Genomic DNA, 53,486 nt, shown 5'->3' on the forward strand with positions numbered 1-53,486 from the left:
GGGAGGGGCGAGTTTTTCGCCCGTGCGCAGGTAGTGGTCGATTTCGCGGAAGATCCAGGGACGGCCCTGGGCCGCCCGTCCGATCATCACCGCGTCGGCGCCAGTGTAATCCAGGACGTGTTTCGCTTTCTCGGGCGAGTCGATGTCGCCGTTGGCGATGAGCGGGATCTTCAGCTCCGCGCGGACCGCGCGGATGGTGTCGTATTCGGCATGGCCGGTGTACAGGTCGGCGCGGGTGCGGCCGTGCAGCGTCAGGGCGGCGATGCCGGCGTTCTCGGCCAGCCGGGCCACGCGCAGCGCGTTGCGGCTCTCGCGGTCCCAGCCGGTGCGGGTCTTGAGCGTGACCGGCACGCCCAGCGGCGCGCAGGCCGCCACCACGGCGTCCAGGATGCGGACGATCAGGTCTTCATGGCGCAGCAGCGCCGAGCCGGAGGCCACGTTGCAGACCTTCTTGACCGGGCAGCCCATGTTGATGTCGATGATCTTGGCGCCCCGGGCCGCGTTGAAGGCCGCGGCCTCGGCCATCATGGCCGGGTCGGCGCCGGCGATCTGGACCGAAATGGGGGCGATCTCGCCGTCGTGGTTCAGGCGGCGCGAGGTCTTGACGCTGTCCCACAGTTTGGGGTTGCTGGCCGCCATTTCGGACACGGCATAGCCGGCCCCCAGCTTCTTGCAAAGCTGCCGGAAAGGCCGATCGGTCACGCCCGCCATGGGCGCGACCAGTACGTTGTTGGGGAGAGTCCAGGGACCGATGCGCATGGTCACATTTTAACCGGCCTGATCGAACCCCCTTTTTCATCCGGCAACGGCTTGGTAACAAGCCTGGGCGGACGAGGCAGGGCGTGGCCCTTTCCAGGGCCGGATCGTGGCGGCCGGCGCCGGGCTAGGCCCGGAATCCCTGCAGCAGATGCCGGGCCAGCGGCGCGCGCAGCGGCGCCGCCAGGTCCAGGCCCAGCAGCGCCAGGCCACAGGCATGCTCCACCGGCGCCAGGCCGGTGGCGAACACGCGCGGCATCAGGTCGGTCAGGCCGGCGGTGATCAGGCGGTCGAACTGGCGCGCGCCGGCGAACTCGGCCAGCGCCGGGGCCGGGCTGGCGTCCGGGCCCGGCAGCCAGGCGCCCAGCGCCTGCGCCAGCCGGGCGGCGTCGCGCAGCCCCAGGTTCAGGCCCTGGCCCGCCACCGGGTGCAGGGTCTGGGCCGCATTGCCGATGGCCGCCACGCGCCCCTGCACCTGGGCGCGGCGGGCGCTCAGCGCCAGCGGGAAGACATGGCGCGGCGCCTGGCTGGACAGGCGGCCGAGGCGGTCGCCGAAGGCGGCGGTCAGCGCGCGCGAGAAGGCCGCGTTGTCCAGCGCGGCCAGTTCGGCGGCGCGTTCCGGCGTGCTGCACCAGACCACGGAATGGGCTTCGGGCGTGTGCGGATGGGGCAGCAGGGCCAGCGGCCCTTCGGGCGTGAAGCGCTCCCAGGCCCAGCCTGGGCGCGGCAGGGTGGCGTGCGCCGTGGTCAGCACGGCATGCTGGCCGTAGTCGCGGCGCAGGTCTTCGCCGCCCGCGCCGTCGGACTGCACCGCCACCCGGCAGCGCAATTCGGTGTCGCCCTGGGCGATGCGCACGCCGTCGGCGTCCTGCTCCAGGATCCGGGCCGGCGGTCCCGACAGCAGGGTCACGCCGCATTGGGCGACGCGGGCTTCGAGCCGGGCGTACAGGCCCGCATAGCCGACGACGCTGCCCAGCTGCGGCACGTCGAAGTCGGTATGGCGGATCAGGCTGCGGCCCAGGCGGCCGCGCTGCGAGACATGGATGCTGCGGATGTCGGCCGAGCGTTCCGGCCAGGCGTCCAGCGACTCGAGCAGCACGCGGCTGCCGTGGTTCATGGCCAGCACGCGCGGATCGGCCGCGGGCGCGGCGTCGGCCGTGGCGGCGGGGGCCGTGCCTTGCAGCAGCACGATGCGGGCCGGATCCGGCGCCACCCGAGCCAGCATCAGGGCCAGGACGCGGCCGACGGGGCCGGCGCCGAGAATCGCAATGTCGAAGGCGGAAGCAGTCATGTGCGGAAGTTTAACCGTCCACTACAATCGCCGGCAGGCGGCAGGCGCGCCCACGCCACAGGAGCAATGACATGACGCAGGCCCAGGCCACTTCTTCGATTTCCGCCGCAACGCCGCGCCGGCCGCGAGGCAAGGTCGCCGTTGGCCTGCTGGCGTGTTTCCTGGGCTGGGCCGGCGCGCACTGGTGGTATCTGGGCCGCCGCCACGCCTGGGCGGTGAGCCTGTACGCCGCGCTGGCGCTGGCCGGCGCGTTCAGCCTTTATCCGGTCTGGTACGACAACCCGGCTTTCTTCCTGCTGTTCATCCCCATGATCGACGGATTCGTCGAGAGCGTGGTCTTCTCGCTCATGTCCGACGAGAAATTCGACCGGCGCTACAACCCCGATCTGGGCCGCCCGTCGGCGACGGGCTGGGGGCCGGTCCTGGTGGCGCTGAGCGCCTGCCTGATCGGCTCGATCGTGGCCATGTTCGCCATCGCCATGGTGGTGGTGTACATCTGGGTGGCGATGGGCTGGCTGGACGGCTACGTGCTGTAGCCGTCGCCCCTATTCACGCATCAGCGCCTCGATCTCGCCGGCCTGCACCGGCACGCCGCGGGTGATCAGCTCGCAGCCCTCGTCGGTGACCAGCGCATCGTCCTCGATGCGGATGCCGATGTTCCAGTAGGCCTCGGGCACGTCGTCGGCGGGGCGCACGTAGATGCCGGGTTCGATGGTCAGCATCATGCCGGCCTGCAGCGCGCGCCAGGGACGCTCGCCGCCGTGCGCGGGGCCGGGCTGTCGGTAGTCGCCCACGTCATGGACGTCCAGGCCCAGCCAATGGCCGGTGCGGTGCATGTAGTAGCGGCTGTAGGCGCCGGATTCGATCACGCCGTCCAGCGATCCCTTCAGCAGCTTCAGATCCAGCATGCCCTGGGCCAAGACCCGGACGGCGGCATCGTGAGAATCGTTGCAGGAGCGGCCTGGCGCCGTGGCCTGCACGGCCGCGTCCTGCGCGGCGGCCGTCAGGTCGTACAGCGCCCGCTGTGGACCGCTGTAGCGGCCGTTCACGGGAAAGGTGCGCGTGATGTCGCTGGCATAGCTGTCGACCTCGCAGCCGGCGTCGATCAGCACCAGGTCGCCGTCGCGCAGCACGGCGTCTCCCGCCGGGTAGTGCAGCACGCAGGCGTTGGCGCCGGCCGCCACGATACTGTTGTAGGCCACCGACTGCGCGCCCTGGCGCCGGAATTCATACAGCAGCTCGGCTTCCAGCTCGTACTCGCGCATGCCGGCGCGGGCGGCCCGCATGGCGCGGGCATGGGCGCCAGCGGAGATCTTGGCGGCGCGGCGCATGGCGGCGATCTCCGTGGCGTCCTTGATCAGCCGCATGTCCGCCAGGATGGGGCGCAGGTCCTGCTGCCGCTCGGGCGGCTGGTGCCCGCCGCGGCCGGATTCGCGGGCGGCGGTCAGCCAGCGCCGCAGGCGGCCGTCGGCGCGTCGGTCGCCCGCCAGCGGCGCGTACAGCGTGGGCTGGTCCATCAGCAGCGTGGGCATCAGTTCGTCGAGCGCGTCGATCGGATGCGCGTCGTCGAAGCCGAAGTATTCGGCGGCGGCTTCCGGGCCGAAGCGCTTGCCTTCCCAGATCTCATGCTCGACATGGCGCGGACGGCAGAACAGCAGCGCGCGGTCGGTGGCGCCGGCGATCAGCACCAGCCAGGCCTCCGGTTCGGTGAAGCCGCTCAGGTAGAAGAAGTCGCTGTCGTGCCGGTAGGGATAGTCGGCGTCGCGGTTGCGGATGGCCTCGGGCGCGGTGGCAAGCACGGCGATGCCGCCGCCGGCCGCGCGCATGCGTTCCATCAGGCGGTGGCGGCGGGCGGCATAGGGGGCGATATCGTCGGGCGGCAGGCTCATGGGCGGCCGGGGCGCGCGGCCCCGCGGGTGGCGTTGTCGGGAGCGGCATGCGGCGGCAGGCGGCTCGGATGCCTGGACGCAGGCTGCGTTGGCTTCCACTTTAACGCGGCTCGGCGGCCCTCGCGCGGCGGCGCGGATAGTCCGCGCGGCCGACGCGGAAATTCCCGCCAACGCGGCCGGCAGGCTGCTACAATCGCGGCTCAGTCATTGGGGAGTAGCCATCCTTTGTTCCCCAAAGGAGTCAGCGTCAACAAACTTGGTGGTTCAGGGTTGCGGAGCAACCGCTAGAACTCCATGGCGCTGACGGTTTCCATGCTCGCGGCACGCCCGCCACATGGAACTGCCAGGCGAGACCTTTGGCCGCGTTGCGTTCACCCTTGGCCGGGCGAGCGGCAGCGTCGTGCCATTGGTATCCGCTCGTCCGGCCGCATTCGCTCCCATGTTGCTCACTCTCTTCCTGTTTTTCCTGTCCGCGGCGGTCATCTATTTCGCCTGCGAGTACTTCGTCAATGGCGTCGAGTGGGTCGGCCACCGATTCGAACTGGGCGCCACCGCGACGGGCACCGTGCTCGCCGCCTTCGGCACCGCGCTGCCTGAAAGCGCCGTGACCTTCATGGCCGTCGTGTTCGGCGACACCCCCGAGCAGAAGGACATTGGCGTGGGCGCCGCGATGGGCGGTCCGCTGGTGCTGGCGACGCTGGCCTACGCGGTCGTCGGTCTGGCCCTGTGGCGCGCCCACCGCGGCCGCGCGACGCAATTGGACTGTATCAACGCGGACCAGCGCAGGCTGGCCCGCGACCAGGCCTGGTTCATGGGCATCTTCGTCTTCAAGGTCGGGCTGGGGCTGCTGGCCTTCGCCTGGAAGCCTTGGCTGGGCATCCTGTTCCTGGTCACCTACGGCCTCTATGTGAAGCGCGAGCTGAGCAATGACGAGGAAAGCCTGGCCAGCGAAGACCTGGAGCCGCTCAAGCTGCGCCCCCGCGACACGGATCCCGCGCTGTCCTGGGCCATCACGCAGACGGTGCTGGCGCTGGTGGTGATCGCCGGCGCGTCGCATGTGTTCGTCAACCAGATCGAGACGCTGGGCGTGGCCATGGGCGCCTCGCCGCACCTAGCGGCACTGCTGCTGGCGCCGGTCGCCACCGAACTGCCGGAAATCATGAATGCGCTGATCTGGGTGCGCCAGGGCAAGGAGCGGCTGGCCTTGGCCAACATCTCGGGCGCCATGATGATCCAGGCCACCATTCCCAGCGCGCTGGGCATCTTCATGACGCCTTGGCTGCTGGACGCCCCCTTGCTCGCCGCCGGCCTGTTCACCATGCTGTCCATCGGCCTGCTCTGGCTGCGCTTCCGGTCTTCCGGCATCACCGTGCCGGTGCTGTCGGCGGCGGGCGGGTTCTACGCCTTGTTCGCCATCTACCTGGGCTGGCACTTCTACGCCTGAGGACGGCGCCGCGCGCTTCTGTCGGAGGACGGTGGCTGCCGCGCCATCATGGCGCGGCAGCCATGCCCGTGATCGAGGCCGTGGCGCGCGGCGGTGGAATGCGCGCGGATTCCACTTTTTTGTGCCCTTTACGCGACCAAAGTGTTGTCCATCAGTGGAAACCCGCGTAAAATTCTGCCCGTTATCCATCCCAGGAGCAGTCTTCGTGAATACCGATTCCGGCGAAAGTCGATCTTGCATCGACACCGCTGTTTAACAGGATCACGCAGCACTCCGTCTGCCGCGCCTGTTGAACAGGTTGCGGCGTATCCCAAGGTCCAGGCGTCAGCCCGGGCCATCGCGCAAGCCCACGGCTTGCCGGGCATCTCCCCAACGTAAACCGCCAGAACCGTCGCTCGTCCGCAGCGCCCGCGTTCGTGCACGTCCATCGTGCCCGGCCGTCGAGCGCGGCGCGTGCGCGCATGTTCGCGAAACCGCTCCTCCGTTCTTGCAATGGAGGTCGCCATGCGTTTCTTCGACTTGTTCCTGCGCCGCGCCGGCGTGGACCGCGCCACCGCCCAGGGCCGCCGCCGCGGCACGTCGCGGCTGACGGTCATTTGTCCGCGCGATGAACTGGGTTCCCTGCGCAAGCAGATCTGCCTGGACTTCAGCGCCGCCGGCCTGGATGTTTCGCAGGTGCAGATCGACCAGGGCTCGGATCCCGGCCTGGCGTCGGCCTGCATCACCGTCAATTGCCCCCCCGAATTGCGCGGCGAACTGATGTCCCAGGCCCGTCGCCTTAGCGCCAACCCCGCCGTGCGCCACGTGCATTTCGGCGTCCAGCCGCTGGCGGCCTGAACGCCCGCGGCTGCCCGTCCACACACAGGAGAAATCATGCCTAGTGCCTTAGACCCCGAGCCTCGATTGCGCCCCGCGCGCGGCGCCGGCATGCCTGTCTGACCCGTCCACTCCCTGCGAGCCGACCGGCCAGGCGCATCCTGGTCCGTACGGAACCCGCAGCATTGAATCCCCGGCCTGGCTGACCCCGCGTCCGCCCGATCCGCCGGTATTGATTCTCCCGCTCGCTTCCCTTTCCGTTTTCCGCGCCCGGCGCGCTTCTTGACGCGATCCGGACACCGGCAACATTGCTCCGGTGCTTGAACACGCCCGTACGCGGCGGATCGACGGCCTGCGCCCGCTGGCCGCGGCCGCGCACGCCCGTGCCAGGCACGCAGCCTGTCGTCCGTGTCTCCCAGAAAAAGCTCCCGCGCCGCGTCCATCTTCGCGGTTGCGCCGTTCCCCGGGGATCTTTCCCCGGAAGCCGCGTGGGACAAGAAAACAAACAACCGGAGCACTCCGATGTTGACGTTCCTGAAGTCATTCTTCTCATCCGCCGCCCGAGCGCGGCGCACCGGGCGCCATTTCCGCCGCTCGCCCATGCTGGAGCGCGGCGGCGAGGTGGCTGCCGTGCCGCCCGACGCGGCCCGTCATGCCAATCGCCGCATGCTGGAACTGTCCGGCCAGGATACAGAGACGCTGTTCCAGCGCTTCGGCAGCCGCGCCGGCGGCCTGAGCGAAGCGCAGGCCAGCGCCGCGCGCGAGCGGCATGGCCGCAACGAGGTCGACCACGAAGCGCCGCTGCGTTGGTATGTCCACCTGTGGTACTCGTACCGCAACCCCTTCAACCTGCTGCTGACCGCGCTGGCCACGCTGTCGTGGGTCACCGATGTCTGGATGGCCGAGCCTGACGACCAGTCATGGCGCGGCGTCATCATCATCGGCTCGATGGTGGTCATTTCCACGCTGCTGCGCTTCGCGCAGGAGCGCCGCTCCAACCGCGCCGCCGAGGCGCTCAAGGCGATGGTGCAGAACACGGCCACCGTGCTGCGCAGCGACGCGGGCGATCCCTCCGAGGGCGAGGTCCGGCGCGCGCTGGGCGTGGCGCCGCACGCCAGCGGCTCGCGCCGCATGGAGCTGCCGCTGGCGGACCTGGTGCCCGGTGACGTGGTGCTGCTGTCCGCGGGCGACATGATCCCGGCCGATTGCCGCATCCTGACCGCCAAGGACCTGTTCGTGGCGCAAGCGGCCTTGACGGGTGAATCGCTGCCGGTCGAGAAGAGCGCCACGCAGCGCGTCGAGACGGCCAATTCGCTGGAACTGGAGAACATGGCCTATATGGGCACCAACGTGGTCAGCGGCTCGGGCACCGCCCTGATCGTGACCACTGGCGCCGATACCTACTTCGGCCAGCTTGCCGGACGCGTCACGCAGACCACGCGCGTGCCGACCCAGTTCCAGCAGGGCATCAACCGCGTCAGCTGGGTGCTGATCCGCTTCATGCTGGTGATGGCGCCCATCGTCATGCTGATCAACGGCTTCACCAAGGGCGACTGGCTCGAGGCGCTGCTGTTCGCGCTGGCGATCGCCGTGGGCCTGACGCCCGAGATGCTGCCCATGATCGTCACCGCCACGCTGGCCAAGGGGGCGGTACGGATGTCGCGACGCAAGGTCGTGGTCAAGCGCCTGGACGCCATCCAGAACCTGGGCGCGATGAACGTGCTGTGCACTGACAAGACCGGCACGCTGACGCAGGACCGCATCGTGCTCGAGCGTCATACCGACGTCTACGGCGCCGCCAGCGACGATGTGCTGGCCTATGCCTACCTGAACAGCTACTACCAGACCGGGCTGAAGAACCTGCTGGATGTGGCGGTGCTGCAGCACGCCGAGGTGGAGCGCAAGCTCAACCTGGCAGCGCGCTACCGCAAGGTCGACGAGATTCCCTTCGACTTCGCGCGCCGCCGCATGTCGGTGGTGGTGAATGAGGTCGAGAACGGCCGCGAACATCATGAGCTGATCTGCAAAGGCGCGCTGGAGGAGGTGCTGTCGGCCTGCACCCGCCTGCGCGTGGGCGAAGAGGTGCAGCTGCTGACCGACGCGCGCCGCGCCGACATCCGCAAGGTCACGGCCGACCTGAACCGCGACGGCCTGCGCGTGATCGCCGTGGGCGTGAAGGAACTGCCGCCCACCCAGCAGGCTTACGGGGTGGCCGACGAGTCCGACCTGATCCTGGTCGGCTACATCGCCTTCCTGGACCCCCCCAAGGAATCCACCGCGCCTGCCCTGGCCGCGCTGAAGGAATCGGGCATCGAGGTGAAGGTGCTGACCGGCGACGTGGAGCTGGTGACGCAGAAGGTCTGCCGCGAAGTCGGTTTCGAGGTCCGCAAGGTGGTGCTGGGCGCGGAGATCGAAGCCATGAGCGACGCGCAGCTGGCGGTGGCGGTGCGCGAGGCCAACGTGTTTGCCCGCCTGACGCCGGCGCACAAGGAACGCATCGTGCGCGGCCTGCGGGCGCAGGGCAATACCGTGGGCTTCATGGGCGACGGCATCAACGATGCGCCCGCCCTGCGCGCGGCTGACGTGGGCATTTCGGTCGATTCGGCCGTGGATATCTCGAAGGAGGCCGCCGACATCATCCTGCTCGAAAAGAGCCTGATGGTGCTGGAAGATGGGGTCATCGAAGGCCGCAAGACCTTCTGCAACATGCTCAAGTACTTGAAGATGACCGCCAGCTCGAACTTCGGCAACGTCTTCTCGGTGCTGGTGGCGAGCGCCTTCCTGCCGTTCCTGCCCATGCTGCCCATCCATCTGCTGCTGCAGAACTTGATGTACGACATCTCCCAGACCGCGATCCCGTTCGACAATGTCGATGAGGAATTGCTGAAAAAGCCCCAGCAATGGGATCCGGACGGCCTGGGCCGCTTCATGGTGTTCTTCGGCCCGATCAGCTCGATCTTCGACATCGCCACGTATGCCCTGATGTGGTATGTATTTCAGGCCAATGCGCCCGAGCATCAAACGCTGTTCCAGTCGGGCTGGTTCGTGGAGGGCCTGTTGTCGCAGACGCTGATCGTGCATATGATCCGCACGCGCCGGATTCCGTTCCTGCAGAGCCGCGCCGCCTGGCCCTTGATGTTCATGACGCTGGCGGTGGTTTGCCTGGGCCTGTTCCTGCCGTTCTCGCCGCTGGCCGGATACTTCCAGCTGCAGGCGCTGCCATGGAGCTATTTCCCCTGGCTGGCCGGGATCCTCCTGAGCTACTGCGTGCTGACACAGCTGCTCAAGGGTATCTGGGTCCGCAAGTACGGGTGGCAATGAGTCGGTTCGATGCCGCGGGCAAGGCCCGCGGCGCAGTCGGGAGAAATGCATGAAGAAGCACTACATTTGTGCGGCGTTGACGGCGGCCGGCCTGGCCAGCCCCCTGGCCGCCCGTGCCGACGGAGCCGCCTTGTCCGGTACCGAGGTCCGGATCTACGGCGTGGTCGACGCCGGGATGGCCGTCACGAACGTGTCCGGCGTGGGCAGCCGCAGCGGCATGCTCAATGGCGGCCTGACGGACTCGCTGTGGGGCCTGCGGGGCAGGGAAGACCTGGGAGACGGCTGGAGCGCGCGCTTCCAGCTGGAAAACGGCTTCGACCCGTCCACGGGACGGCAGGCCGATGACCGCAGCCTGTTCAACTATGGCGCCTGGGTCGGGCTGGGCCATGACGATCTGGGCGAGTTGCGCCTGGGCCGCCAGTACACCGTGGGCAAGACCTATGGCAACGCGCTGGAGATCGCGTCCTGGAAGGAAATGGGCATGGGCGCCACCTTCAAGGCCTCGGACAACTACCAGTTCAGCAACCTGGTGAACTACTACACGCCGGAGTGGCAGGGCTGGCAGGCCGGGATCGGCTATTCCTTCGATGCCGACGCGCAGGGGAAATTCCGCACCAACGCCAACAACCGCGCGCTGAGCCTGGGCCTGAAGTACGAGGATGGCCCGCTGCTGGCCGTGGCGACCTGGGACCAGATGAGGCTGGCCCAGCCGCCGCAGGGCGTCCAGGGCAGGCCGCAGGCGCTGCAGCTGGGCGCCTCCTACGACTTCGAGGTGCTCAAGGTGTCGGCGGCCTGGTCGCGCCAGCGCAACGGCTACGTCGGCCTGGACGGCGGCGATCCGGATAATCTGGGACAGAACCTCGGCCCCGCCGCCTTCGCGGCCGGCGGCACGGTCAACGCCTGGCTGCTCGGCGTGAGCGTGCCGCTTGGGCGCGGCACGGTGCTGGCCCAATGGTCGCTGGCCAAGCCGGACTGGCAATGGGCCGATGGCATGACCGCGCGCAAGGCGCAGCTGATGACGCTGGGGTATACCTACGAGCTGTCGAAGCGCACCACGGTCTACGCATTCGCCGGCTACGCGTCGAACTACACGCTGGACAACCAGTTCGACCCCGGCAATTCCCATACCACCCGCTTCGCCACGGGCGTGACGCACCGTTTCTGACGCCGGGAGGGACGCTCTTCCGGGCGTCCACTACAATCGGCGGTGAGCAGCGGCCCGGCGCCTGGCGCCGGGCCGGCCTTTCCCCGCGGTCTTCCGGATGGCATGCATGGACAGTCTTGAGTGGCTCGTACCCTGGGAGTTCTCTCCCACGCTGGTGGCTTCGTTCATCGTGGCCATCGTGCTGTTCGTGCGCGGCCAACGGGTGCATCACGTGACGCTGGCCCGCCAGGTGTACTTCTGGTCGGGCATGGTGTTGCTGTACCTGTCCATGCATACCCGGCTCGACTACTACGCCGAGCGCATGTTCTTCATCCACCGCGCCCAGCACCTGGTGCTGCATCACCTGGGGCCCTTGCTGGTGATGGCGGCCTTCCCCGGACAGGTCATGCGCGCCGGGCTGCCGATGGCCTGGCGCCTGCGGCTGCGCGACTTCCTGCGCACCGGCTCGGGCCGCGCCACGGTGGCGGTGCTGACCAACAAGATATTCGTGCCCGCGCTGTTCGTGTTCCTGGTGCTGGTATGGCTGCTGCCGTCGGTGCAGTTCTATTCCATGCTGGACTGGCGCCTGTACCGGTTGATGAACTGGTCGGTGGTGATCAGCGGCTTCATGTACTGGAACCTGATCCTGGACCGGCGTCCCAGCCCGCCGGCGGCCATGTCGCCGGGCGGCCGCGTGATTTCGCCCATCATCACCATGGCGCCGCAGATGGTGGCGGGCGCCGTCATCGCCTTTTCCGAAAGCGACCTCTATCCCTTGTTCGAGCTGTGCGGCCGCGCCGTCGCCATGTCGGCGCAGACCGACCAGACCATCGGCGGCCTGACCATGTGGATTCCGGCCGCGCTGGTGGAGGTGGTGGGGCTGATGGTGGCGCTGGGGACCCTGATGCGCCTGTCAGCCAAGGGCCGGCTGCGCAAGGCGGATCGCGATGCGCGCGCGCGGGCCAAGGCCCGCGCCGTCTCGGCCTGAGCCGGCGGTTCAGGCCGAATCAGGTCATGTCGCCCTGAACTGGCGGCTTATTCCGGAATCAATCCGTGGTACTTGCGTCCCAGGGCCACGGTGGCCTGGAACATGCCGGCCTTGCTGCCGCAGTCGTAGCGCGTGCCGTCGTAGCGGTGCGCATAGACCGCGCGTTCGCGCATCAGCGACGCGATGCCGTCGGTCAGCTGGATTTCGTTGCCGGCGCCCATCTTGGTCGAGCGCAGGTGATCGAAAATGGCGGCTTCCAGCACGTAGCGGCCCACCACCGCCAGCGTGGACGGAGCGGCCGCCGGATCGGGTTTTTCAACGATATGCGTGACGCGCTCGGTGCGGCCATTGGCGCGGGCGTCGCCGTCCTGGGTCGCGACAATCCCGTACTTGCGCGTGTCTTCGCGCGGCACGTCCTGCACCCCCAGCACGCTGGCGTTCTGCGCGACGGCGATGTCGACCAGCTGCTTCATGGCGGGCGTGTCGGCGTCGATCAGGTCGTCGGCCAGCAGCACGGCGAAGGGTTCGTCGCCCACGGCCGGGGCGGCCGACAGCACGGCGTGTCCCAGGCCCAGCGGGGCGGACTGGCGGATGTAAAGGCAGTTCACATGGGCGGGTAGAATGCCACGCACCATGGCCAGCAGCTCGTGCTTGCCCTTGCTTTCCAGGTCGGATTCGAGTTCAGGGGCGGAATCGAAGTGATCTTCGATGGCCCGCTTGTTGCGGCCGGTGACGAAAATCAGGTCCGTGATGCCGGCAGCCACGGCTTCTTCCACCGCGTACTGGATCAGGGGCTTGTCGACGACGGGCAGCATTTCCTTGGGCATCGCCTTGGTCGCGGGCAGAAAACGGGTGCCCATGCCGGCAACGGGAAAAACGGCTTTACGGACGGGACGCATTGAAACCTCGCTTGTGGGGACGATGAAACATTTTAAGCTGATCGCTATCATAGGCATATGAAACGCAGGAACATGCCCTCCATTTGCTCGATTGCGAAACAAGGCGTCAGCGCGGCGCTCAGCGCGGCGCTGGTCCTACAGGCCGTGCCGCTGGCGGCCCATGCCCAGCCCGTCGGGCTGCCTTCCATGGGCGCGGCCTCGTCGGCCGAGCTTTCCCCGATGCTGGAACGCAGCCTGGGCGAGGCCATCATGTCGCAGGGACGGCGCGACCCCACCTATGTCGACGATACCGAGCTGAGCCAGTATCTGACCACCATGGGGCGCAAGCTGGCCACGTATTCGCCCGGCGCCGTGCCCGAGGTGGAAATGTTCGGCGTGCGGGATCCAGAGATCAACGCCTTCGCCATGCCTGGCGGCTTCATTGGCGTGAATACCGGACTGATCGTCGCCTCGGCCAGCGAGTCCGAGCTGGCCGCCGTGCTGGCGCACGAAATCGGCCACGTGGTGCAGCGCCACATCGCCCGTGGCATGACCCAGCAGAACCAGAACAGCATGGTGATGCTGGCCAGCCTGGCCGGCGCGCTGCTGGCGGCGCTGGCTGGCGGTGGCGGCAACCTGGCGATGGGCGTGGCCGCGTTCGGCCAGGCCGCCGCCATCAACCGCCAACTGGGTTTTTCGCGCGACGCCGAACGCGAGGCCGACCGCGCCGGTTTCCAGATGCTGACCAAGGCAGGCTACGACCCGCAGGGCATGTCCGACATGTTCGGACGGCTGATGAACGCCTCGCGCCTGAACGAGGGCATGGGCGGCGGTTCCTGGGCCAGCACGCACCCGCTGTCCATCGAGCGCATGTCCGACGTGCAGAACCGGGCGCGCTCGCAGCCGCCGACGCGGCACGTGGACAGCGATGATTTCTGGTACATCCGCGCCAAGATGCGGGTGGTGCAGGGGCGCGACGCGGTCAGCCTGCGCTCGGCCGCGCAGCAACTGCAGGACGAGGCCCGGGCGCTGTCCGGCGTGCGCAAGTCGGCGGCCTACTATGGCCTGGCCTTGCAGGCCCTGCAGCGCAACAGCCTGGCCGATGCGGAGCGCAACTGGACCCTGGCCTCGGAAGACGGACGGTCGTCGCCGCAGCTGGCCAAGCTGAGCGTGGATATCGCGCTGGCCCGCAAGGACAATGCTCGCGCGCTGGAGCTGGCGCAGGCCGCGTCCAAGCGCTGGCCGGACCGGCGCGCGCTGGGCATCGCCTATGCCCAGGCGCTGCAGAATGGCGGCCGCCACGCCGAGGCCCAGGACTATCTGCGCGGCAAGATCCGGCAATGGGGCGCGGACGAACCCAGCCTCTACCAGATGCTGGCGCAGAGTCAGGAACGCACCGGCAAGCCGGTGCAGGCGCGTCGCGACATGGCCCGCTACTACACGCAGATTGGCGCCTTCGCCGCGGCGGAGTCGCAGCTGCAGCAGGCGCGCGGGATGTCTTCCGACTTCTACGAGCAGTCGCAGATCGACGTGCAGATCAAGGAAGTCAAGGACAAACTGGCGGAAGAGCGGCAGCTGCTTGAGCGTTTCAAATCTGGCTAGAGGCCCGTTTCGAAGAAGCGGCCCAGGCGCTGGGGCAGCCAGTTCAGGTGCGCCGGAAAGGCGCCGGTCGGGAAACCGGCGTGGCCGCCGTCGGCGGGCTGGTGCAGCAGCACGCTGGCCGAGCATTCCTCGGGCTTGGGCAGGGCGCTGGCCGGGATGAACGGATCGTTCAGCGCGTTCAGCACCAGCGTGGGCGCGGTGATCTGCGGCAGCCAGGGCTTGCTGGAGGCGCGCGTCCAGTAGTCCAGCGCATTGCGGAACCCGTGCATGGGCGCGGTATAGGCGTCGTCGAAGTCGCGCAGGTCGCGCGCGTGCGCGATGCGCATCACGTCGATGGCGCCCGGGTAACGATGCGCCTTTTCAAGCACCTTGTTCTTGAGCGTCTTGAGGAAATGCCCCGTGTAGATCTTCCGGTTGAAGAGGCCGGTGGACAGGGTCTTGCCGCAGGCCACGAGGTCCAGCGGCACCGAGACGCCGGCGCAGGCGGTCAGCCAGGACGTGTCCTCATGGTGCTCGCCCAGGTACTTGAGCAGCGCGTTGCCGCCCAGCGACACGCCCACGGCATGCCAGCGGGCGTGCGGGATGCGGCTGCGCACGGTCTCCAGCAGGAAACCGACTTCGGCCGAGTCGCCGGAATAATAGGCGCGGGCCAGGCGGTTGGGCGTGCCGGAGCAGCCGCGAAAATGGGCAATGGCCACGATCCAGCCGCGCGCCCGGAAATGATGCGCGATCGATTGCGCGTAACGGCTGTTGCTGCCGCCTTCCAGGCCGTGGAACAGCACCAGGGCCGGCGTGTCCGGCGTGTGCGGCAGGGATTTCCAGTCCGCGTCGGTCATCCAGCGCGCGGCGGCGGTCCTGCCATTGGCGACCGGACGCTGGCCGCTCACGGGCGCGCCGTCGGCGGCCTTGTGCGGAAAGAGGCCCGGCCCGGTCCAGTCGAAGTCCACGAAGTCCGTGTCCGGCGTTTCCACGCGGTCGCGCACGAAGGCGATGCGATGGTATTGCGCGAACAGGGCGGCGTAGACGGTTTGGCTGTCGCCTCCGGGCAGCCACGAGGGAACAGGGCAGGGCGTTGTGTCAAAACGAGCAGCGGCCAACAAAAATCCACCCGGTCTCTAGTGCAGCATGTCGGGTACGTCGTGCAAGTCGAGCACACCCGCTTCGGTGGGGGCGGGCGAGGCGTGGTGCATGACCATGCGCCAGCCGGTGGGCCCCTTGTGATAGATGTTCGTCGCGTAGCAGTTGGCAAACTGCGTGCCTTCGCGCGTGCGCACCGCTACCTGTTCCACCAGCACGTGCACCGCGCACATCATGCTCTGCATGACCAGCGGGCGCAGCGGGCGGATGTGCAGCGGGCCGTTGGCCAGCACCTGTTGCCACGATTCGTGCACCGCCGAGTGGCCTACGATGCGCAGGCCGCCCGGATGGATGCAGACGATTTCCTCGTCGTCCGCCCAGACTTGCATCAAGCGGACGCAGTCCGCCTGTTCCAGGGCTTCGTAGAACGCGTGCTCGGCTTCGTCTGGCGTGGCGAACATAGGTCGTGGCGGTTGGCGTGAGGAAGAAGGGCGCGGCCGGGGCTCAGTGATGGCCGTGCAGCACCGTGCCCGGCTTCAGACGGTATTCGGCGCCACAGTAGGCGCAGCGGGCCGAACCGGTGCGGGCCACGTCGAGGAAGACGCGGGGGTGCATGCTCCACAGCGGAGCCTTGGGGCCGGGACAGAAGACGGGCAGGTCTTCGGCGCCGACTTCGATCACTTCGTGTTGTGCGCTGGAGACGGCGGCCGGGGAAGCGGCGGTCATGGGTATTCCTGAAATAAAAGAACCGTGGGACGGCTGGGTGGGTGGTAATGATGCGGCCTGGCGGGAAATTAACAAGGCCGCGCGAATCAGATTTTGCTCAGCCAGTGATGGTACTTCGGGTTGCGGCCATGCACCACGTCGAAGTAGGCCTTCTGCAGCGCTTCGGTAATCGGGCCGCGGCTGCCGGTGCCGATCTTGCGGTTGTCGACCTCGCGGATCGGGGTGACTTCCGCGGCGGTGCCGGTGAAGAAGGCTTCGTCGGCGATGTATACGTCGTCCCGGGTCAGGCGCTTGGTCACGACGCGCAGGCCCTGGTCGGCGGCCAGCGCGTGGATGGTGGAGCGGGTGATGCCGGTCAGGGCCGAGGCGATTTCCGGCTCGCAGAGCACGCCGTCCTTGACCAGGAACAGGTTTTCGCCCGAGCCCTCGGCCACGAAACCGTCCGTGTCCAGCAGCAGGGCCTCGTCGTAGCCATCGTGCAGGGCTTCGGTATTGGCCAGGATCGAGTTGGCGTAGGTGGTCGCGACCTTGGCGCGCGGCATCGTCACGTTGACGTGCTGGCGGGTAAAAGAGGAAACCTTGACGCGGATGCCCTGGGACAGGGCTTCCTCGCCCAGATAGGCGCCCCAGGGCCAGGCGGCGATGGCCACGTGCACGCGGGCGCCCTTGGGCGACACGCCCATCTTCTCGGGACCATAGAAGACCAGGGGGCGCAGGTAGCAGGACTTGAGCTGGTTCTCGCGCACGACCTGGCGCTGCGCCTCGTTGACCGTGTCCGGGTCGAAGGGCATGGGGATCTGGTAGATGTGCGCCGAGTTGAACAAGCGCCGGGTGTGGTCCTGCAGGCGGAAGATGGCCGTGCCGAGCTCGCCGTCGTAGGCGCGCACGCCCTCGAATACCGACAGGCCGTAGTGCAGGGAGTGCGTCAGGACGTGCGTGGTCGCGTCACGCCACGGCACCAGCTTGCCGTCGTACCAGATGAAACCGTCACGATCCGCCATCGACATGGTCTGCTCCCATCCCTAGTGCGCGCCGTTTTCGCCCGGAAGCGCTTTTGGCGCCGCGCGGCGGCCGGCGCCGCACGATAGCTCCGACTTGGGCCGGCGGGCGTCCCGCGCAATGACGGGAGGCCGCAAGCGGCGCTCGCGGAAGTGCGTCATTGTATCAAGCGTCGAGGTTACAATACGCCTCGTTCGCGCCTGGATCCGCCGCCGCGCGGACGCGACTTCAGGCGGGCCGCCGCCGCTTTCCATCCCTTAGAGCAGTCATGTCGTCCTGTCCGAATCGCCAGGGGCCAGCCATTGTCCTCTGAACCAGCGCTTCCTTCAGCGCAAACTGAAGACCCCCGCCTCGTGCGGCAAGAACGCGTCGCCGCCTTCCGCGCCGGCGTCCAGGCCATCGTGCCGGCCCTGATCGCCACCGCGACCTGGGGCCTGGTCACAGGGGTGGCCATGGTTAAGTCCGGCCTGACCGAATCCATGGCCCTGGCCATGACGCTGCTGCTGTACGCCGGCTCGGCGCAGCTGACCTCGCTGCCGCTGATCGCCACCGGCGCGCCGTTGTGGCTGATCTTCGCCGCAGGCTGCGTGGTCAACCTGCGCTTCCTCATTTTCGGCGCCGCGCTCCAGCCCTATTTCCGCCACCTGTCCTGGCCCAAGCGCCTGGGGCTGGGTTACTTCACCACCGACATGGGCTTTGTGCTGTTCATGCCGCGTTTCGGCGACGCGGCCGAGCGCGGCACCCGCGAGCAGCTCTGGTACTTCATCGGCACCATCGCGCCGGGCTGGCTGGTGTGGCAGACCTCGTCCATCGTGGGCATCTACCTGGGCACCATGGTGCCCGCGACCTGGTCGCTGGATTTTGCCGCGGTGCTGGCGCTGCTGGCCATCACGGTGCCGCTGGCCAATTCCAAGCCCATGCTGGTGTCGATGCTGGCGGCCGGACTGGTCGCCTGGGTCGGGCAGACCCTGCCGCTGCGGCTGGGCCTGGCAGCGGCCGTGATCACCGGCGTGGTCGCCGGCATGTGGGCCGAACGTTTCTTCAAGGCGCGCACATGACGCTCTGGCCTTCCGAGATCTATGTCTATTCCGCGATCCTGCTGTTGACCGTGTGCAGCGTGATCACGCGCGCCGGCTTCATGCTGTTCGGCGACTACGTTCCGCTGTCCGACAACGTGCGGCGGGCCCTGCGCTATGCGCCGGCGGCCGCCCTGACGGCCATCGTGGTGCCCGACCTGCTGCCCTGGAAGGCTGGGTTGGGGCCGGTGTTCGACTACAAATTGGTGGCGGGTGTGTTGGCGGTGCTGGTGTTCCTGCGCACGCGCAGCGCGGTGCTGGTCATCATCGTCGGCATGCTGGTCCTTTGGGGGCTGCGCTGGCTGGCGGGCTGAGCCCGCCGGAGCGGTGTCCATCAGATTGGCAGGATACTGTCCATTGGATGGACGTTTTTGCCTGATCGGATTCGCCCGCCACGCCGGTTTTCCGGCTGCTCCGGGCATTCGGTGACCTGCTTTGCGCGTGCGCCGGGCCGGCTGCGCTAAAATTCGAGTTATCCACAGCAATCCGGGCCTGGTACTGCCCTCATAAGTATCGAAACCAGAATGCGCCGCCTGGCCTGCAAGGCAGGATGCGGATCGCTCGCGGCGCCTTGCGTGCCGCGGCAATTCGCGCGTGGCCGCGCGAGCGTGGCGCGTGTTCCGGTTGTCCCGATGCGTATGCACGGCAGTGCCCATGCACTCTCGTTTTGTTCTTTTTCACTGGTCCCGGTATCTGCCTAACCCTGATGACTGACTCCACTCAATCCGTAGCACCCGCCGCCGAGGCCCCCGCGCCTTCGTTTGCCGATTTCGGCCTGCATCCCCTGCTGCTGCAGTCCATCGCCGAAACCGGCTACACCAAGCCTACGCCGATCCAGGCGCAAGCGATTCCGGTCGTGGTGGAGGGGCGCGACGTCATGGGCGCCGCCCAGACCGGCACTGGCAAGACCGCCGCGTTCACCGTGCCCATCCTGCACCGCCTGATGCCGCTGGCCAACGCCAGCGCCTCGCCGGCGCGGCACCCGGTGCGCGCGCTGATCCTCACGCCCACGCGCGAACTGGCGGACCAGGTCTACGAGAGCGTCAAGCGCTACAGCAAGCAGACGCCGCTGCGCTCGGCCGTGGTGTTCGGCGGCGTCGACATCGGTCCGCAGCGCGAAGCGCTGCGCCGTGGCTGCGAAATCCTGGTCGCCACGCCGGGCCGCCTGCTGGATCACGTGGAACAGAAGAACGTGAACCTGGGTCAGGTCGGCATCCTGGTGCTGGACGAGGCCGACCGCATGCTGGACATGGGCTTCCTGCCCGACCTTGAGCGCATCATCCGCCTGCTGCCCGCGCAGCGCCAAGGCTTGCTGTTCTCGGCCACCTTCAGCAACGAAATCCGCAAGCTGGGCCGCTCGTACCTGAACCAGCCGGTCGAGATCGAGGTCGCCGCTCGCAACGCCACCGCCAACACCATCACGCAGATCGCCTACAAGATGTCGGGCGACAACAAGCGCGCGGCCGTGGTGCACCTGGTGAAGTCGCGTGGCCTGAAGCAGGTCATCGTGTTCTCCAACACCAAGATCGGCACCGCCCGCCTGGCCCGCCAGCTCGAACGCGATGGCGTGAAGGCCGAATCCATCCACGGCGACAAGACCCAGGCTGATCGCATGAAGGCGCTGGAAGCCTTCAAGGCCGGCGACCTGGAAGTGCTGGTGGCTACCGACGTGGCCGCGCGCGGCCTGGACGTGGCCGGCGTGCCTTGCGTCATCAACTACGACCTGCCGTACAACGCCGAAGACTACGTGCACCGCATCGGCCGTACCGGCCGCGCGGGCGCGTCGGGCGAAGCCATCGCGCTGTTCACGGCGGAAGAAGAGCGCTACCTGCTCGACATCGAGAAGCTGATCAAGCGCGAAGTGCCGCGCGGCACGCTGGACGTGCCCGCCGACCTGATCGCCCGCGGCCACGGCCGTGGCGAGGAGCGCAGCTCGCCGCGCGAGGGCCGCGAAGGACGCGAGCGTGGTGAACGCGGCGATCGTGGCGATCGCGGTCGTTCCGAGCGTGGGTCCGAGCGCCGCTCGTCGTATTCCGCGCCGCGCCAGCCCGTGGACGATTTCTTCCTCAAGCCCTACGAGCCGTCGGCCGCCGCGCCCACCCCCGAAAAGGACGCGCCGGTCAAGTCGAATGGCGCCAAGCGCCAGGTCGCCGTGCTGCTCGGCGGCAGCCGCAAGCCCTGAGGCGGGGCGTCGGCAGATTCCTACGCCCATCAGCCGGTTCCGCTTGCGACCCGCGCGGTTGATCGGGCCGGCCACATGAGAAAAAGGCGCCCGCAGGGCGCCTCTTTCATGTGGCCAGTCTCAGGCCGTCAATTCAGACCGTCAACAGCGCCGGCAGGTCGGGCAAGCCCGTCGTCACCGTGGCGCTGCCTGCGTCCAGGCTGGCGAGCAGGCGTTCGAGATGACCGATATGCGGCAGCATCGGACCGTAGAACAGCACGCGGCCGCCGAGCTGGACCAGCAGGGTGGGGAAGTTCTCGACTTCCTCGTCGCCCAGCAGTTCGGCGTGCTCTTCGATGTCGATCCAGGCGAACACGCGCTCGGGCATGGTCTCGGCCAGCGCCAGCAACTTGGGTTTGTACTGCTCGCAGGTGTCGCACCAGGCGGCGCAGAAACAGGCGATGAGCCAGGCGTCGGGCGCGGCGCCCAGGCGCGTGCGCAGGGCGGCAAGATCGGTACCGGGAACGAGTAGGGGCATACGAGCGAAGCTAGGCGGGTTTGACCTATCATACCCGGGATGCCCATCACCCTTTGCCCGCCTCATGACCGCCTTGCGCACAGACTTTGACACGCCTCAGCCCGGCCGTTTTTCCCGCAGCGCCGCTGGCGTCGGACTGGCCTTCAAGCGGGCGCTGGTGTCGCAGTGCCATCCGACCATGCTGTTCGCGGTGCTGATGCCGTTCCTGATCGCCCTGGTCGGCGCCTTTCTTCTGCTCTGGCTGTTCTGGACGCCGCTCACGGACTGGCTGCGCGTGGAGGCCTCGCACTGGGACTTCGTCAACCGCACTGACGAATGGCTGGTGGCGATGGGATTGTTCTCGCTGAAGATCTACCTGGTCCCGGTGGTTGCCGCGGCCATCCTGCTGCCGGTTTCCGGCATCCTGGGCCTGGCCATCGCCGCCGTGTTCGTGATGCCGCTGGTGCTGCGCCATGTGGGTCATCGTGAATACGCCGGGCTCGTCTTGCAAGGCAAGCATTCCACCGCGGTCAGCGTCTGGAACGCTGTGTGGGTGTCGGCTGCCTTCGCCGCCGGCTGGCTGCTGACGCTGCCGCTGTGGCTGGTGCCGCCCATGGCCTTGATCCTGCCGATTTTCTGGTGGGCCTTCGCGTTCTCGCGCATGATGCGGGTGGACGCCATCGTCGAGCATGCCAGCCCGGCGGAGCGCCGCCTGCTGATCCAGCGCCACAATGGCGGTTTCTGGGTCATCGGCCTGATCTGTTCGCTGCTGAACCTGCTACCGCCGGCCTGGATCATCCTGCCGGTGTTCTCGGCCCTGGTCAACGCGCACTACGGGCTCGAGGCGCTCAAACGCCTGCGCGATGAGCGCGTCATCGACGTCTGAGCGCGTCGCGCGATCCCCCCATAATTCGATCCTCACACCTGGAACTGGACATGGCCGCAGAACCCGCCGCCCGTCGTATCGGCCTGATCATCGTCGGAGACGAAATCCTGTCGGGGCGCCGACAGGACAAGCACTTTTCCAAAGTCGTCGAGCTGCTGTCCGCGCGCGGCATGCAACTGGGCTGGGCGGAATTCCTGCCCGATGATCGCGATGCGCTGACGGCCGCCTATCGGCGCAGCTTCGCCTCCGGCGATGTGGTGCTGTCCTGCGGCGGCATCGGCGGTACGCCTGACGACCATACCCGCCAGGCCGCGGCGGCCGCGCTGGACCTGCCGCTGGCGCTGCATCCCGAGGCCGAGGAGGCCATCGCACTGCGCACCGCCGAGATGGCGGCCAAGGGGCAGGGCACGGCCGACATGAGCACGCCCGAGAACCAGCAGCGCCTGCAGATGGGCGTGTTCCCGCAAGGCTGCGAGATCGTGCCGAATCCCTACAACCGCATTCCCGGCTTCTTCATCCGCGACCACACGTTCGTCCCGGGCTTTCCCGTCATGGCCTGGCCCATGCTCGAATGGACGCTGGACACGCGCTATCGTGCAATGCAGCATCAGCGCAGTCATGTCGAGCATTCCTTCCTGGTTTTCCGCATGCCGGAGTCCCGCATCACACCGGCGATGCAGACCGTCGAATCGCGCTGGCCGGGCGTGCGGGCCTTCAGCCTGCCCAGCGTGGGCGAGGCTGGCGGCGCGCCGCATATCGACCTGGGCGTGAAGGGCGAACCCGAAGCCGCCGCGCAAGCCTTGGCTTTCCTCAGGGCTGAAGTCTTGCGGCTGGGCGGCAAGCTGGAGCCGCCGGCCGCGGCCTGAGCTTGACGAATGGCTGAACAAAAAGGGGGCGACCCCTTTTATTCAGTCCAAAATACCCATTGCCAAATGCCTTGGTAAATTTCACAATACGGGAAAGAACTGTTTGCTGCGTTGCCGCAAGGCCGGTCTCTTTCGGCGGCGCGGCCAGAAGCCTCCAACTCTCTCCTATGTCCCGTCTCCCGACACCCCGCAACACCCTGGACGCCGATAGCGACGGCGCCGCAAGCCATCCCATCGCCATACAAGTGATCGAGCGCGCCATGCGGCTGCTCGATGCGCTGGCCGCCCAGCCCGACCCCGTCACGCTGAAAGAGCTGTCGGCCACGACCGGGCTGCACGCGTCCACGGCGCACCGGATCCTCAACGACCTGGTGGTGGGCCGCTACGTGGAACGGGTGGACAACGGCCTATACCAGCTGGGCATGCGTCTGCTGGAACTGGGGTCGCTGGTCAAGGGGCGGCTCAACGTGCGCGAGGCGGCGGTGTCGGCGATGCGTTCGCTGCACAAACTCACGGGCCAGACCATCAACCTGTCGGTGCAGCAGGGCGACGAGATCGTCTACATCGAGCGGGCCTGGAGCGAGCGCTCCGGCATGCAGGTGGTGCGGGCCATCGGCGGCCGCGCGCCGCTGCACCTGACGTCCACCGGCAAGCTGTTCCTGTCCACCGGCGACACCCGCCAGGTCCGCGCCTATGCGCTGCGCACCGGATTGGCCGGGCACACGCGCAACAGCCTGACCGACCTGGAGCGCCTGGAGCGCGAGCTGGCCCTGGTGCGGCGCCACGGCTACGCGCGCGACAACGAGGAACTGGAGCTGGGCGTGCGCTGTATCGCCGCCGGCATCTTCGACGATACCGGCAAGCTGGTGGCGGGGCTGTCGATCTCGGCGCCGGCCGAGCGCCTGCAGGATGAATGGATCAAGTCGCTGGTGGATACCGCCGCCAGCATTTCCGAGGCGCTGGGCTACGAGCCACCGGTCTCGGGCGGCGCCAATGGACTGAGCCTGCAGGCCGAAACATTGCGCGGCTGAGCAGGCGCGCGGCATGTTTGCCGCGCCTTCAAGAGCGCCTGCCCTGGCGCGGATCAGCGGCCTGAAAAAAAGCCCCCTTTCCTGCGAAAGGGGGCTTTCTCTTTGCGGGTCACGCAGCTTATTGCTGCTCGACGCCCGCCTTCTTGAACAGCTCGGCCCACTGCGGCACCTGCTGCTTGACCTTGGCGTCCAGCGCCTGCGGGTTGGCTTCCTTGGTCAGCACCGTGGCGCCCAGCTGCTTCATGCGGTCCTGGAACTTGGGATCGGCCAGGCCGGCCTGCAGGCTCTTGATGAGCTTGTCGACCACGGGCTTGGGCGTGCCCTTCGGCACCCACATGCCGTGCCAGATGCCGACCTCGAATCCCTTGAAGCCGGATTCGTCCATGGTGGGCAGCTTGGACAGCGTGGGCACGCGCTGCAGGCTGGTGACGGCGTAGGCTTTGACCGAGCCGGCGTTGATCTGCTGGGTGGTGTTGGTGGTCTGGTCGCAGAGCAGGTCCACCTGCTTGCCGAGCAGGTCGTTCATCGCCGGGGCGGTGCCCTTGTAGGGGATGGTCAGCAGCTGCACGCCCAGGGCCTCGACCAGCATGGTGCCGCACAGATGGCTGGCGGCGCCGATGCCGGCGTTGGCCAGCGAGACCTTGTCCTTGTTCTTTTTGACGTACTCGGCCAGCTCCTGGATGGTGTTGGGCGGGAAGTCGGAACGGGCGATGATGGTCATCGGCACATCAACCACCAGGCCGATGGGCTCGAAGCTCTTGTATGGATCGTAGCCGGGGTTCTTGTACAGCGAGGGGGCGGTCGAGAAGCCCGCGTGCATCAGCAGCACCGAGTAGCCGTCAGGCTGGGCGCGCGCCACCTGGGTGGTGCCGATGGTGCCGCCGGCCCCGCCCTTGTTTTCGACCACGACAGTCTGGCCCAGCGTCGGACGCATGGCTTCGGCGAGCGAGCGCGCCACGTTGTCCGTCGGTCCGCCTGCGGCGAAAGGCACCACCATGTTGATGGCGCGTTCCGGATATTCCGCCTGGGCGGCGCCGGCCGTAACCATGGCAGCGGCCGCGAGCAGGGCCGAAAGCGTGCGGGGGATGAGGGTCATGGAGTCTCCATTGCAGGGTTTCACTTGCTGCGTATTTCTTTATAAGTCGCTGACTTTTAGTAGGGTTCTGTATGTCATCAGCGTGCAAAGAGTGTAGAAAAGAATTGATACGCCGTCATGTCCGGTATTTCCCGAGTCATGGGAAAAGCTTGTGCTGGATCAAATCGGAACGCGGGCGTGCACTGTTAAAGTGCAAATGGTTGTTGCGTTGCACAAAATTTGCTTGACAAGTTTTTTTCGGACTCTAGAATGTCAATTGTGCAGTGCATCAAACGCGCCGGCGGTAGCTTGTAGTACCAGTTTCCGCGCACGTTCCATCTCGTCGCAGACACCATCCTGATTTGCCGGGTATTCCGGCTGAACACCTAGGAGCATTCTATGAGCGCCATTCCGCAACAAGTCCTGGACCGCCAGAAGGCCAGCGTCAACACCTTCGTCGCCGCCCAGGCCGTCGTTTTCTCCGGCTTCGAAAAGCTGGTCGAGCTGAACCTGAAGGTCGTCAAGGCCACCCTGGACGAAGTCGCCCAGAAGTCGCAGCAAGCCGCTGAAGTCAAGGATCCGCAGGAAGCCGCCGCGTTCGCCACCGGCCTGCTGCAACCGGGCGCCGAAAAGGCCCTGGCCTACAGCAAGCACGTGTACGACATCGTCGCCGGCGTGCAAGGCAAGCTGGTCAAGCTGACCGAAGAGCAGATCGCCGAAGGCCAGCAGCAGCTGAGCGAAGCCGTCGAGCACTTCTCGAAGAATGCCCCGACCGGCTCGGAAAGCGCCGTCGCCCTGATCAAGTCCTCGCTGGCCACCGCGACCAGCGCCTACGATTCGCTGACCAAGGCCGCCAAGCAGGCCGCCGAAGTCGCCGAGTCGAACCTGAATGCCGCCGCCAACGCGACCTTCAAGGCTGCCTCGGATGCCGCCGATGCCGCCACCAAGGTTGCCAGCCGCAGCCGTCGCAGCGCCTGAGTTTTTTCAGGCGCGCGCATGGTGCGCAAACCGCAGTAATGTAGTACTGTTGAGTGACAGAGCAGAGCTGGAATTAGGGCCACCCATCGGGTGGCCCCTTTTTTTGCCTGCGATTTGTGTGCGCTCGGTCCAGAGCGGGCAGGCCCCGGCCCGGGCGGGCCGGGATTGCGGGTTGCTCAGCGCGCGCCGGCGACCGCCTTGACGCATTCGCCCACCAGCGCCGGGCCGCGATAGATCAGGCCGGTGTAGAGCTGCACCGCGTCGGCGCCGGCCTGCATCTTTTCCTGCGCCGCTTTGCCGGACAGCACGCCGCCCACGCCGATGATGGCCATGCGGTTTCCCAGCTGTTCCTTCAGGCGCCGGATCACCGCGAGCGACAGCTCGTGCACGGGCGCGCCCGACAGGCCGCCCGCTTCCTCGGCGTGGGCCATGCCCGCGACCGCGTCGCGCGACAGCGTGGTGTTGGTGGCGATGACGCCGTCGATGCCGTGGCGCGGCAGCGTGTCGGCGATGGCGTCGATCTGCTCCGGGGTCAGGTCCGGCGCGATCTTCACGGCCATCGGCACGCGGCGCTGGTGCTGGTCCTCGAGCGCCTTGCGCTTGTCGGCCAGCTGGGCCAGCAGCGCCGACAGTTCGTCGCCGCCCTGCAGCGCGCGCAGGTTCTTGGTGTTGGGCGAGGAAATATTGACGGTCACGTAGTCGGCGTGCGGATACACCCCCGCCAGGCCGATCAGGTAATCGTCGGCGGCGCGCTCGATGGGCGTGTCGGCATTCTTGCCGATGTTCAGGCCCAGGATGCCGCCCTGCTTGCGCCACTGGCTGCGCTGCACGTTGGCGAGGAAGGCGTCCAGGCCCTGGTTGTTGAAGCCCAGCCGGTTGATCAGCGCATTGGCGCGCGGCAGCCGGAACATGCGCGGCTTGGGATTGCCGGGCTGCGCGCGCGGGGTCACGGTGCCGACCTCGATGAAGCCGAATCCCAGGTTGCCGAGCGCGTCGATGTAGGCGCCGTTCTTGTCCAGCCCCGCGGCCAGGCCGATGGGATTGGCCAGCCGCATGCCCATCAGCGTGGTCGGCGCCTGCGGCTGCGCGTGCAGCAGCTTGCGCGTGGCGCCGCATTCATAGGCGCGTTGCAGCCCGGACAGGGTGACTTCGTGGGCGGTTTCCGCGTCCATGGCGAACAGCGCCGGGCGGGCCAGGGGATAGGCGTGGAAGAGGATAGACATGAGGCGGGATTGTAATTTGTCTTGGGGCGGCCCGTCCGCCGCCGCCGCTCAGGCCGTCGGCGCCGGCGGGCCGTCCCGCCATTGCCCGTCCACCAGGAACTGCGCCGGATGGAAGCTGGCCTTATAGGACATCTTGCGGCTTTCGGCGATCCAGTAGCCCAGGTACAGCCAGGGCAGGCTGAGCGTGCGGCACTGCTCGATCTGCCAGAGGATGCTGTAGGTGCCGAGGCTGCCGGGCACGTCCGGATCGTAGAAGGTGTAGACCGAGGACAGGCCGTCGTCCAGCACGTCGATGATGGACACCATCACCAGCGCGCCCGCCGGATCGCGGAACTCCACCAGCCGCGTGTTGACGCGGCTGGTGAGCAGGAACTGCGCATACTGGGTGCGGCTGTCCTCGTCCATGCCGCCGCCGGGGTGGCGGCCTTGCTGGTAACGCGTGTACAGGCGGTAATGCTCGGGCGACCAGGCCAGCTCGGCCACGAAGGACTGCAGCGGCTGATGGTCGCGCCAGGCGCGGCGCTGGCTGCGGTTGGGCGCGAAGCCGGTGGCATCCACGCGCACCGGCACACAGGCCTGGCAGTTGTCGCAATGGGGGCGGTAGGTGAACAGGCCGCTGCGGCGAAAGCCCTGCTCGACGAGCTGGGAATACGTGCCGGCGTTGATCAGATGGCCGGGCGCAGCCACTTGCGACCGGGCCTGGCGACCCGGCAGATAGCTGCAAGGGTAGGGAGCGGTCGCGTAGAACTGCAGCGTGGAGAAGGGTAGTTCTTTTAGCTGGCTCATGGGATGCTCGGGATGCGCGGGCGGACCCGCGTGGGACGGCTACATATTAACGCTTAAGCGGGGGATTCCGGCTCGTCCTTGCGGGCGAGCGGATGCAGCATGCCGGCGCTGTCCAGCCAGCCGGGCGTCCAGGCCAGCGACGGCTGCGTGGTGGCGGCGCGCACGTGTTGCAGGAACTTCGAACGCGCGATCGGACGGGCGCCCAGGCTGGCCAGGTGGCGGGTCTGCTGCTGGCAGTCGATCAGCGTCACGCCTTGCGCCGTCAGGTGCCGCACCAGGTAGGCCAGGGCGATCTTGGAGGCGTCGGTGCTGCGGGTGAACATGGATTCGCCGTAGAACATGCGTCCCAGGCTGATCCCGTACAGGCCGCCGGCCAGTTCGCCGTCGATCCAGGTTTCGATGCTGTGGACGCGTCCCGCCTGATGCCAGGCCAGATAGGCTTCCTGCATGGCGGCGGTGATCCAGGTGCCCGGCTGGCCGTCGCGCGGCGCCGCGCATTGGCGCATGACCTCGGCGAAGGCCGTGTCCACGCGCACCTGCACGCGCGGCGCGGCCGCGTGCTCGTCGCGCGCGATCTGGCGCAGCAGCTTGCGCAGCGAGTGCGAGGGCGAGAAATGGGCGCACTCCAGCACCATGCGTGGATCCGGACTCCACCACAGCACGGGCTCGCCTTCCGAGTACCAGGGGAAGATGCCGCTGGAATAGGCCTGGGTCAGGCGCTGCACCGACAGGTCGGCGCCGGCCGCGAGCAGGCCGTCCGGTTCCGTCAGCGCGAACTCCGCGGGTGGAAACGGCGTGTCTGCGGCGAGCCAGGGCAGCTTCAACGGTGCGATTCTAGGGTGTAGTGATGCGGTCCGAAGGTGCCGTGCTTGCGGTCTTCGAAGTAGCGGCGCAGGGTGCTGGACACCGTGCGGAAGGCCAGGTCGTCCCAGGGGATCTCGGCCTCGTCGTAGTAGCGCGCTTCCAGGCTCTCGGGGCCGGGATCCAGTTCGGGGCCCTGCGCGTGCGCCAGGTAGAACACATGCACCTGCTCGATCTGCGGTACGTCAATGATGGTGTAGATCTCGCCCAGTTCGATACGGGCGCCGGATTCCTCCAGTGTTTCGCGCGCCGCGCCCTGCGCGGTGCTTTCGCCCAGTTCCATGAAGCCCGCCGGCAGCGTCCAGGTGTTGTAGCGCGGCTCGATCGCGCGCCTGCACAACAGCACGCGGTTTTCCCAGACTGGAACCGTGCCGACCACCAGTCGGGGGTTCTGGTAGTGGATCGCGCCGCAATGGTCGCAGATGTCGCGCTCGCGGTTGTCGCCTTCGGGTACGCGGCGGTTCACGGGCGAACCGCATTGGCTGCAGAAGCGCGCCCGGCGCGGCGCGGGGAAATATTCGATGGGCGATTTTGCGGTCATGGACAGGATTCTACCGGCTGCGGCGCTTCGCTGCGCCCGGAGCTGGCACCGGCCGGGGCGCGGCGAAACGCGCCTCCAGGTGCTCGACGAAGGAGCGGACTTTTGGGGACAGAAAGCGGCGGTGCGGATACACGGCATACATGGCGATGGAGGTGTTCGTATAGTCCGTCAGGATCTCGGTGAGCCGGCCGGCCCGCACGTCCTCGCCAACCAGGAACTCCGGTTGCAGGATGACGCCATGCCCGGCCAGCGCGGCGGTGCGCAGCACGTCGCCATTGTTGGCCCGCAGCGCCGCGTTCACGCGCAGCAGCCGCACCTGTCCGTCCTTCTCGAAATGCCATTCGTTGCCGGTGCTGGCGTAGGCGTAGTGCAGGCAGCGATGCTGCTTCAGGTCTTCGGGCGTGGCCGGCGTGCCATGCCGGCGCAGGTAGTCGGGCGAGGCGCAGACCAGCAGCCGCTGCGGCGCCAGCGGCCGCGCCACCAGCGACGAGTCTTGCAATGGGCCGATGCGCACGGCCACGTCGTAGCCGTCTTCCACCAGGTCCACGACACGGTCGTTCAGGTCCAGGTCGATGACCACGTCCGGGTATATCTGCAGGTACTCGGCGATGGCCGGCCCCAGGTGCAGGATGCCGAAGGATACGGGAGCGCTGATGCGCAGCCGGCCGCTGGGACGCTGGCCTTCGGCCTGCAGGGCCTGCTCCAGGTCCGCGACCTCGGCCAGTATCGGGCGCACGCGTTCATAGAAGGCGCGTCCGGCGTCCGTCATGCTGAGCTTGCGGGTGGTGCGGTTGAGCAGCCGCACGCCGTACTTCTGTTCCAGATAGGCGATCTGGCGCGTCACCACGGAGCGGGCCTGGCCCATCTTGTCCGCGGCGGCGGCGAATGAGCCCAGTTCCACGACCTTGGCGTAGGTCTGCATGGCGATATGCGTATCCAAGATTGTTTCCTTTTTGGGAACAATAATTTGCGATTTTGCATGTTTATCTTTGTTTTAGGAATCGCAAAAATGGCGCCCATCAAGAATCTTCCCGTCCTGGGCGATTCATGTTCCAGACAAGGAGAACGCAATGATCGATAACCGTACCGCGCCCTATGCGGCGCTGCTGCTGCGCGTGGCGCTGGGCGTCATGTTCCTGGCCCACGGCCTGACCAAGCTGCTGGTCTACACGTTGCCGGGCACGGCGCAGTTCTTCGCCAAGATCGGTTTCGCCGGCTGGCTGGCCTATCCCGTGACCATTTTCGAAGTCGCCGCGGGCGTGTTGCTGATCCTGGGCGTGTGGCCGCGCTGGGTCGCCGCCATCGCGGTGGTGCAGCTGTTCGTCGCGTCGACCGTGCACTTCGGCAATGGCTGGGGTTTCGGCAATCCGGGCGGCGGCTGGGAATACCCGATCTTCCTGACCGTGGCGGCGGCCGTGCTGGCGCTGCTGGGTGACGGCAAGTTCGCGCTCAAGCCGGGCCGCCGAGGCTGAGTGTCAGGCGCGACCATGCCCGTGAAAGAGGCGCATCCGGGGTAGCGGCGGCTGGCTGCCGTCCATCCTGGATCGCCGTCTTGGCCTCAGGCGCAACTGGCTGGGAATGTCTGGCGCCAGTGTTCGTACGCTTCCGGGGCTTGCGGCACGTCGGCCAGCATCCGTTCGATATGTCGGAAATCGAAGCTGCGGGCGTAGTCGCGCAGGACCTCGTCGCTCAGCTCATCCTCGTAGCCGGCGATGAACAGAACGGCCAGGGCGCCCTGCAGGGATGTGAAGGAATGCCAGGGCGCGTCGATGTCTTCAAGCGAGCACTGCTCGAAGCGGCGCCTGGCCTGATCGAAATAGTTGAGGACGGTGCCGCTTTCCCACAAGGCGACGATATCGCGCTCGGCGATGGGCGAGGATTTCCAGTAATGGGCAGGCTGGCATCGATATCCAAACGGGCCGCCTTGATCATCGGCGGCAAGATGGTCGATGAGTCCCTGGGACAGGCCAATATCGCGCAGGCTGGTCATGTGGAGTTGTCGCCGGGTGAGCGTGCGGTTGCCGGTGCGGGCGCGGCGGGTTCGAAACCGAGGATCAGCGGCAGGTCCGCTCGCGCCGCCATGCGCAGCGGCGCCCGACCATAAGCCGCGCATTCAACCATCAGGGGCGGCTGTCCAGGAGTCAGTCCGGCCAGGGCGTCCAGCAGCATGGCGCCGTCTTGCGTGCGCAAGAGGTCCAGCAGCGCCGGCAGATCACGGTCCAGCACGATGCCGGGGCCCGCGGGCGTCACGGCATACATGCTGCCCGCGTCATCCAGCCACCAGGCGCTGATTGCCGTGACCGGCTGGTTCGTGTGCGTCAGCAGGGCCCGGCCCGCATCGTCCAGGCGCAGCACATATGGCGCCGCGTCCAGCCGCAGGTAGACGCGCTGCGGCCCGTTTTGGAAGAACCAGCGGCCGGCGTCGTCATGCGCGTAGTTGCGGCCGATGAAATCCAGGATCTGGGAGTTGGTGATGGATTCGCCGCGGCCGCCCTGCGCGGACAGTCCCTGCGGGTGAAAGCGCCAGCGGCCGCGCGCGTCCAGCGACAGCCAGCCGTACGCCGCCGGCACGTCGGGCCAGCGGGCGATGGCGTCTTTCACCGATTGATCCATCTCAGGGTCTGATCACGATGGGGGGCGGGTTGATCACGATCGCGGGCGCGACCGGCATCATGGGAACCATGGCTGGCCGCGGCGCGTAGCCGTAAGCATAGCCCCGGTCGTCATCGTCATCCCGGCACTTGCGCTTTTCGCTGTAGTCGCCATTGCGCTTCCATTTGCGCTCGACCTTACAGGCGCCGTCCCAGTACTTTTCTTTGTACTCACCGCGCTTGTAGCGGTGGTGGTGATCGTCGTCGTCGGCCCGGGCCGCCAGGGGCGCCAGGGCGATCAGCGTGGCGGCGGATAGCACCCACAGGATCGCGGCGGGACGGCGGCCCGCCGGCGCGCGGGATTCCATATTCTTGAGCATGGTGGTGTCGTCAGTGGAAAACGGCGACACCATAGCAATCAACCGCCTGACCGGAGGTAGGGATGGGTAACCAGATGCTCGGGGGGAAGGGGGAAAGATGCTGGAGGCGCAAGCCGGAATCGAACCGACGTACACGGATTTGCAATCCGCTGCATAACCACTCTGCCATTGCGCCAGCACTTGCAAGAAAAAAGGAAGCTCGGGGTGGCCGTTGCTTCCTTTTTGTATTTGGAGCGGGAGACGAGTCTCGAACTCGCGACCTCAACCTTGGCAAGGTTGCGCTCTACCAACTGAGCTACTCCCGCGTTTGCATTGCTGCATTTTGATGCTTGCCGTTCATTGTTCGCAGGCCGCTATTCGCGATTTGCTGCGCACTGGCATTCACCAAAGACAGCGATTATACACAGATTTCGGGACGTGTGCGTGAAAGTGGCAAGGCGGGCGCAAGATGGCGGTCAGCCGGAGCGTGGGCGCCGCCTAATGCCGACCTGCGTGGCCGGCGTCGGCGGCGCCCGGGGGCTTTGGAGAGGTCTACGCTGGGCGCTAGGGATGCGCCCAGCGGCGCAGCAGGTTGTGGTACGCGCCGGTCAGGCGGACCACCACGCCATGGCCTGCGCCCAGCTGCTGGCCGGCATCCTGGATGGCGCCGTCCAGGTCGAACAGCAGCCCGCGCTGGCCATCGTCGCGGATCATGCTCTGGATCCAGAAGAACGAGCACAGGCGCATGCCGCGCGTCACAGGCGTGACGCGATGCAGGCTGCCGGCGGGATACAGCACCATGTCTCCCGCCGGCAGCTTGACCGCATGTTCGCCATAGGTGTCCTGGATGACGAGCTCGCCGCCGTCGTAGCTGTCCGGTTCGGCCAGGAACAGCGTGGCCGACAGGTCGGTGCGGATGCCGGAGGCCGCGCCGGGCGGATAGCGGATGGCGTTGTCCACATGCAGGCCGAAGGACTGGCCTTCGCCGTAGACGTTGAACAGCTTGGGAAAGATGCGCGCCGGCAGCGCGGCCGACATGAAGAGCGGGTTGCGGGCCAGGCCCTGGTCGATCAGCGCGGCGGCCTGCAGCCCCTGTTCGGAATCGGCGGGTAGCTGCAGGTTGTTCTTCACCAGGGCGGACTGGAAGCCGGCCGTGCCGCGACCGTCCAGCCAGTCTGCCTGCAGCAGCAGTTGCTGGCAGCTTGCGAGCTGGCCGGCGGCCAGCACGCCGGGTATGTGGACGATCATCGCGGCGGCTTCCTGCCTGTTGCCTAGAACTTGTAGATGGCCGACAGCATGGCCGAGCGGCCGTCGCCGTATTCGACGGCGGACGAGCGCGACTCGGTGCCTGCCACCTGACGCACGCGTTCGACATAGGCCTTGTCGGTCAGGTTCTCGACGTTGAGCTGCAGCTTGAGGTTGCGGTTCACGTCGTAGGACGCCATCACGCTGTGGATCCAGTAGGCGTCGAGCTTGCCGTCGCCCTGCGAGGTGACGTTGCGCGTGCCCACGGCGCGCGCGCCGTAGCCGACCGTCCAGCCGCCGGGCAGGGCATAGGTGGTCCACAGGCTGAAGGAGTTGCGCGGCGTGTTGCCCAGGGCGCGGCCCACGCGCAGCGGCTGGGTGGCCGACTTGCGCGTTTCGCTGTCCATGTAGGTGTAGTTGGCGTACACGTCCCACTGCGGCGTGACCTTGCCGGACAGGTTCAGCTCCAGGCCCTTCACGCGCTGGGCGCCGGCGAGCAGGTAGCTGCCATCGGCCAGCGATTCGCGGGCATTGGTCTTGTCCACCTGGAACAGCGCGCCGCCCAGCGCCAGGCGCTGATCCAGCAATTCCCATTTGGTGCCCAGTTCGACCGTGCGGTTCTTTTCCGGCGCCAGGCTGTTGTTCTTGGCATCCAGGCCACCGCCCGTGGTGACCAGGAACTCCGCCGACGGGTTGAAGGACGTGCCGTAGGCCACATAGATGCGGCCGTTCTCGGCGGGCTTGAACGTCAGGCCGACGCGCGTGCTGAGCTTGCGGTCGGCGCTGTCGACGTCCAGGCGCGTGCCGCCGACGGGGCGGCTGGACGATGTGGCGTCGATCCAGTCGTAGCGCAGTCCCAGGCTGACATCGAACATCCGGCCCAGCGCGATGGTGTCCATCGCATAGAGCGCCTTGGTGTCCAGGCTGGTCTTGTTGCGGGCGGAATCGCTCTTGCTGGTGGGGCCGTCCCAGCGGCCGGGCGGCCGGGACAGCTCGAAGCCGCCCGCGGGATAGTAGCGGTTGATGTTGTAGGAGTAGGTCGTGCGGTCATAGGTTTCGCGCGAGATCTCGAAACCCGTCACCAGCGTATGGCCCAGCCCGAAGGTGTCGAACTTGCTGGTCAGGTTGGTCTGGTTGACCCACATTTCGGTGGTGGAATCGCGGCCATAGCCCTGCGGGCCCGCCGGCTTGTAGTAGCCCGGCCGCATGCCGCGCAGATCCACGTGCGAGGCCGATACGGTCGTGTCACGGCTCAGGCTGGAATAGCGGGTCAGGTTCTGCAGCTTGAGGTCGGCCGAGAAGTCGTGCTCGAGCTTGGCGGTGAGCGCGTTGGACTGGATCTTCTCCTTGTCCAGGTTGCGCCAGCCGAAATAGGACTCCCGCGAGACGCCGTCGAGTCGCTTGCCATAGAGCGCCGGCACGCCGAAATCGGGCAGGTTGTCGTCGGTCTGGTGCAGGAAGCTCAGCGTCAGCCGCGTTGGCCCGTTCATGCCCAGCGTCAGCGAAGGCGCCACGGCCCAGCGGCGCTTGTCGATTTGATCGCGGCCGGGCACGTCGTTGCCATGGGCCATCAGGTTCAGGCGGAAGGCGGCAAAGCCCTCGCTGCCCAGCGTCTGGTTGGTGTCGACCGTGAGCCGCTTGTAGCGGTCGGTGCCCAGGCGCGCGGCGATCTCGGTGGCGTCCGTGGACTTGGGCAGCTTGCTGATCATGTTGATGCTGCCGCCGGTGGTGCCCGAGCCGCCGAAGACCGAGTTGGGCCCCTTGATGACTTCCACCGAGTCGAGGTTGAAGAGGTCGCTGCGGCTGGTCTGCGCGCTGTCGCGCAGGCCGTCTAGCTGCATGTTCGCGTTGGCGCTGAAGCCACGGATATTGATGGAATCGCCGGAGCCACCGCCGCCTTCGCCCGCGTTGAAGGTAATGCCCGAGACATTGGACAGGGCCTGCCGCAGGCTGAGCGCGTTCTGCTCGTCCAGCACCTGGCGCGGCACCACGGTGATGGTCTGCGGCACGTCCAGCAGCGGCACGGCGTACTTGGCCGATCCGGAAACGTCGGTCTTGGAACCATTGACCGCTTGTCCGCTGACCGTGACCGGTGCCAACTGCACGCTTGTTCCGCCGTCGGGGGCGCCCTGGGCATAGGCCGGCGCGGCCAGGGTGGCGGCGGTCGCGGCCGCGAAGGCGGAATAGAGGCTGGCGCGGGGCGGCAGGGCGCGGGAGCGGATGTACGGCGAGGTCATGATGAAATCCTTTTTTAATAGGAATGGTTCCTATTTTTATTAAAGATTCATCGAGCCTGTCGCTGCAATCGGATAAGTCCTATTCGTGATGGAAATGTATGAGCCGGGGCGCTGCGGGTCATCCTGAGCGCGGTAGCCGTCAACAGGATGATCCCCAAGCTCGCCAGCGCCGCTATCAGGCCCAGCGCAGCACGAGCGGGTCCAGCCGACGGGCGATGTCCAGCAGGCTTTTGCGCGTCTCGGGATGCAGGGCGGGCCAGGGATGCCTGGGCGCGTCGCAGCGGATGATGCCGCCTTCCTTCATGAGGGCCTTGGCCGCCAGAAAACCCGCCTGCCGGTTCTCATGGTTGATCAGGGGAAGCCAGGCCTGGTACTGCGCATAGGCCCGGTCCCGGTCTCCCGCCCGATAGGCGTCGATGATGGGCCGGATGCCGTCGGCATAGCCGCCGCCCGTCATGGATCCGGTGGCACCGGCGTCCAGGTCGGCCAGCAGCGTGATCCCTTCCTCGCCGTCCCAGGGGCCTTCGATGGCCTCGCCGCCCAGCTGGATGAGCTCGCGCAGTTTCGCCGCCGCGCCCGCCGTTTCCATCTTGAAATACGACACCTGCTCGATTTCGCGGGCCATGCGCGCCAGGAAGGCGGGCGACATCGGTGTGCCCGCCACGGGCGCATCCTGGATCATGATGGGAATGCGCAGCGCATCGGACAGGGTCGCGTAGAAACCGTGGATCTGCGTTTCGCCGACCCGGAACGTCGCGCCATGATAGGGCGGCATGACCATCACCATGGCGGCGCCCATGTCCTGGGCGCGCCGGCTGCGCTCGACGCAGACGCCCGAGCTGAAGTGGCTGGTGGTGACGATGACCGGCACGCGGCCGTCCACGCATTGCAGGATCTGCCGCGTCAGGATCTCGCGTTCGTCGTCGGCCAGCAGGAATTGCTCCGAGTAGTTTGCCAGCGCGCACAGGCCATCGACGCCGGAGTCGATCATGAACTGCACGCAGCGGCGCTGGCCGTCCAGGTCCAGGCTGCCGTCTTCGTTGAAGATCGTCGGCACGACGGGGTAGAGGCCGCGATGGCGGGGAGGATGGGAGAGGCTCATGGGATTCCAATCAGGGAGGATGGGAGGGATCAGGTGATCACGCTGGTCTGCCAGGGCACGAATTCCTGTTGCCCATACCCATGGCGCTCGCTGCGCGACGGCGCGCCGGAAGCGGTGGCAAGCAGTTGTTCGAACAGGATCGCGCCCAGTTCGGCGATGCCGCGGGTGCCGTCCAGCACATCGCCGCAGTTCAGGTCCATGTCGTCGGCCTGCCGGCGCCACAGGGCGGTATTGGTGGCCAGCTTGAAAGAGGGCGCCGGCGCGCAGCCGTAGGCGGAGCCGCGTCCCGTGGTGAAGCAGATCAGATTGGCGCCGCCGGCGACCTGGCCGGTGGCCGAGACCGGGTCATAGCCCGGCGTATCCATGAAGACCAGGCCTTGCGCGCGCACGGGTTCGGCGTATTGGTAGACCTCGACCAGGTTGGTGGAGCCGGCCTTGGCGATGCCGCCCAGCGATTTTTCCAGCACCGTGGTCAGGCCGCCGGCCTTGTTGCCGGATGAGGGATTGTTGTCCATCGAGGCGCCGTTGCGGGCGCAGTAGTCCTCCCACCAACGGATCCGTTCGAGGAGCTTGCGTCCGACGTCCGGCGTTTGCGCGCGCCGGGTCAACAGGTGTTCGGCGCCATAGATCTCCGGCGTCTCGGAAAGAATCGCCGTGCCGCCGTGCTGGACAAGCAGGTCCACCGCCGCGCCCAGGACCGGGTTGGCCGAGATGCCCGAATAACCGTCCGATCCGCCGCATTGCAGGCCCAGACGCAGGTGGCTGGCCGGCACGGCCTGCCGGCGCACGGCGTTGGCCTGGGGCAGCATCTCTCGGATCAGCTCGATTCCCTTGCGGATTGTGTGGACAGTGCCCCCACTGTCCTGGATGGTGAAGGTCCGCAGGCCGGGACTCTCGGCGAGGCCCTGCGTGGCCAGCAGGCGCGGGATCTGATTGGTTTCGCAACCCAGCCCGATGATCAGCACGCCGGCGAAGTTGGGGTGGCAGGCATAGCCGCCCAGCGTGCGCTGGAGCATCTTCAGGCCGTCGCCTTCGGCGTCCATCGCACAGCCGCTGTGATGGGTCAGCGCGACCACGCCATCGACATGGGGGTAGTCGGCCAGGGCCTCGGGATGGATGTCGCGCCGGAAGTGATCGGCGATCGCGCGCGCCACCGTGGCCGAGCAATTCACGCTGGTCAGGATGCCGATGTAGTTGCGCGTGGCTATCCTGCCGTCGGCCCGTGGGATGCCCAGGAACGTGGCGGGCTCGGCCGCCATCGTCGTGGCGCGCGCTTCGGCCGAGTGGGCGTAGTCGCGCACGAAATCGCCGATGCTCAAATTGTGGCTGTGCACGTGCTGCCCCGGACTGATCGGCTGGCTGGCGAAGCCGATGATCTGGCCATAGCGACGGACCGGCTCACCGGCGGCCAGCGTCCGCGTCGCCATCTTGTGGCCGGGCGGAACCAATCCGGAAACGGTCACCGCTTCGCTGGCGACATAGACGCCCGCGATCAGCTGGTCCAGGGCCACGACCACGTCGTCGCGCGGATGCAGGCGGATGACGCGCACCGGTTTCAAGGGGGCGGTATCGTTGCTGGGCATGTTGTGTTTCCCCGGGTGGCTCAGCGCTGCATGTCCGCCGGCAAGGGCATGCCGAAGTAGCGTTGATAGATCTCGTTGAATGTGCCGTTCTTCAGGTTCGCGGTAACCCAGCCGTCCAGCCAGGCTTTCAGCTCGGGCTCGTTCTTGCGCAGCCCCACGGCATAGGGATAGGCCGTGGCGGTGAACTTGGGCACGATGTCGCGCGCCGGGTTGGCCTGCCTGATCGCGAGCAGCACGCTGGGAGCGCCGACCAGGAAGTCCTGCTGGCCCGTGGCCACGGCGGTATTGGTGGTGGCATCGTCCTCGTAGCGGACGATTCTCGCGCCGGACACATCCTTCAGTCCGCGGCTCAGCTCCTGGTCGCTGGTGGTGCCGCGCGTCACCGCGATGGTCTTGCCGCGCAGGTCGGCAAAGCTGGCGACCGAAACCGACGCGGGGCCGGCCACCAGCACGGGCACGACGCCGTAGGGCTCGGAGTACGCCACGACCTTCTTGCGCTCTTCGGTGATCGAGAAAGAGGCCAGCACCACGTCGACCTTGCGGCTCAGCAGGTAGGGCACCCGGTTCGGGCCGTTCACCGGCACGATCTCCAGGGCCACCCCCAGATCCTTGGCGAGCAACCGCGCCGCTTCGACGTCCGACCCCGTCTGGCGCGCCTGCTCATCGAGCATGCCGTAGGGCGGCGCGCTGATGTCGACGCCGACCAGGATCTTCTGGCGTTGCCTGATGGTTTCGAGCGTGTTGGACCAGGCGCCGGCGCTGGCCAGGAGCAGGCTGGATGCGACGAGCGCGGAAAGCAGTCGGGACAGGATTTTCATGGGATTCTCACTATGGATTGGCGGGATGGATGGCGGGCGGCGTGGCGAGGCTACAGGCCGCTGGAAATGAACTGCCGCAATTCGGGGGTGCGAGGCTGATCGAGCATGCGGCCGTCTCCGTGCTCCCAGACGACGCCGTCGTGCATGAACAGGATCTGGTCGGCCACCGATCTGGCGAACGCCATTTCATGGGTCACGAGCACCATGGTCATGCCCTCGGCGGCGAGCGACTCGATTACGCGCAGGACTTCGCCGGTGAGTTCCGGATCCAGCGCCGAGGTCACCTCGTCGAACAGCATCAGCTTGGGCTGCATGGCCAGCGAGCGGGCGATCGCCGCGCGTTGTTGCTGTCCGCCGGACAATTGCTCAGGGTAGTAGTGGGCGCGGTCCCGCATGCCTACCTTGTCCAGAACCTGCACGGCCAGCGCGTCGGCCTGCGCGTCCGGCAGGCCCTTGACCTTGCAGGGCGCCAGCTTGACGTTCTGCAGCACGGTCAGATGGGGAAAGAGGTTGTAGGCCTGGAAGACGATGCCGACTTCCTGGCGCAGCGCCAGCAGGTCATGGCCGCCACGCTCCAGCGCCCTGCCGCAGACATGCAGCTGGCCGTCCTGGATCGTTTCCAGTCCGTTGATGCAGCGCAGCGCCGTGGTCTTGCCCGAGCCGCTGCGGCCGATCAGCGCCACGACCTGGCCCGGGGCGACGGAAAAGCTGACGCCCTTCAATACCTGGGCATCGCCGAAGGACTTCCGGACCTGCCTGAAGCAAACGATGTCGCTCATGGAATCTGTCTCCTGTTTTTTTACAGCTCGCCGCCTAGGCGCGGCGCAGGCGTTTCTCGAGCCGGTACGAGAGCACCGACAGGGGGTAGCAGATGGCGAAGTACAGGACGGCCGCGATGCTGAACACCGCGAAGGGCTCGAAGGTCGAGTTGTTCACGACGCGGGCGGAGTAGGTCAGGTCGAAGAAGCCGATCACCACCGCATAGGAAGAGTTCTTCACGATCTGCACCAGGAATCCCACAGTGGGCGCCACCGCGATGCGCGCCGCTTGCGGCAGCACCACATGCCGGACGCATTGCAGCGGGCGCAACGCCAGGCATTCGGCGGCTTCCCACTGCGTCTTCGAGACGGCCTGGATACAGGCTTTCCAGATCTCCGCCAGGAACGCGGCCGAATACAGCGTCATCGCCAGGCCCGCAGCCGCCAGGCTGGGCAGGTCATAGCCGGCGATGCTGATGCCGAAATAGCAAAGGAACATCAGGACGGGTAGCGGAATGCCTTGCACCAGCTGGATGAACGCGCCCGTCGCGGCGCGCCACAGGCGCGCGCCACGGCTGCGCAACAGCGCCAGCGGCAGTCCCAGCAGCGCGCCGCCGGCGAAGCCGATGAGCGACAGCAGCAGCGTCCAGCCCGCGCCATGGAAGATGAAGCGCAATTGTTCGAAGGAAATGCCCAGCATGTGCCGACTCCGCAGGGGGGATGGATGACTGCCGTGGGGCGCTACAGGGGCGTGCCAAGCCGGCGTTGCCGGGTGAACGCCGTGCGGGCCAGGCCGGCCATCAGCAGGCGCAACAGCCAGGACAGGCAGAGATAGACCAGGGCGACGACCAGGTAGATCTCGAACCCGCGAAACGTCTCGGATTGGACGCTGTAGCCGGCCGACGTCAATTCCTCGACGGAGATCTGGGACATGATCGAGGTCGCCAGCAGCATCAGCACGAACTGGCTGACGAGCGCCGGGTACATGCGTTCCACCGCCTGGGGCAGGACCACCAGGCGCAGGACCTTCCAGCGGTTCATGCCCAGACAGGACGCGGCCTCGATCTGGCCGCGAGGAATCGACTCGATGCCCGCCCGCAGGATTTCCGTGGTGTACGCGGATACGTTGATCACCAGGGCGATGACCGCGGCTGCAACCGCCGGAATGCGCACCTGCAGGGAGGCCAGGCCGAAGAACAGCCAGAAGGCCTGGATCACCAGCGGCGTGTTGCGGATCACATCGACGTAGGCCGTGACGATCCGGCGCGCCGGCTGCGGCCCTTGCGTGCGGATCACGGCCAACAGCGCGCCCGCCAGGAATCCCAGCGCGATCGTCGCCAGCGACATGAGCGCCGTCGAGCGCGCGCCGGCCAGGAAGGCATCCCAATGCGTGGACAGGAAGCTGAAGTCGAAGTCGTAGTCCATGATTTCCCGCCCGGAAGGCTCGCGCTCGGAGTCGATAAAGGGTTGTTGCCGGCAATGATCAAAAATATAAACGATCAATGTCGGCAATAAGCGCTATCGTTTTCCCTAGCTGCTTCATATCGGGTGCGTGCTTGTCTTACGATTCGGTCTGACGCACAACCGATGCATACCAGTGAAGCCGTTCACGAATACGTTCATGTCCCCCGAATCCTCCTTGCCCGAAACGTCCGCCAGCACGCCTCTCTACGCCCGCATCGCGGACCTGTTGCGCCAGGCGCTGGCCGGCGGCGCGCTGCCGCCGGGCATGGTGTTGCTCGAGGGGCCGTTGTCCGAATTGCTGGGGGTCACGCGCAACCCCGTGCGCCAGGCGCTGCGCGAGCTGGAAAACGAAGGATTGGTTGCGCGGTTCGACGGCCGGGGCATGCTGGCGGGCGGCGCGTCCGAGACGCCCTTGCGGCAGCCGCTGACGCCCGGGATGCTGGGCATGGGCGATGAGAGCGAACCCGTGCGCAAGGCGCAGGGCTGGGAGCACATCTACCACGCGGTCGAGCACGACGTGGTCCATCTGTCGGTGTTCGGCGCCTATCGGCTCAACGAAGTCGAGCTGGCGCGGCACTTCGGGGTCGGTCGGACCGCCGCGCGCGATGTGCTGCTGCGGCTTGAAGGGCTGGGTCTGGTGGGCAAGGACGAGCGCCAGCGCTGGATCGTCACGCCGCTGGACGAGCGACGCATCCGCAACCTTTATCAGCTGCGCTGGCTGCTGGAGCCCGCCGCGCTGGCCGGCGCGGCCGCCGGCACGTCCGCCGAAGAGATTGCCGCGATGGCGCAACGGCTGCGACGCGCCAAGGCGCGCTATCCGCGCCTGACCCGAGCCGAGCTGGATGGGCTGGAGCATGACCTGCATGTCGCGCTGATCGGCCGTTGTCCCAACGACAGCATCCTCGAAAGCCTGCAGCGCACGCGCTGCATCCTGACGCTGAGCAAGCATGTGCTGGGCGCTGCCGCGCCCATGCCCAACGAAGATCCGTTCATGCAGGAGCACCTGGGCGTGCTGGAAGCGCTGGCGCGGGGCGAGACGGGACAGGCGCAGGAAGCGTTGCGGCGCCACTTGGAAGCGTCGTGCCTGAAGATCGTCGAGCGTGTGGGCCAGATCCACGAGCGGGTGCCCGCGCCGAGGCTGCCTTATCTCGCGTGAAGAGGGATCGCGCGGAAATGAAAAAAGGGCCGACAGGCCCTTTTTTCAAGGATGCGCAGACTCTGGTGGAAATCTGCGGATCGGATGTTGGAGCGGGAGACGAGTCTCGAACTCGCGACCTCAACCTTGGCAAGGTTGCGCTCTACCAACTGAGCTACTCCCGCGTTTTTGGCTGGCGTCGCCGTCATGCCGACAGCGCCGTTGCCTGCGCCTAGCTTTCGGGTCAATCAACCGGAATCAAGGCGGGAGCGAATTCTACCCGAATTCCGGATTTGCGCAAAACCGCGATGCGCCAGCGTCCGGGGTGTCGCTCAGGACGCGTTCTGCAGGCGCTGTCCGCGCCGCGCCAGGCGCCAGCCCGGACGGCCCATGTGGCCCAGCGTGCCGTCCTTGACGACCCAGTGATGCCACAGCGCGGCGCCGATGTGCGCGGCCAGCAGGGCGTAGAGCAGGAAGCCGAGCCATTCGTGGGCCTGGACCATGTAGCGGACCAACTGCGGATCGGCGTCCACCAGCCGGGGGAAGTCCCAGCCCATGCCGGGCATCGGAATGACCAGGCCCTTGGCGTTGACGATGACCCAGCCGGCCAGGCATTCGCCCAGCACGAAGACATACATGGCCAGGTGGACGATGTGGGCGCACCACTGCTGCAGGGTGGTCGCGCCGATGGGTTTGGCGCGGCTCGCGCGCAGCGCGCTGCGCATCAGCATCACGACCAGCAGCGCCATGCCGCTGCCGATGTGCACGATCATGATCGGCCGCATCCGCATGTCGGCGTGCTCGACCAGCAGATGGCGCAGTTCGCCGGCCAGCACCAGTGAGCACATCAGGGTCACGCTCAGCCAATGCAAGGCGATCTGGGCTCGGGAATAGCCGCCGTGGGCGGCATGAAGAGACGGATTCATGCTTCGTCGTTCCTGGGTTGCGCGCCTGTCGGCGCCGAAAAAAAGGCGCCATTGAAGCGGCACGGCGGAACGGACGCCACGCTTCTCAGGGTTTTCTAAATAGGAGTGCGCGCGATTGCGTCGCGTCGACGGACCGCGCAATTTAGATTCGTTTTGGAAACGTTGAGGCCGTGCATGCGCGGTGCCAAGATGCCGGCCTTTCCCAGAAGGCGGCACGCCGATCCGCCGTCCGCGCGCCGTGCCGCGCGAGGGATCCGCCGCGAGCGCGGCGCTCTTTGGATACCAAGCGCAATCATGAAGACTTTCAATCTGCGGCGTGGCCGCGCCGCGCAGCAGGGCTTCACCTTGCTGGAACTGCTGGTCGTGTTGCTGATCATCGCCTTGCTGGCGGGCTACGTCGGGCCCAAGCTCTTTTCCCAGGTCGACCGCGCCAAGGTGCGCGCCACCCAGGCGCAGATGAAGACGCTGGGCGATGCGCTGGTGCAGTACCGGCTGGACGTGGGCAGCTATCCCTCGTCCGACCAGGGATTGCAGGCGCTGGTCAAGGCGCCGCAGGGCATATCGAATTGGTACGGCCCCTACCTGGCGAAGGACGTGCCCGCCGATGCGTGGGGGCGGCCTTATCAGCTGAACGTGCCGGGGCGCGGCGGCGAGGCAGAGATCGTTTCGCTGGGCGAGGAAGGCCGGGCGGGCGGCAATGGGGAACTGGTCTATGGCCTCTAGGGCGCGCGCCGCGCTGGCGGTCGCCTGCCTGTTGTCGGCTTCTGCCGCGAGCGCGGCGCCTGATTGCTGGCGCGTCGCCGGCCAGCGCCACGGCATCGATCCCTTGTTGCTCTATGCCATCGCCAGCGCGGAGTCGTCGCTCGATGCCCGGGCCATCAACCGCAATCGCGACGGCAGCCATGACATCGGCCTGATGCAGATCAACAGCATGCACCTGCCCGACCTCGCGCGCCAGGGCATCACGCGCCAGCGCCTGCTGGACGAGCCCTGCCTGTCGATCGACGTGGGCGCGTCCATCCTGTCCGGTTTCATCAGGCGGCATGGCCGCACCTGGCGCGCCGTCGGCGCGTACAACGCCGGCAGCGCGGCGAACCGAGAGGTCGCCAGGACGCGCTATGTCGAGCGGGTATGGCCGCTGTACCTGGAATTGGCGGGCGAGCGCGAACGGCGCCGCCGGGTTGGCGGCTGACATGGGCGGCGAATACAGGGTCCGGCTGTTGCGGCGGGACCAGGTCTGCGAGCGCGTATGCCGCGCCGGCAGCAAGGACGCCGCCGTCGCGCAGATCGGCCCGGATGAGGGCGTGGTCCTGGACGTGCAGCGCGTCAGGCCCGCGCGCATCGCGGGCGCCGCCGGCAAGCGCCGCCGCATCTCGCTGGGCCTGCTGCTGCAGGAGCTGTCGGCGCTGCTGGAGGCGGGGCTGGCCCTGATCGAAGCCCTCGAGGCTCTGAGCGACAAGGCCGGCGCCGGCAGCCGCCAGGTGCAGGCCGTGCTCGCGGCCCTGCTCAAGGAGCTGTACCAGGGGCAGCCCCTGTCGAAGGCCATGCAGGCGCAGCCGGACGTCTTCCCGGAGCTGCTGGTGGCCACCGTGGCGTCGGCCGAGGGCAGCGGACAGCTGCCGCAGGCGCTGCGGCGCTATCAGCACTATGAGCTGCGGATCGAGAACATCCGCAAGAAGGTCGTGGGCGCGTTGCTGTATCCGGCCGCCGTGGTCGCGGTCGGCTTCGGCGTCCTGATGTTCATGCTGTTCTTCGTGATCCCGCGCTTCGCCGTGGTGTTCGAAAGCCTGCAGGCCCTGCCGGCCACGGCGCAGGCCCTGCTGTGGTGGGCGCGGCTGGTGCGGGAGCACGGCATGGCGCTGGGCGCGGGCATCGCCGGCGTGATCGCGGCTGCCGTGCTGGCGTTGCGCACGGCGCGCATCCGCGCGGCGCTGGCCGCGCTGATCTGGCGGCTGCCCAAGCTGCGCGACGTGGCCTTTCTGTTCGTGCTGGCGCGCTTCTATCGGACGGTGGGGCTGCTGGTCGAAGGCGGCACGCCGGTGCTGCAGGCACTGGAGCTGTCGCGGCGCCTGTTGCCGCAACGGCTGGCCGCGAGGCTGGAACAGGCCCTGGCCGAGCTGCGCGCCGGCAAGGCGGTGGGCGAGACGCTGGCCGCGCACGGACTGACCACGCCGGTGGCGCGGCGCCTGCTGCGGGTGGGCGAGCACAGCGGCGACCTGGGCGGCATGTGCGAACGGATCGCGCTGTTTCACGACAGCACCCTGGACCATGCGGTCGAGGTTTTCGGAAAGGTCTTCGAGCCATTGCTGATGCTGGTGGTCGGCGCAATGGTGGGGACCATCGTGGTGCTGCTGTACATGCCGATCTTCGAATTGGCCAGCAGCATGGGATAAGCGCGCGGACAGGCGCCCGCGCCGTCCGGTCAGGAGATGAACATGACGGAATCGATGCCCGAATCCGGGACGACGCAGGCGCAGGCGTGGATCGCGCGGCCCGGCCTGCTTGAGCAGGAACTCGCGCGCGCGCCACAGCTGCTGCCCATGGTCGCCATGGCGCTGGGCATGCAGCATATGGAGCCGGCCGACTGGGCCAGGGCCGTCGCCAGGCACGACGTGCTGCCGCTGGCCGACGCCCTGCACTGCCGCGTCGCGATGGTGGAGCGGGACGGCGAGCTGCTGGCGGTCATGAGCGCGCCGCTGGACCGGCGCGTGCGGCTGTGGTTGCAGACGCGCTTCGAGGGCCGGCCGGTGCGGTTCGCGCTGGCCCTGCCGGGCGCGGTCGACGCCTGGCTCAAGCAGGCCGAGGCCAGCGAACGTGTGCTCGACGGCGTTGCCGTGGACGTTGCCGAGGACACGCTGGCCAAGGCGGTGGAGTCCATTTCCATCGCTTCGCTCGCCAAGGACGAAAGCCCGGTGATCCGGCTGGTGAACATGACGCTCTATGACGGCCTGCAGAGCCGCGCCAGCGATATCCACCTGGAGTCGGACCAGGAAGGACTGCTGATCCGCTACCGCATCGACGGCGCGATGCACACCATTCGCAAGGTGCCCGGCCAGCTGACCGCGAACCAGGTGATGTCGCGCCTGAAGGTGCTGTCCAGCCTGGACATCGCCGAGAAGCGTGTGCCGCAGGACGGGCGCTTCAAGGTCGAGCTGCAGGGCCGCGAGGTGGATTTCCGCGTGTCCATCATGCCGGGCAACCATGGCGAGAACGCGGTCCTGCGCCTGCTGGACCGCTCGCAGAAGGACGAGCGCCTCAGCCTGGATGGCCTGGGCTTCCCGGCGCAGACCGCCGCGCGCATCCGCGCGCTGGCGCAGCTGCCCTATGGCCTGACGCTGATCACGGGTCCGACGGGCAGCGGCAAGTCGACGACGCTGTATGGCGCGCTGTCCGAGCTGAACACCGGCGACGAGAAGATCATCACCATCGAGGATCCGGTGGAGTACGAAATGGCCGGCGTGCTGCAGATTCCCGTCAACGAAAAGAAGGGGCTGACCTTCGCGCGGGGGCTGCGCTCCATCCTGCGCCACGACCCGGACACGATCCTGGTGGGCGAGATCCGCGATGCGGAGACGGCCGCCATTGCCGTGCAGTCGGCGCTGACCGGGCACCGCGTGCTGTCTTCGGTGCATGCCAATGACGCGTTCAGCGTGATCGACCGATTTCTCTACATGGATGTGGAGGCGGCCACGTTCCTGGAATCGCTCAACGGCGTGGTGTCGCAGCGGCTGGTGCGGCGCCTGTGTCCGCATTGCGGCGGCGGGCCGGTCGCGCCGGCGGCGGCATGCGAGGCCTGCCGCGGCACCGGCTTCCTGGGGCGCATCGCGCTGGCCGAGGTATTGCGCCTGGACAGCCGCATGAAATCGGCGCTGCTGGAACGGTCCCCGGAACGCAGGCAGGCGGCCCTGGCCGCCTGCGCCGACTATCAATCGATGCGCGATGCCGCCGGCGAGGCGGTCGCGCGCGGGCTGACGACTTATCAGGAGGTGTGCCGTGCCGTCGCTATGGAATGAACGCGCCATGCTGATCGACGCCGAGAAGGTGACGGTGCTGGCGCCGCTCGGGCATGGCCGCAGCCAGCCGCATGGCGGCGATCCGGCAGGCGCGGCCGGCGAATTGCTGGCAGGCCTGCGGCGCCGGCGCGGCGCGTGGCGCAACCGGCTGCGCGTGTGGATCGGCTATCCGTGGGCGCACGCGCAGGTGTTGCCCTGGCAAGCCACGCTGGGCGGCGGCGATCGTCAGTGGGAGGCCTATGCGCGGGCGCTGATGCGCGAGCGCGGCGTTGCCGGGCCGCTGCGCCTGCGGCTGGATGCGGGCCGTCATGGTCGCGCGCGGCTGGCCTTCGGCATCGATGCCGGCCTGCTCGACGCGCTGGAACGCACGGCCTCGGCTGGCGGCTGGCGGTTGTGGTCCTGCCACGATCTGCTGTCTTCCTGCCTGGCGCGACATCGCGCCGCGCTGCGCGACAGCGGCGGCCTGGTGCTGGCCGAGACCGGTGCGCTGAGCTGCCTGTGGCGGTCCGCACAGGGCTGGGAGGATCTGATCACGCTGCGCCGCGAGCCGGGGCAGCCATTGGAGACGCTGTTGTCCATGGCTGAACTGCTGTGCGGCCGCGCGGGCGGGAACGGCTATCGCTGGTCGTCCCTGTGCGCGCCCGATGCGCTGCCCTTGCCGGACGCCTCGCGCTGGCTGGGCGCGCCGCATCCCATGCTGGCGGTGGCGGCATGAAGGCCCGGACAAGAGGAATGGCGGACTTCGCGCGGCGCGCCGGGCTCAACGGCGCCTGCCTGGTCGCCGGTCTGCTGCTGCTGGTCGTGGTTGGCCTGACGGCCTGGCGCGAATGGAGCGTCCTGGCCCTGCGTCGCGAGGTCGCGTCCATGGAGGACAGCCTGGCGCAGCGCCGCCTCCAGCAGGAACGCGAGCAGCGCCGCAGGCTGGCGCAATCGCCCGAGGAGCGCGAGATCGAGGCCCTGCTGTCGCGCCAACGGGCCGAGGACCGGCTGCGGCCGGCCATCCTGCGCGCGGTCGAGAAGGCCTGGTCGCCGCGCGTGGCCATGCTGGGACTGAAGCTGGAGTCGGGCGGCAAGTCCGCTCGCGTGGAAATGCTGGTCGCCAGCCTGAAAGAGGCCTTCGCCTTTGTCCAGCGCCTGAACGCGGCGCAGCCGGGCTTTTACGCCGTGGTCGAGCGTCACGGCCTGCGGCCGGGCGATCCGAACCAGGCCACCGTTGTGTCGATCCTGGTGGAGGTCCGATGAACCTGCGGGCTGTGTTGGTCAAGCGCCGCGAGGCGTTGGGCAATGTTCCATTGCTGGCGTGCTGCCGCTGGCATCTGCAGCGCTGGCGCGCGGCGCTGGGCCGGGGCGGCCTGCTCGCGCTGGCAAGCGCCATCGTGCTGGCCGTCCACGGCGCTTTCGTGCTGTGGCCCGAGCAGGGCGAGCTGCGTCGCCAGCGCATTGAGCTGATCGCGCAATTGCAGGCCTGCCACACATCCGCGTCGGCGCCGGCCGCTGCCATGGAGCAGGTGCGCGCACAGCTGCGCATGGCGCTGGACCAGCGCAAGTTCGCCGTGATGGAGCAGCTGGGCGGGGCCGGGCTGCTGTTGATCGATATTCGCTATCGCGGCGAGGACGCCGTGCGCGGCAGCCTGCGGCGCACGTCGATGGATGTGTCGGCGGTGGGCTCCTACAAGGACCTGACCGCGGCGCTGGAGCTGCTGGCCGCGCAGCCGCTGCTGCGCATGGAGACGCTGGCGCTGGATCGCCAGCGCCCGGAGAACCGGCTGATCGAGGTGAAGATGAAGCTGAGCATGCTGGGAGCGCCGCGATGAGCCGGGCGCGCGTGGGCATGATGGCCGCATTGCTGGCGGCCTGTGGCGTTGCGGGCGTCGCGCGGGCGGGCAACGTCGATATCTTTCCGTCGCAAAGCTGGGACTCGCTGTCGCGCGCGACGCGGGAAGCGCAGGACGGACAAGGGCCGGACGTGGATGCGGACGCGGCGTCCGCCGCCGCGCAGCGGTCCAGGTCCGCCCCGGCGGCGGACGCCGTCGCCGCGCCGCTGTTCGCCCGCGTGGGCGAGTGGCGCGAAGCGGGTCAGCGGATCGTGGTGTTGCGCTCCGAGGACCGCCTGTATTTGCTGTGCCAGCGCTGCGCCGCGCCATCCGCGCTGCGGCCCGGCGGCGCGCCCAGGGACGGGTACCGCCTGAAGTCCCTGGAACCCGGACGCGCGGTGCTGCTGGCGCCGGATGGCCAGGAGGTGAGCGTGGACCTGCCGTTCTCTCCCGAATTTCCTCAAGGAACAGGATCATCATGATTTCCAGATATGCCGCCACGGCGGCGCTACTCGGTCTCGTCCTGGGCGGCTGCTCGGCGCCGGGAATGTTCAAGCAGGGCGCTGGCGATGCGCCGTCGTCCGACGCCGCCGGACGCTACGCGCAGGCGCTGGCCCGCCAGGAGCAGGCGCCCGACGATATCGAGAACGGCAAGAACCTGGCGCGCGATGGCGCGCAGGCCGCGCTGGACCTGCTGCAGCGCGTGCGCGGCAAGATGGCTGCTGGCGACGAAGCCGGCGCGCAGGCTGAACTGTCCGCCTTGCTGGCCGTCCAGCCCGGCAATATGCGCGCCCGCCAGCTGCAAGCGCAGCTGGAGCGTCGCCTGCTGCTCAAGCGGGACCTGGCCGAGGCCGGCAAGCGGCAGGCCGACCATCCGGCCGAGGCGCTGGACATCGTCAACCGGATCCTGCAGGAACAGCCGGACTACGAACCGGCCAGGGCGTTGCGTGCCACCCTGATGCGCGCCCAGGTGCAGCGCGCCTCGGCACGGCCCAAGTTGGCCGACGCGCTGCGCAAGCCCGTCTCGCTGAATTTCAAGTCGCAGCCGGTGGTGCAGATCCTGGAGGCCATTTCGAAGATCGCCGGCGTGGACTTCGTGCTGGATCCGGAGGTGGCCTCGTCGGCGCCGGCCACCATCATCGCCGACCAGACCACCGCCGAGGACGCCATCAATCTGCTGTTGCGCACCAGCAAGCTCGAGAAGAAGGTGCTGAGCGAGCGCAGCCTGCTGATCTATCCGGCCAGCGCGGAAAAGTCCAAGGAATACCGCGAGCTGATGGTGCGCGTGTTCTACCTGAGCAATGCCCAGGCCGCCAAGGTGGTGCCGGCGCTGCGGCAGGTGGGCACGATCAAGAACGTGCACCTGGATGAACGCGCCAACGCGCTGATCGTGCGCGATACGCCCGAGGTCATCGCGGTGGCCGAGCGCATCGTCGCCGCGCTGGACCTGGCGCAGTCGGAAGTGACCATGGATGTGCGCGTGCTGGAAGTGAACACCAATGACGAGCTGGAAGTCGGCGTGGACTATCCCAGCGACCTGCGCCTGTCGATCCTGCCTCAGGGCGAGAGCGGCAAGGTGACCGTGGGCGACATCCTTGGCCTGAACAGCGACATGCTGGGCGTTTCCAGCCGCAACGAGCTGTCCATGGCACTGAACCTGCTGCAGAAGCGCGGCAAGACCCGCGTGCTCGCCAATCCCAAGATCCGCGTGCGCAACATGGAAAAGGCCAGCATCAAGATCGGCGAGAAGGTGCCGGTGGTGACCACCACCAATGCCAATGGCGTGGTGACCGAGTCGGTGAATTATCAGGACGTCGGCCTGAGCCTGCAGGTCGAGCCGCAGGTCACGCTGGGCAACGACGTGTCCGTCAAGGTCAGCATGGAAGTCAGCAACCTGAAGGGCGAGGTCAAGACGGCGGGCGGCGGCGTGGTCTATCCCATGAGCACCCGCAACGCCGAGACGGTGATGACCGCGAGGGACGGCGAGACGCAGGTGCTGGCCGGACTGGTCAACCAGAAACAGTCCGGCAACACCAGCGGCCTGCCGGGGCTGAGCACGCTGGAATGGCTGGGCAGCCTGTTCGGCAGCAGCAAGGACAGCGAGGAATCGACCGAGATTGTGCTGCTGCTGACGCCGCACGTGGAGCGTTCGCTGGAGCTGCCGGCGGCGTCCAACAGCTATTTCCCGTCCGGCACCGAAGCCAGCGTGACCGTGCTGCCCTTGACGACCGCGCCGGCCCGGCCCGGGCTGGACGCGCCGCTGGCGCCGCCGTATTGAGGATGCCCATGCGCAGGCAACAAGGCTTCACCCTGATCGAAATGCTGGCCGCGCTCACGCTGCTGGCGCTGTTGCTGAGCGTGGCGCTGCCCTACGCCGATCTGGTCCGGCGCCGCAATCAGGAAGAGGATCTGAGGCACAGCCTGCGCCTCGTGCGCGATGCGATCGACGCCTATCACGCGGCCAGCCTGGAGGGGAAGATCGACAAATCCCTGGATCGCAGCGGCTATCCGCCGGATCTGGACAGCCTGACGCGAGGCGTGACGGACAAGAGCGATCCGAACGGGGGCAAGCTGTACTTCCTGAGGCGCCTGCCGGCGGATCCGATGTGCCAGTCCTGCGAGGGAACGGACGCGGCAGACACCTGGGAGACCCGCAGCTACGACAGCTCGGCCGAGTCATTCTCGTCCGGCCGCGATGTATTCGACCTGCGTTCCCGCAGCGAAAGAAAAGGAACCAATGGCATCCCGTACAACGCATGGTAGGCGCGCCTGCGCCGGCTTCACGCTGATCGAGCTGCTGGCCGTGATGGCCATCGTCGGCGTGTTGACGGCGCTGGTGGCGCCGTCTTTCTTCAAGAGCAACGACCGCGCGAGAGAGACGGTGCTGCGACACAACCTGCGCGCGATCCGGTTGGCCATCGACGACTACCGCGCCGATCACGGCGTCAATCCGGAGGGTCTGGAAAAGCTGGTGTCCGGCAAGTACCTGCGCGAGTTGCCGCTGGACCCGCTGACGGGCAAGCGCGATTCCTGGAAGGCGCAGGCCGCCGAAGAGGGCGGCGTGGCGGACGTGACCAGCGGCGCGCCGGGCAAGGGCCTGGATGGAAGCAGCTATGAGACGTGGTAGCGCGCCGGCGCGCGCGCAGTCAGGCTTGGCGTACCTGGGCGTGCTGATGCTGGCGGGCGCCATCGCCGCCGGCCTGGCCGCCACGGCGCGGCCCTGGAGCATGCAGCAGCAGCGCGCGCGCGAGGCCGAGCTGCTGTTCATCGGCCAGCAGTTCCAGCGGGCGATCGCGTCCTATTACCGCGCCGGCCCGGCGCCGGCGTTTCCAAGATCCCTCGACGCCTTGCTCAAGGACAGCCGCGTGCCGTTCATGCTGCGGCATCTGCGCCGCCTGTACCGGGATCCGCTCACGGGCAGCGCCGATTGGGGCGTGGTGAAGGGGCCGGACGGCGGCGTCATCGGCGTCTACAGCCAGGCGCCGGGCAAGCCGCTCAAGCAGGACGGATTTCCCGCCAGCCTGGGCGATTTCGCCGGCAAGGGCCGCTATGCGGACTGGATCTTCCTGTACGACGAACGGCGTTGAGGGGCCGGTTTCTGCCACGGAAAGTGAATTTGGTTAGCAAAACCTACCACGTCTTTTCTTTGAGAATTTTCTGATTGGGTGGGCAAATTTGTTATGGAATGATGCGTCCCTGACACATTACTGACCGGAGGCATGCGCATGTTCAAAGTACCTGCGACGACCCGGGGAGGCGCAGCATGATCGTTGCCGTTCTCGAGGACTGTCCGGCCCAGCGGGCTTGGGTCACCAAGCTGCTGCACGATCGCGGCCATCAGGTGGTGGCGCGCGGCGATGGCGACAGCTTCATCGCGCTGCTGCGCAACCAGGCCGTTGACGCGGCCTTGCTCGATTGGGAAGTGCCCGGCGCGTCCGGCCTGTCCGTGCTGTCCTGGGCGCGGTCCAATCTGAACCGCTCGATGCCCATCCTGATGCTGACGCAGCGCGACGATGAGGACGACATCGTCACCGCGCTGAATGCGGGCGCGGACGATTACCTGCACAAGCCGCTGCGCGAACGCGAGCTGCTGGCGCGCGTGGCCGCGCAGGCCAGGCGCGCGCGTCACGCCGATGCGCCGATGCAGGAGCTGCAGGTCGGTCCCTATGCGTTCGACCTGCAGTCGCGCAGGCTGACCGTGGAAGGGCGGCCCGTCAGCCTGCCCGCGCGCGAGTTCGAGCTTGCGGCTTTGCTGTTTCGCAACCCTGGCAGGATCCTGACCAAGGATGCGCTGTGCCAGCACATTTGGGGCACGGTGGACCGGAAGTACGACGCCAGCCTGGCCACGTACATCAGCAACCTGCGTTCGGCGCTGGGGCTGCGCGCGCGCAACGGTTATGTGGTCTCCACGGTCTACAACTACGGATACCGCCTTGAGCGCGTGGCCTGATCTTTCCGGGATGGCGTGATATGGGACTGTCGAAATTCCTGGACTCGCGAGCCGACGAC

The 53,486-nt window shown here is 67.4% G+C and carries 57 protein-coding genes, 3 tRNA genes and 1 riboswitch (2 of these 61 cut by a window edge); of the genes, 30 read left to right on the forward strand and 30 right to left on the reverse strand.

Going from position 1 to position 53,486, the window contains the following annotated elements:
* Both dusB and AC6LJ9_RS00360 read right to left on the reverse strand, forming a co-directional pair.
* Positions 1–759, reverse strand: the 5' portion of a protein-coding gene (dusB, locus tag AC6LJ9_RS00355) for a tRNA dihydrouridine synthase DusB (RefSeq protein WP_498146057.1). 267 nt of this gene lie to the left of the window's left edge; 759 of the gene's 1,026 nt are visible here — the first part of the coding sequence; it begins with the start codon at positions 757–759; its stop codon lies off the left edge, out of view.
* A gap of 124 nt (positions 760–883) precedes the next feature.
* Complete coding sequence (locus AC6LJ9_RS00360; RefSeq protein WP_498146058.1) at positions 884–2,047, reverse strand: UbiH/UbiF/VisC/COQ6 family ubiquinone biosynthesis hydroxylase; 1,164 nt, start codon at positions 2,045–2,047, stop codon at positions 884–886.
* Positions 2,048–2,118: 71 nt separating this feature from the next.
* Here AC6LJ9_RS00360 and AC6LJ9_RS00365 point away from each other — a divergent pair, with 71 nt between their 5' ends.
* The gene (locus AC6LJ9_RS00365) at positions 2,119–2,583 is read left to right on the forward strand and encodes a TM2 domain-containing protein (RefSeq protein ID WP_498146059.1); all 465 of its coding nucleotides are present in this window, start codon (positions 2,119–2,121) and stop codon (positions 2,581–2,583) included.
* A gap of 9 nt (positions 2,584–2,592) precedes the next feature.
* Here AC6LJ9_RS00365 and AC6LJ9_RS00370 read toward each other — a convergent pair whose 3' ends face one another.
* On the reverse strand, positions 2,593–3,936 hold the full coding sequence (locus AC6LJ9_RS00370) for an aminopeptidase P N-terminal domain-containing protein (protein ID WP_498146060.1): 1,344 nt from the start codon (positions 3,934–3,936) through the stop codon (positions 2,593–2,595).
* Positions 3,937–4,126: 190 nt separating this feature from the next.
* Positions 4,127–4,278: riboswitch (yybP-ykoY riboswitch) on the forward strand.
* Positions 4,279–4,375: 97 nt separating this feature from the next.
* On the opposite strand from AC6LJ9_RS00370, the gene AC6LJ9_RS00375 reads away from it, so the two are divergent.
* The 5 genes from AC6LJ9_RS00375 (at position 4,376) to AC6LJ9_RS00395 (ending at position 11,649) form a co-directional block, all read left to right on the forward strand.
* Positions 4,376–5,380: a sodium:calcium antiporter gene (locus AC6LJ9_RS00375; protein ID WP_103272677.1), complete on the forward strand. Its 1,005-nt coding sequence runs from the start codon at positions 4,376–4,378 to the stop codon at positions 5,378–5,380.
* A 504-nt stretch (positions 5,381–5,884) separates the two neighbouring features.
* The gene (locus tag AC6LJ9_RS00380) at positions 5,885–6,217 is read left to right on the forward strand and encodes a hypothetical protein (RefSeq protein ID WP_212315124.1); all 333 of its coding nucleotides are present in this window, start codon (positions 5,885–5,887) and stop codon (positions 6,215–6,217) included.
* A 501-nt stretch (positions 6,218–6,718) separates the two neighbouring features.
* The gene (gene mgtA / locus AC6LJ9_RS00385) at positions 6,719–9,517 is read left to right on the forward strand and encodes a magnesium-translocating P-type ATPase (RefSeq protein ID WP_498146061.1); all 2,799 of its coding nucleotides are present in this window, start codon (positions 6,719–6,721) and stop codon (positions 9,515–9,517) included.
* A gap of 49 nt (positions 9,518–9,566) precedes the next feature.
* Positions 9,567–10,682 (forward strand): porin, encoded by a 1,116-nt coding sequence (locus tag AC6LJ9_RS00390; protein ID WP_498146062.1) that lies wholly within the window; start codon positions 9,567–9,569, stop codon positions 10,680–10,682.
* Positions 10,683–10,779: 97 nt separating this feature from the next.
* Entirely contained in the window at positions 10,780–11,649 is an 870-nt protein-coding gene (locus tag AC6LJ9_RS00395; protein WP_498146063.1) for a cytochrome c oxidase assembly protein, read from the forward strand.
* A gap of 47 nt (positions 11,650–11,696) precedes the next feature.
* Here AC6LJ9_RS00395 and galU read toward each other — a convergent pair whose 3' ends face one another.
* Positions 11,697–12,548, reverse strand: a complete 852-nt coding sequence (gene galU / locus AC6LJ9_RS00400) for a UTP--glucose-1-phosphate uridylyltransferase GalU (RefSeq protein ID WP_103272682.1) — start codon at positions 12,546–12,548, stop codon at positions 11,697–11,699.
* A gap of 72 nt (positions 12,549–12,620) precedes the next feature.
* Between galU and AC6LJ9_RS00405 the strand changes: the two genes are divergently transcribed.
* Positions 12,621–14,129, forward strand: coding sequence for a M48 family metalloprotease (locus tag AC6LJ9_RS00405; RefSeq protein WP_498146064.1), 1,509 nt, complete (start codon positions 12,621–12,623; stop codon positions 14,127–14,129).
* Here AC6LJ9_RS00405 and AC6LJ9_RS00410 read toward each other — a convergent pair.
* The 4 genes from AC6LJ9_RS00410 to AC6LJ9_RS00425 all read right to left on the reverse strand — a co-directional run bounded on the left by AC6LJ9_RS00410 (position 14,126) and on the right by AC6LJ9_RS00425 (position 16,939).
* A complete protein-coding gene (locus tag AC6LJ9_RS00410) occupies positions 14,126–15,226 on the reverse strand; it encodes a YheT family hydrolase (protein WP_212315112.1) in 1,101 nt (366 codons plus the stop codon). The genes AC6LJ9_RS00405 and AC6LJ9_RS00410 overlap by 4 nt on opposite strands.
* A gap of 18 nt (positions 15,227–15,244) precedes the next feature.
* Positions 15,245–15,667 (reverse strand): YybH family protein, encoded by a 423-nt coding sequence (locus AC6LJ9_RS00415; RefSeq protein WP_103272685.1) that lies wholly within the window; start codon positions 15,665–15,667, stop codon positions 15,245–15,247.
* 43 nt (positions 15,668–15,710) lie between these two features.
* The gene (locus tag AC6LJ9_RS00420) at positions 15,711–15,932 is read right to left on the reverse strand and encodes a zinc-finger domain-containing protein (protein WP_103272686.1); all 222 of its coding nucleotides are present in this window, start codon (positions 15,930–15,932) and stop codon (positions 15,711–15,713) included.
* 86 nt (positions 15,933–16,018) lie between these two features.
* Complete coding sequence (locus AC6LJ9_RS00425; protein ID WP_498146065.1) at positions 16,019–16,939, reverse strand: branched-chain amino acid transaminase; 921 nt, start codon at positions 16,937–16,939, stop codon at positions 16,019–16,021.
* A gap of 345 nt (positions 16,940–17,284) precedes the next feature.
* Between AC6LJ9_RS00425 and AC6LJ9_RS00430 the strand changes: the two genes are divergently transcribed.
* The 3 genes from AC6LJ9_RS00430 to AC6LJ9_RS00440 all read left to right on the forward strand — a co-directional run bounded on the left by AC6LJ9_RS00430 (position 17,285) and on the right by AC6LJ9_RS00440 (position 20,189).
* Positions 17,285–17,989, forward strand: a complete 705-nt coding sequence (locus AC6LJ9_RS00430; protein ID WP_498146066.1) for an AzlC family ABC transporter permease — start codon at positions 17,285–17,287, stop codon at positions 17,987–17,989.
* Positions 17,986–18,321, forward strand: a complete 336-nt coding sequence (locus tag AC6LJ9_RS00435) for an AzlD domain-containing protein (protein ID WP_212315106.1) — start codon at positions 17,986–17,988, stop codon at positions 18,319–18,321. The genes AC6LJ9_RS00430 and AC6LJ9_RS00435 overlap by 4 nt, the downstream gene beginning before the upstream one ends.
* Positions 18,322–18,713: 392 nt before the next feature.
* Positions 18,714–20,189: a DEAD/DEAH box helicase gene (locus AC6LJ9_RS00440; protein WP_498146067.1), complete on the forward strand. Its 1,476-nt coding sequence runs from the start codon at positions 18,714–18,716 to the stop codon at positions 20,187–20,189.
* Positions 20,190–20,322: 133 nt separating this feature from the next.
* Here AC6LJ9_RS00440 and AC6LJ9_RS00445 read toward each other — a convergent pair whose 3' ends face one another.
* Positions 20,323–20,706, reverse strand: a complete 384-nt coding sequence (locus AC6LJ9_RS00445; protein WP_212315102.1) for a thioredoxin family protein — start codon at positions 20,704–20,706, stop codon at positions 20,323–20,325.
* A gap of 64 nt (positions 20,707–20,770) precedes the next feature.
* On the opposite strand from AC6LJ9_RS00445, the gene AC6LJ9_RS00450 reads away from it, so the two are divergent.
* The 3 genes from AC6LJ9_RS00450 to AC6LJ9_RS00460 all read left to right on the forward strand — a co-directional run bounded on the left by AC6LJ9_RS00450 (position 20,771) and on the right by AC6LJ9_RS00460 (position 23,468).
* Positions 20,771–21,571 (forward strand): EI24 domain-containing protein, encoded by an 801-nt coding sequence (locus AC6LJ9_RS00450; protein ID WP_498146068.1) that lies wholly within the window; start codon positions 20,771–20,773, stop codon positions 21,569–21,571.
* A gap of 50 nt (positions 21,572–21,621) precedes the next feature.
* Positions 21,622–22,437 carry a competence/damage-inducible protein A gene (locus AC6LJ9_RS00455; protein ID WP_212315098.1) on the forward strand — a complete coding sequence of 272 codons (816 nt, stop codon included), beginning with the start codon at positions 21,622–21,624 and terminating at the stop codon, positions 22,435–22,437.
* Between the two features lie 167 nt (positions 22,438–22,604).
* Complete coding sequence (locus AC6LJ9_RS00460) at positions 22,605–23,468, forward strand: IclR family transcriptional regulator (protein WP_212315095.1); 864 nt, start codon at positions 22,605–22,607, stop codon at positions 23,466–23,468.
* Positions 23,469–23,586: 118 nt separating this feature from the next.
* Here AC6LJ9_RS00460 and AC6LJ9_RS00465 read toward each other — a convergent pair whose 3' ends face one another.
* Positions 23,587–24,564, reverse strand: coding sequence for a tripartite tricarboxylate transporter substrate binding protein BugD (locus AC6LJ9_RS00465; protein WP_498146069.1), 978 nt, complete (start codon positions 24,562–24,564; stop codon positions 23,587–23,589).
* Positions 24,565–24,942: 378 nt separating this feature from the next.
* Here AC6LJ9_RS00465 and phaP point away from each other — a divergent pair, with 378 nt between their 5' ends.
* Entirely contained in the window at positions 24,943–25,521 is a 579-nt protein-coding gene (phaP, locus tag AC6LJ9_RS00470) for a TIGR01841 family phasin (protein ID WP_103272696.1), read from the forward strand.
* 176 nt (positions 25,522–25,697) lie between these two features.
* Here phaP and AC6LJ9_RS00475 read toward each other — a convergent pair whose 3' ends face one another.
* The 5 genes from AC6LJ9_RS00475 to AC6LJ9_RS00495 are packed head-to-tail and all read right to left on the reverse strand — an operon-like array spanning position 25,698 to position 29,872.
* Positions 25,698–26,744 carry a quinone-dependent dihydroorotate dehydrogenase gene (locus AC6LJ9_RS00475; protein WP_498146070.1) on the reverse strand — a complete coding sequence of 349 codons (1,047 nt, stop codon included), beginning with the start codon at positions 26,742–26,744 and terminating at the stop codon, positions 25,698–25,700.
* Positions 26,745–26,792: 48 nt separating this feature from the next.
* Positions 26,793–27,530: an arginyltransferase gene (locus tag AC6LJ9_RS00480; RefSeq protein WP_498146071.1), complete on the reverse strand. Its 738-nt coding sequence runs from the start codon at positions 27,528–27,530 to the stop codon at positions 26,793–26,795.
* A gap of 53 nt (positions 27,531–27,583) precedes the next feature.
* Positions 27,584–28,354 carry a leucyl/phenylalanyl-tRNA--protein transferase gene (aat, locus tag AC6LJ9_RS00485; RefSeq protein WP_498146072.1) on the reverse strand — a complete coding sequence of 257 codons (771 nt, stop codon included), beginning with the start codon at positions 28,352–28,354 and terminating at the stop codon, positions 27,584–27,586.
* A complete protein-coding gene (locus tag AC6LJ9_RS00490; protein WP_498146073.1) occupies positions 28,351–28,932 on the reverse strand; it encodes an NUDIX hydrolase in 582 nt (193 codons plus the stop codon). Before AC6LJ9_RS00490 ends, aat begins: the two co-directional genes overlap by 4 nt.
* Before the next feature lie 10 nt (positions 28,933–28,942).
* Complete coding sequence (locus tag AC6LJ9_RS00495) at positions 28,943–29,872, reverse strand: LysR family transcriptional regulator (RefSeq protein WP_498146074.1); 930 nt, start codon at positions 29,870–29,872, stop codon at positions 28,943–28,945.
* Positions 29,873–30,002: 130 nt separating this feature from the next.
* Between AC6LJ9_RS00495 and AC6LJ9_RS00500 the strand changes: the two genes are divergently transcribed.
* Positions 30,003–30,404, forward strand: a complete 402-nt coding sequence (locus AC6LJ9_RS00500) for a DoxX family protein (protein ID WP_498146075.1) — start codon at positions 30,003–30,005, stop codon at positions 30,402–30,404.
* A gap of 86 nt (positions 30,405–30,490) precedes the next feature.
* On the opposite strand, the gene AC6LJ9_RS00505 is transcribed toward AC6LJ9_RS00500, so the two are convergent.
* The 13 genes from AC6LJ9_RS00505 to AC6LJ9_RS00565 all read right to left on the reverse strand — a co-directional run bounded on the left by AC6LJ9_RS00505 (position 30,491) and on the right by AC6LJ9_RS00565 (position 41,050).
* Positions 30,491–30,922 carry a hypothetical protein gene (locus AC6LJ9_RS00505; RefSeq protein ID WP_498146076.1) on the reverse strand — a complete coding sequence of 144 codons (432 nt, stop codon included), beginning with the start codon at positions 30,920–30,922 and terminating at the stop codon, positions 30,491–30,493.
* On the reverse strand, positions 30,919–31,545 hold the full coding sequence (locus AC6LJ9_RS00510; RefSeq protein WP_498146077.1) for a DUF2946 family protein: 627 nt from the start codon (positions 31,543–31,545) through the stop codon (positions 30,919–30,921). Before AC6LJ9_RS00510 ends, AC6LJ9_RS00505 begins: the two co-directional genes overlap by 4 nt.
* 1 nt (position 31,546) lies before the next feature.
* On the reverse strand, positions 31,547–31,936 hold the full coding sequence (locus AC6LJ9_RS00515) for a hypothetical protein (RefSeq protein ID WP_498146078.1): 390 nt from the start codon (positions 31,934–31,936) through the stop codon (positions 31,547–31,549).
* Between the two features lie 68 nt (positions 31,937–32,004).
* Positions 32,005–32,078: transfer RNA gene (locus AC6LJ9_RS00520), tRNA-Cys, on the reverse strand.
* Between the two features lie 54 nt (positions 32,079–32,132).
* Positions 32,133–32,208 (reverse strand) — tRNA-Gly (locus AC6LJ9_RS00525).
* Between the two features lie 238 nt (positions 32,209–32,446).
* Entirely contained in the window at positions 32,447–33,130 is a 684-nt protein-coding gene (locus tag AC6LJ9_RS00530) for a Fe2+-dependent dioxygenase (protein ID WP_498146079.1), read from the reverse strand.
* Positions 33,131–33,153: 23 nt separating this feature from the next.
* Complete coding sequence (locus AC6LJ9_RS00535; RefSeq protein ID WP_498146080.1) at positions 33,154–35,364, reverse strand: TonB-dependent receptor; 2,211 nt, start codon at positions 35,362–35,364, stop codon at positions 33,154–33,156.
* A 175-nt stretch (positions 35,365–35,539) separates the two neighbouring features.
* On the reverse strand, positions 35,540–36,466 hold the full coding sequence (locus AC6LJ9_RS00540) for a dihydrodipicolinate synthase family protein (protein WP_498146081.1): 927 nt from the start codon (positions 36,464–36,466) through the stop codon (positions 35,540–35,542).
* 29 nt (positions 36,467–36,495) lie between these two features.
* Complete coding sequence (locus tag AC6LJ9_RS00545; protein WP_498146082.1) at positions 36,496–38,049, reverse strand: UxaA family hydrolase; 1,554 nt, start codon at positions 38,047–38,049, stop codon at positions 36,496–36,498.
* 20 nt (positions 38,050–38,069) lie between these two features.
* Positions 38,070–38,867, reverse strand: a complete 798-nt coding sequence (locus AC6LJ9_RS00550) for a transporter substrate-binding domain-containing protein (RefSeq protein ID WP_498146083.1) — start codon at positions 38,865–38,867, stop codon at positions 38,070–38,072.
* Positions 38,868–38,917: 50 nt separating this feature from the next.
* The gene (locus AC6LJ9_RS00555) at positions 38,918–39,646 is read right to left on the reverse strand and encodes an amino acid ABC transporter ATP-binding protein (protein ID WP_498146084.1); all 729 of its coding nucleotides are present in this window, start codon (positions 39,644–39,646) and stop codon (positions 38,918–38,920) included.
* A 34-nt stretch (positions 39,647–39,680) separates the two neighbouring features.
* A complete protein-coding gene (locus tag AC6LJ9_RS00560) occupies positions 39,681–40,325 on the reverse strand; it encodes an amino acid ABC transporter permease (RefSeq protein WP_498146085.1) in 645 nt (214 codons plus the stop codon).
* Positions 40,326–40,366: 41 nt separating this feature from the next.
* The gene (locus AC6LJ9_RS00565) at positions 40,367–41,050 is read right to left on the reverse strand and encodes an amino acid ABC transporter permease (RefSeq protein ID WP_498146086.1); all 684 of its coding nucleotides are present in this window, start codon (positions 41,048–41,050) and stop codon (positions 40,367–40,369) included.
* Between the two features lie 196 nt (positions 41,051–41,246).
* Between AC6LJ9_RS00565 and AC6LJ9_RS00570 the strand changes: the two genes are divergently transcribed.
* Entirely contained in the window at positions 41,247–42,245 is a 999-nt protein-coding gene (locus AC6LJ9_RS00570) for a GntR family transcriptional regulator (RefSeq protein WP_498146087.1), read from the forward strand.
* 88 nt (positions 42,246–42,333) lie between these two features.
* Here AC6LJ9_RS00570 and AC6LJ9_RS00575 read toward each other — a convergent pair.
* Together AC6LJ9_RS00575 and AC6LJ9_RS00580 are read right to left on the reverse strand one after the other, a co-directional pair.
* Positions 42,334–42,409, reverse strand: a tRNA-Gly gene (locus tag AC6LJ9_RS00575).
* 147 nt (positions 42,410–42,556) lie between these two features.
* The gene (locus AC6LJ9_RS00580; RefSeq protein ID WP_498146088.1) at positions 42,557–43,150 is read right to left on the reverse strand and encodes a cytochrome b; all 594 of its coding nucleotides are present in this window, start codon (positions 43,148–43,150) and stop codon (positions 42,557–42,559) included.
* A 294-nt stretch (positions 43,151–43,444) separates the two neighbouring features.
* Here AC6LJ9_RS00580 and gspG point away from each other — a divergent pair, with 294 nt between their 5' ends.
* The 14 genes from gspG to AC6LJ9_RS00650 all read left to right on the forward strand — a co-directional run.
* Positions 43,445–43,873 (forward strand): type II secretion system major pseudopilin GspG, encoded by a 429-nt coding sequence (gene gspG, locus AC6LJ9_RS00585; RefSeq protein WP_103272820.1) that lies wholly within the window; start codon positions 43,445–43,447, stop codon positions 43,871–43,873.
* Entirely contained in the window at positions 43,863–44,342 is a 480-nt protein-coding gene (locus AC6LJ9_RS00590; RefSeq protein WP_498146089.1) for a lytic transglycosylase domain-containing protein, read from the forward strand. The genes gspG and AC6LJ9_RS00590 overlap by 11 nt, the downstream gene beginning before the upstream one ends.
* A gap of 1 nt (position 44,343) precedes the next feature.
* A complete protein-coding gene (locus AC6LJ9_RS00595) occupies positions 44,344–45,543 on the forward strand; it encodes a type II secretion system F family protein (protein ID WP_498146090.1) in 1,200 nt (399 codons plus the stop codon).
* A gap of 42 nt (positions 45,544–45,585) precedes the next feature.
* Positions 45,586–47,163: a GspE/PulE family protein gene (locus AC6LJ9_RS00600; protein ID WP_498146091.1), complete on the forward strand. Its 1,578-nt coding sequence runs from the start codon at positions 45,586–45,588 to the stop codon at positions 47,161–47,163.
* Positions 47,144–47,878, forward strand: a complete 735-nt coding sequence (locus AC6LJ9_RS00605; RefSeq protein WP_498146092.1) for a hypothetical protein — start codon at positions 47,144–47,146, stop codon at positions 47,876–47,878. The genes AC6LJ9_RS00600 and AC6LJ9_RS00605 overlap by 20 nt, the downstream gene beginning before the upstream one ends.
* Positions 47,879–47,895: 17 nt before the next feature.
* Positions 47,896–48,405, forward strand: coding sequence for a THO complex subunit 5 (locus AC6LJ9_RS00610; protein ID WP_103272825.1), 510 nt, complete (start codon positions 47,896–47,898; stop codon positions 48,403–48,405).
* Complete coding sequence (locus tag AC6LJ9_RS00615; RefSeq protein WP_498146093.1) at positions 48,402–48,977, forward strand: hypothetical protein; 576 nt, start codon at positions 48,402–48,404, stop codon at positions 48,975–48,977. The genes AC6LJ9_RS00610 and AC6LJ9_RS00615 overlap by 4 nt, the downstream gene beginning before the upstream one ends.
* A complete protein-coding gene (locus AC6LJ9_RS00620; protein WP_498146094.1) occupies positions 48,974–49,459 on the forward strand; it encodes a hypothetical protein in 486 nt (161 codons plus the stop codon). Before AC6LJ9_RS00615 ends, AC6LJ9_RS00620 begins: the two co-directional genes overlap by 4 nt.
* A complete protein-coding gene (locus AC6LJ9_RS00625) occupies positions 49,456–51,255 on the forward strand; it encodes a secretin GspD/PilQ domain-containing protein (RefSeq protein WP_498146095.1) in 1,800 nt (599 codons plus the stop codon). The genes AC6LJ9_RS00620 and AC6LJ9_RS00625 overlap by 4 nt, the downstream gene beginning before the upstream one ends.
* An 8-nt stretch (positions 51,256–51,263) precedes the next feature.
* Positions 51,264–51,740 (forward strand): type II secretion system protein, encoded by a 477-nt coding sequence (locus tag AC6LJ9_RS00630; RefSeq protein WP_498146096.1) that lies wholly within the window; start codon positions 51,264–51,266, stop codon positions 51,738–51,740.
* Positions 51,715–52,104 carry a type II secretion system protein gene (locus tag AC6LJ9_RS00635; RefSeq protein ID WP_498146097.1) on the forward strand — a complete coding sequence of 130 codons (390 nt, stop codon included), beginning with the start codon at positions 51,715–51,717 and terminating at the stop codon, positions 52,102–52,104. The genes AC6LJ9_RS00630 and AC6LJ9_RS00635 overlap by 26 nt, the downstream gene beginning before the upstream one ends.
* Positions 52,091–52,564 (forward strand): type II secretion system protein, encoded by a 474-nt coding sequence (locus AC6LJ9_RS00640; RefSeq protein WP_498146098.1) that lies wholly within the window; start codon positions 52,091–52,093, stop codon positions 52,562–52,564. Before AC6LJ9_RS00635 ends, AC6LJ9_RS00640 begins: the two co-directional genes overlap by 14 nt.
* Before the next feature lie 176 nt (positions 52,565–52,740).
* A complete protein-coding gene (locus AC6LJ9_RS00645; RefSeq protein WP_498146099.1) occupies positions 52,741–53,427 on the forward strand; it encodes a response regulator transcription factor in 687 nt (228 codons plus the stop codon).
* A gap of 20 nt (positions 53,428–53,447) precedes the next feature.
* Positions 53,448–53,486: the start of a sensor histidine kinase gene (locus AC6LJ9_RS00650; protein WP_498146100.1), read on the forward strand. It continues 1,158 nt past the right edge of the window; only the first 39 of its 1,197 coding nucleotides appear in the window; the start codon lies at positions 53,448–53,450; the stop codon falls past the right edge of the window.

This window comes from Achromobacter sp. 1011811831, from assembly GCF_059760905.1.

What these genes read in the sequence shown, in the direction of transcription:
- AC6LJ9_RS00435 (WP_212315106.1), top strand. Translation starts at nt 17,986, where the DNA reads ATGACGCTCTGGCCTTCCGAGATCTATGTCTATTCCGCGATCCTGCTG.
- AC6LJ9_RS00415 (WP_103272685.1), bottom strand. Translation starts at nt 15,667, where the DNA reads ATGTTCGCCACGCCAGACGAAGCCGAGCACGCGTTCTACGAAGCCCTG.
- AC6LJ9_RS00450 (WP_498146068.1), top strand. Translation starts at nt 20,771, where the DNA reads ATGACCGCCTTGCGCACAGACTTTGACACGCCTCAGCCCGGCCGTTTT.
- AC6LJ9_RS00635 (WP_498146097.1), top strand. Translation starts at nt 51,715, where the DNA reads ATGGCATCCCGTACAACGCATGGTAGGCGCGCCTGCGCCGGCTTCACG.
- AC6LJ9_RS00570 (WP_498146087.1), top strand. Translation starts at nt 41,247, where the DNA reads ATGTCCCCCGAATCCTCCTTGCCCGAAACGTCCGCCAGCACGCCTCTC.
- AC6LJ9_RS00625 (WP_498146095.1), top strand. Translation starts at nt 49,456, where the DNA reads ATGATTTCCAGATATGCCGCCACGGCGGCGCTACTCGGTCTCGTCCTG.
- AC6LJ9_RS00405 (WP_498146064.1), top strand. Translation starts at nt 12,621, where the DNA reads ATGCCCTCCATTTGCTCGATTGCGAAACAAGGCGTCAGCGCGGCGCTC.
- galU (WP_103272682.1), bottom strand. Translation starts at nt 12,548, where the DNA reads ATGCGTCCCGTCCGTAAAGCCGTTTTTCCCGTTGCCGGCATGGGCACC.
- AC6LJ9_RS00440 (WP_498146067.1), top strand. Translation starts at nt 18,714, where the DNA reads ATGACTGACTCCACTCAATCCGTAGCACCCGCCGCCGAGGCCCCCGCG.
- AC6LJ9_RS00490 (WP_498146073.1), bottom strand. Translation starts at nt 28,932, where the DNA reads ATGACCGCAAAATCGCCCATCGAATATTTCCCCGCGCCGCGCCGGGCG.
- AC6LJ9_RS00530 (WP_498146079.1), bottom strand. Translation starts at nt 33,130, where the DNA reads ATGATCGTCCACATACCCGGCGTGCTGGCCGCCGGCCAGCTCGCAAGC.
- AC6LJ9_RS00505 (WP_498146076.1), bottom strand. Translation starts at nt 30,922, where the DNA reads ATGACCAGCCTGCGCGATATTGGCCTGTCCCAGGGACTCATCGACCAT.
- AC6LJ9_RS00515 (WP_498146078.1), bottom strand. Translation starts at nt 31,936, where the DNA reads ATGGTGTCGCCGTTTTCCACTGACGACACCACCATGCTCAAGAATATG.
- AC6LJ9_RS00540 (WP_498146081.1), bottom strand. Translation starts at nt 36,466, where the DNA reads ATGAGCCTCTCCCATCCTCCCCGCCATCGCGGCCTCTACCCCGTCGTG.
- mgtA (WP_498146061.1), top strand. Translation starts at nt 6,719, where the DNA reads ATGTTGACGTTCCTGAAGTCATTCTTCTCATCCGCCGCCCGAGCGCGG.
- AC6LJ9_RS00480 (WP_498146071.1), bottom strand. Translation starts at nt 27,530, where the DNA reads ATGAGCCAGCTAAAAGAACTACCCTTCTCCACGCTGCAGTTCTACGCG.
- AC6LJ9_RS00580 (WP_498146088.1), bottom strand. Translation starts at nt 43,150, where the DNA reads ATGAATCCGTCTCTTCATGCCGCCCACGGCGGCTATTCCCGAGCCCAG.
- AC6LJ9_RS00465 (WP_498146069.1), bottom strand. Translation starts at nt 24,564, where the DNA reads ATGACCCTCATCCCCCGCACGCTTTCGGCCCTGCTCGCGGCCGCTGCC.
- AC6LJ9_RS00380 (WP_212315124.1), top strand. Translation starts at nt 5,885, where the DNA reads ATGCGTTTCTTCGACTTGTTCCTGCGCCGCGCCGGCGTGGACCGCGCC.
- AC6LJ9_RS00550 (WP_498146083.1), bottom strand. Translation starts at nt 38,867, where the DNA reads ATGAAAATCCTGTCCCGACTGCTTTCCGCGCTCGTCGCATCCAGCCTG.
- phaP (WP_103272696.1), top strand. Translation starts at nt 24,943, where the DNA reads ATGAGCGCCATTCCGCAACAAGTCCTGGACCGCCAGAAGGCCAGCGTC.
- AC6LJ9_RS00395 (WP_498146063.1), top strand. Translation starts at nt 10,780, where the DNA reads ATGGCATGCATGGACAGTCTTGAGTGGCTCGTACCCTGGGAGTTCTCT.
- AC6LJ9_RS00500 (WP_498146075.1), top strand. Translation starts at nt 30,003, where the DNA reads ATGATCGATAACCGTACCGCGCCCTATGCGGCGCTGCTGCTGCGCGTG.
- AC6LJ9_RS00460 (WP_212315095.1), top strand. Translation starts at nt 22,605, where the DNA reads ATGTCCCGTCTCCCGACACCCCGCAACACCCTGGACGCCGATAGCGAC.
- AC6LJ9_RS00630 (WP_498146096.1), top strand. Translation starts at nt 51,264, where the DNA reads ATGCGCAGGCAACAAGGCTTCACCCTGATCGAAATGCTGGCCGCGCTC.
- gspG (WP_103272820.1), top strand. Translation starts at nt 43,445, where the DNA reads ATGAAGACTTTCAATCTGCGGCGTGGCCGCGCCGCGCAGCAGGGCTTC.
- AC6LJ9_RS00600 (WP_498146091.1), top strand. Translation starts at nt 45,586, where the DNA reads ATGACGGAATCGATGCCCGAATCCGGGACGACGCAGGCGCAGGCGTGG.
- AC6LJ9_RS00590 (WP_498146089.1), top strand. Translation starts at nt 43,863, where the DNA reads ATGGCCTCTAGGGCGCGCGCCGCGCTGGCGGTCGCCTGCCTGTTGTCG.
- AC6LJ9_RS00560 (WP_498146085.1), bottom strand. Translation starts at nt 40,325, where the DNA reads ATGCTGGGCATTTCCTTCGAACAATTGCGCTTCATCTTCCATGGCGCG.
- AC6LJ9_RS00535 (WP_498146080.1), bottom strand. Translation starts at nt 35,364, where the DNA reads ATGACCTCGCCGTACATCCGCTCCCGCGCCCTGCCGCCCCGCGCCAGC.
- AC6LJ9_RS00545 (WP_498146082.1), bottom strand. Translation starts at nt 38,049, where the DNA reads ATGCCCAGCAACGATACCGCCCCCTTGAAACCGGTGCGCGTCATCCGC.
- AC6LJ9_RS00455 (WP_212315098.1), top strand. Translation starts at nt 21,622, where the DNA reads ATGGCCGCAGAACCCGCCGCCCGTCGTATCGGCCTGATCATCGTCGGA.
- AC6LJ9_RS00390 (WP_498146062.1), top strand. Translation starts at nt 9,567, where the DNA reads ATGAAGAAGCACTACATTTGTGCGGCGTTGACGGCGGCCGGCCTGGCC.
- AC6LJ9_RS00475 (WP_498146070.1), bottom strand. Translation starts at nt 26,744, where the DNA reads ATGTCTATCCTCTTCCACGCCTATCCCCTGGCCCGCCCGGCGCTGTTC.
- AC6LJ9_RS00610 (WP_103272825.1), top strand. Translation starts at nt 47,896, where the DNA reads ATGGCGGACTTCGCGCGGCGCGCCGGGCTCAACGGCGCCTGCCTGGTC.
- AC6LJ9_RS00360 (WP_498146058.1), bottom strand. Translation starts at nt 2,047, where the DNA reads ATGACTGCTTCCGCCTTCGACATTGCGATTCTCGGCGCCGGCCCCGTC.
- AC6LJ9_RS00595 (WP_498146090.1), top strand. Translation starts at nt 44,344, where the DNA reads ATGGGCGGCGAATACAGGGTCCGGCTGTTGCGGCGGGACCAGGTCTGC.
- AC6LJ9_RS00620 (WP_498146094.1), top strand. Translation starts at nt 48,974, where the DNA reads ATGAGCCGGGCGCGCGTGGGCATGATGGCCGCATTGCTGGCGGCCTGT.
- AC6LJ9_RS00510 (WP_498146077.1), bottom strand. Translation starts at nt 31,545, where the DNA reads ATGGATCAATCGGTGAAAGACGCCATCGCCCGCTGGCCCGACGTGCCG.
- AC6LJ9_RS00555 (WP_498146084.1), bottom strand. Translation starts at nt 39,646, where the DNA reads ATGAGCGACATCGTTTGCTTCAGGCAGGTCCGGAAGTCCTTCGGCGAT.
- AC6LJ9_RS00425 (WP_498146065.1), bottom strand. Translation starts at nt 16,939, where the DNA reads ATGTCGATGGCGGATCGTGACGGTTTCATCTGGTACGACGGCAAGCTG.
- AC6LJ9_RS00445 (WP_212315102.1), bottom strand. Translation starts at nt 20,706, where the DNA reads ATGCCCCTACTCGTTCCCGGTACCGATCTTGCCGCCCTGCGCACGCGC.
- AC6LJ9_RS00420 (WP_103272686.1), bottom strand. Translation starts at nt 15,932, where the DNA reads ATGACCGCCGCTTCCCCGGCCGCCGTCTCCAGCGCACAACACGAAGTG.
- AC6LJ9_RS00370 (WP_498146060.1), bottom strand. Translation starts at nt 3,936, where the DNA reads ATGAGCCTGCCGCCCGACGATATCGCCCCCTATGCCGCCCGCCGCCAC.
- AC6LJ9_RS00640 (WP_498146098.1), top strand. Translation starts at nt 52,091, where the DNA reads ATGAGACGTGGTAGCGCGCCGGCGCGCGCGCAGTCAGGCTTGGCGTAC.
- AC6LJ9_RS00365 (WP_498146059.1), top strand. Translation starts at nt 2,119, where the DNA reads ATGACGCAGGCCCAGGCCACTTCTTCGATTTCCGCCGCAACGCCGCGC.
- AC6LJ9_RS00645 (WP_498146099.1), top strand. Translation starts at nt 52,741, where the DNA reads ATGATCGTTGCCGTTCTCGAGGACTGTCCGGCCCAGCGGGCTTGGGTC.
- AC6LJ9_RS00565 (WP_498146086.1), bottom strand. Translation starts at nt 41,050, where the DNA reads ATGGACTACGACTTCGACTTCAGCTTCCTGTCCACGCATTGGGATGCC.
- AC6LJ9_RS00615 (WP_498146093.1), top strand. Translation starts at nt 48,402, where the DNA reads ATGAACCTGCGGGCTGTGTTGGTCAAGCGCCGCGAGGCGTTGGGCAAT.
- AC6LJ9_RS00375 (WP_103272677.1), top strand. Translation starts at nt 4,376, where the DNA reads ATGTTGCTCACTCTCTTCCTGTTTTTCCTGTCCGCGGCGGTCATCTAT.